At 69.4% G+C, this 42,686-nt stretch carries 32 protein-coding genes, 1 tRNA gene and 4 pseudogenes; 21 read left to right on the plus strand and 16 right to left on the minus strand.

The window, feature by feature from the left end; genetic code table 11:
- Nucleotides 1-740, minus strand: a 740-nt coding sequence (locus O3Q52_RS06510; protein ID WP_269647829.1) for an ABC transporter substrate-binding protein, incomplete at its 3' end; no start/stop codon positions are given.
- Nucleotides 741-1,075: 335 nt separating this feature from the next.
- Between O3Q52_RS06510 and O3Q52_RS06515 the strand changes: the two genes are divergently transcribed.
- The 3 genes from O3Q52_RS06515 to O3Q52_RS06525 all read left to right on the plus strand — a co-directional run bounded on the left by O3Q52_RS06515 (nt 1,076) and on the right by O3Q52_RS06525 (nt 4,315).
- Nucleotides 1,076-2,101 carry a LacI family DNA-binding transcriptional regulator gene (locus tag O3Q52_RS06515; protein WP_269647830.1) on the plus strand — a complete coding sequence of 342 codons (1,026 nt, stop codon included), beginning with the start codon at nt 1,076-1,078 and terminating at the stop codon, nt 2,099-2,101.
- Nucleotides 2,102-2,139: 38 nt separating this feature from the next.
- A complete protein-coding gene (locus O3Q52_RS06520) occupies nt 2,140-2,376 on the plus strand; it encodes an NAD(P)-dependent oxidoreductase (RefSeq protein ID WP_269647860.1) in 237 nt (78 codons plus the stop codon).
- Between the two features lie 295 nt (nt 2,377-2,671).
- Nucleotides 2,672-4,315, plus strand: coding sequence for a GMC oxidoreductase (locus tag O3Q52_RS06525; RefSeq protein ID WP_269647831.1), 1,644 nt, complete (start codon nt 2,672-2,674; stop codon nt 4,313-4,315).
- Nucleotides 4,316-4,471: 156 nt separating this feature from the next.
- On the opposite strand, the gene O3Q52_RS06530 is transcribed toward O3Q52_RS06525, so the two are convergent.
- Both O3Q52_RS06530 and O3Q52_RS06535 read right to left on the minus strand, forming a co-directional pair.
- Nucleotides 4,472-4,951, minus strand: a complete 480-nt coding sequence (locus tag O3Q52_RS06530) for a carboxymuconolactone decarboxylase family protein (RefSeq protein ID WP_143633754.1) — start codon at nt 4,949-4,951, stop codon at nt 4,472-4,474.
- Nucleotides 4,952-5,127: 176 nt separating this feature from the next.
- Nucleotides 5,128-6,201: pseudogene (locus O3Q52_RS06535) on the minus strand (dihydrodipicolinate reductase); the annotation flags it as partial.
- 313 nt (nt 6,202-6,514) lie between these two features.
- Between O3Q52_RS06535 and O3Q52_RS06540 the strand changes: the two are divergent.
- From O3Q52_RS06540 to O3Q52_RS06595, 12 genes and pseudogenes are all read left to right on the plus strand, one after another.
- A pseudogene (locus O3Q52_RS06540) lies at nt 6,515-6,619 on the plus strand (lantibiotic ABC transporter); the annotation flags it as partial.
- A gap of 556 nt (nt 6,620-7,175) precedes the next feature.
- Nucleotides 7,176-7,508 (plus strand): hypothetical protein, encoded by a 333-nt coding sequence (locus O3Q52_RS06545; RefSeq protein ID WP_269647832.1) that lies wholly within the window; start codon nt 7,176-7,178, stop codon nt 7,506-7,508.
- Nucleotides 7,509-7,545: 37 nt separating this feature from the next.
- A complete protein-coding gene (locus O3Q52_RS06550) occupies nt 7,546-7,857 on the plus strand; it encodes a pore-forming ESAT-6 family protein (RefSeq protein ID WP_269647834.1) in 312 nt (103 codons plus the stop codon).
- Nucleotides 7,858-7,940: 83 nt separating this feature from the next.
- Entirely contained in the window at nt 7,941-8,333 is a 393-nt protein-coding gene (locus tag O3Q52_RS06555; RefSeq protein ID WP_269647835.1) for a DUF6507 family protein, read from the plus strand.
- Entirely contained in the window at nt 8,330-10,816 is a 2,487-nt protein-coding gene (locus O3Q52_RS06560) for a hypothetical protein (RefSeq protein ID WP_269647836.1), read from the plus strand. Before O3Q52_RS06555 ends, O3Q52_RS06560 begins: the two co-directional genes overlap by 4 nt.
- Nucleotides 10,813-11,679 carry an immunity 49 family protein gene (locus tag O3Q52_RS06565; RefSeq protein ID WP_269647837.1) on the plus strand — a complete coding sequence of 289 codons (867 nt, stop codon included), beginning with the start codon at nt 10,813-10,815 and terminating at the stop codon, nt 11,677-11,679. Before O3Q52_RS06560 ends, O3Q52_RS06565 begins: the two co-directional genes overlap by 4 nt.
- Before the next feature lie 24 nt (nt 11,680-11,703).
- Nucleotides 11,704-11,991, plus strand: a complete 288-nt coding sequence (locus tag O3Q52_RS06570) for a hypothetical protein (RefSeq protein ID WP_269647838.1) — start codon at nt 11,704-11,706, stop codon at nt 11,989-11,991.
- A 55-nt stretch (nt 11,992-12,046) separates the two neighbouring features.
- On the plus strand, nt 12,047-13,378 hold the full coding sequence (gene eccD / locus O3Q52_RS06575; protein ID WP_269647839.1) for a type VII secretion integral membrane protein EccD: 1,332 nt from the start codon (nt 12,047-12,049) through the stop codon (nt 13,376-13,378).
- Between the two features lie 11 nt (nt 13,379-13,389).
- Nucleotides 13,390-14,529, plus strand: coding sequence for a hypothetical protein (locus tag O3Q52_RS06580; protein ID WP_269647840.1), 1,140 nt, complete (start codon nt 13,390-13,392; stop codon nt 14,527-14,529).
- Nucleotides 14,526-18,518, plus strand: coding sequence for a type VII secretion protein EccCa (eccCa, locus tag O3Q52_RS06585; protein WP_269647841.1), 3,993 nt, complete (start codon nt 14,526-14,528; stop codon nt 18,516-18,518). The genes O3Q52_RS06580 and eccCa overlap by 4 nt, the downstream gene beginning before the upstream one ends.
- Nucleotides 18,518-19,927, plus strand: coding sequence for a DUF6177 family protein (locus O3Q52_RS06590; RefSeq protein ID WP_269647842.1), 1,410 nt, complete (start codon nt 18,518-18,520; stop codon nt 19,925-19,927). The genes eccCa and O3Q52_RS06590 overlap by 1 nt, the downstream gene beginning before the upstream one ends.
- Before the next feature lie 288 nt (nt 19,928-20,215).
- Nucleotides 20,216-21,796, plus strand: coding sequence for an HNH endonuclease signature motif containing protein (locus O3Q52_RS06595; RefSeq protein WP_332112875.1), 1,581 nt, complete (start codon nt 20,216-20,218; stop codon nt 21,794-21,796).
- 113 nt (nt 21,797-21,909) lie between these two features.
- Here O3Q52_RS06595 and O3Q52_RS06600 read toward each other — a convergent pair whose 3' ends face one another.
- The gene (locus tag O3Q52_RS06600; protein WP_269647844.1) at nt 21,910-22,050 is read right to left on the minus strand and encodes a hypothetical protein; all 141 of its coding nucleotides are present in this window, start codon (nt 22,048-22,050) and stop codon (nt 21,910-21,912) included.
- Nucleotides 22,051-22,448: 398 nt separating this feature from the next.
- The gene (locus O3Q52_RS06605; protein ID WP_269647845.1) at nt 22,449-22,649 is read right to left on the minus strand and encodes a hypothetical protein; all 201 of its coding nucleotides are present in this window, start codon (nt 22,647-22,649) and stop codon (nt 22,449-22,451) included.
- Between O3Q52_RS06605 and O3Q52_RS06610 the strand changes: the two genes are divergently transcribed.
- Nucleotides 22,630-22,968: a hypothetical protein gene (locus O3Q52_RS06610; RefSeq protein ID WP_269647846.1), complete on the plus strand. Its 339-nt coding sequence runs from the start codon at nt 22,630-22,632 to the stop codon at nt 22,966-22,968. The genes O3Q52_RS06605 and O3Q52_RS06610 overlap by 20 nt on opposite strands.
- A gap of 245 nt (nt 22,969-23,213) precedes the next feature.
- Here O3Q52_RS06610 and O3Q52_RS06615 read toward each other — a convergent pair.
- Nucleotides 23,214-23,298: transfer RNA gene (locus tag O3Q52_RS06615), tRNA-Leu, on the minus strand.
- Nucleotides 23,299-23,439: 141 nt separating this feature from the next.
- Here O3Q52_RS06615 and O3Q52_RS06620 point away from each other — a divergent pair.
- Nucleotides 23,440-24,804 (plus strand): DUF2254 domain-containing protein, encoded by a 1,365-nt coding sequence (locus tag O3Q52_RS06620; RefSeq protein WP_269647847.1) that lies wholly within the window; start codon nt 23,440-23,442, stop codon nt 24,802-24,804.
- Between the two features lie 198 nt (nt 24,805-25,002).
- Here O3Q52_RS06620 and O3Q52_RS06625 read toward each other — a convergent pair whose 3' ends face one another.
- The 3 genes from O3Q52_RS06625 to sucC all read right to left on the minus strand — a co-directional run bounded on the left by O3Q52_RS06625 (nt 25,003) and on the right by sucC (nt 28,758).
- Nucleotides 25,003-26,544, minus strand: coding sequence for an aldehyde dehydrogenase family protein (locus O3Q52_RS06625; protein ID WP_269647848.1), 1,542 nt, complete (start codon nt 26,542-26,544; stop codon nt 25,003-25,005).
- 187 nt (nt 26,545-26,731) lie between these two features.
- Nucleotides 26,732-27,616 carry a succinate--CoA ligase subunit alpha gene (sucD, locus tag O3Q52_RS06630; protein ID WP_269647849.1) on the minus strand — a complete coding sequence of 295 codons (885 nt, stop codon included), beginning with the start codon at nt 27,614-27,616 and terminating at the stop codon, nt 26,732-26,734.
- Between the two features lie 11 nt (nt 27,617-27,627).
- Nucleotides 27,628-28,758: an ADP-forming succinate--CoA ligase subunit beta gene (gene sucC / locus O3Q52_RS06635; protein WP_269647850.1), complete on the minus strand. Its 1,131-nt coding sequence runs from the start codon at nt 28,756-28,758 to the stop codon at nt 27,628-27,630.
- Nucleotides 28,759-28,945: 187 nt separating this feature from the next.
- Here sucC and O3Q52_RS06640 point away from each other — a divergent pair, with 187 nt between their 5' ends.
- The 4 genes from O3Q52_RS06640 to O3Q52_RS06655 all read left to right on the plus strand — a co-directional run bounded on the left by O3Q52_RS06640 (nt 28,946) and on the right by O3Q52_RS06655 (nt 35,609).
- On the plus strand, nt 28,946-30,631 hold the full coding sequence (locus O3Q52_RS06640) for a thiamine pyrophosphate-binding protein (RefSeq protein ID WP_269647851.1): 1,686 nt from the start codon (nt 28,946-28,948) through the stop codon (nt 30,629-30,631).
- A 10-nt stretch (nt 30,632-30,641) separates the two neighbouring features.
- Complete coding sequence (gene frc, locus O3Q52_RS06645; RefSeq protein ID WP_269647852.1) at nt 30,642-31,919, plus strand: formyl-CoA transferase; 1,278 nt, start codon at nt 30,642-30,644, stop codon at nt 31,917-31,919.
- A gap of 3 nt (nt 31,920-31,922) precedes the next feature.
- A complete protein-coding gene (locus tag O3Q52_RS06650; protein WP_269647853.1) occupies nt 31,923-34,055 on the plus strand; it encodes an acetate--CoA ligase family protein in 2,133 nt (710 codons plus the stop codon).
- Nucleotides 34,056-34,220: 165 nt separating this feature from the next.
- Nucleotides 34,221-35,609 (plus strand): OFA family MFS transporter, encoded by a 1,389-nt coding sequence (locus O3Q52_RS06655; protein ID WP_269647854.1) that lies wholly within the window; start codon nt 34,221-34,223, stop codon nt 35,607-35,609.
- A 195-nt stretch (nt 35,610-35,804) separates the two neighbouring features.
- Here O3Q52_RS06655 and O3Q52_RS06660 read toward each other — a convergent pair whose 3' ends face one another.
- From O3Q52_RS06660 to O3Q52_RS06690, 7 genes and pseudogenes are all read right to left on the minus strand, one after another.
- Complete coding sequence (locus O3Q52_RS06660; protein ID WP_269647855.1) at nt 35,805-36,974, minus strand: sugar phosphate isomerase/epimerase; 1,170 nt, start codon at nt 36,972-36,974, stop codon at nt 35,805-35,807.
- 176 nt (nt 36,975-37,150) lie between these two features.
- Nucleotides 37,151-38,575: a nucleotide pyrophosphatase/phosphodiesterase family protein gene (locus O3Q52_RS06665; protein WP_269647856.1), complete on the minus strand. Its 1,425-nt coding sequence runs from the start codon at nt 38,573-38,575 to the stop codon at nt 37,151-37,153.
- Nucleotides 38,572-39,741 carry a metabolite traffic protein EboE gene (gene eboE, locus O3Q52_RS06670; RefSeq protein WP_269647857.1) on the minus strand — a complete coding sequence of 390 codons (1,170 nt, stop codon included), beginning with the start codon at nt 39,739-39,741 and terminating at the stop codon, nt 38,572-38,574. The genes O3Q52_RS06665 and eboE overlap by 4 nt, the downstream gene beginning before the upstream one ends.
- Nucleotides 39,742-39,744: 3 nt before the next feature.
- Nucleotides 39,745-40,656 (minus strand): TatD family hydrolase, encoded by a 912-nt coding sequence (locus O3Q52_RS06675; RefSeq protein ID WP_269647858.1) that lies wholly within the window; start codon nt 40,654-40,656, stop codon nt 39,745-39,747.
- Nucleotides 40,656-41,292: pseudogene (locus tag O3Q52_RS06680) on the minus strand (EboA domain-containing protein). Before O3Q52_RS06680 ends, O3Q52_RS06675 begins: the two are co-directional and overlap by 1 nt.
- A gap of 59 nt (nt 41,293-41,351) precedes the next feature.
- Entirely contained in the window at nt 41,352-42,335 is a 984-nt protein-coding gene (locus O3Q52_RS06685) for a sugar phosphate isomerase/epimerase (RefSeq protein WP_269647859.1), read from the minus strand.
- Nucleotides 42,332-42,686, minus strand: a pseudogene (locus tag O3Q52_RS06690) (prenyltransferase); the annotation flags it as partial. The pseudogene O3Q52_RS06690 and the gene O3Q52_RS06685, both read right to left, overlap by 4 nt.

The raw sequence follows: 42,686 nt of genomic DNA on the forward strand, positions 1-42,686 counted from the left end.
AGTTCGCCGCCGCCTATCTGCCGGTAGAACGACCAGAAGAGCCGGAACTGCGTCGAGGCGTCCTTCACGGAGGCGACCGAGCCGCCCCAGGCCCCGGTCACTTCCTTCGCGGCGCGCAGGGCGTCGATGAACGCGTCGGGCCCGTCCACGTCCGTCAACCGGCCCTGGCCGTCGAGCAGTCCGGCCTTCTCGGCGATGTCGGTCCGGAAGTAGAGCACGAAGGGGTGGGTGTCGAGCGGGACGGCGTACAGCTTCCCGTCCACCTGGGACTTCTTCCATGGGCGCGGGTCGAACTTGTACTCGGTGAGCCCGTGTCGGGCGAGATCGGACGTCCGCAGTTCGGTGAGGAGTCCCGCCTCGGCGAGCGTGGGCACCTTCGACAGGTGGGATACGGCGACCTGCGGGGGCCGCTCGCCGAGAGTCGCCAGGGTCAGCTTGGTGTAGTACGGGCTGCCCCAGACGAAGGTCGCCGACTTCAGGTCCGTGGCCCGGTGCCGGGCCCGGTAGACGTCCTCCATGGCCAGCAGCCGCTCGCCGTCACCGCCGGTGAAGGGATTCCAGAAGTTCAGCCGTGTCGGTGCGGGCGACCCTCCGGTGAACCCCTGCGCGAGCGTGCTGCCGCAGCCGCCGAGGGCGACGGACGAGGCCGCGACGGCGCCGAGCGACAGGGTGCCGCGCAGAAGTGCGCGCCGGGACGGTGGGGGTGGAGGCGGGGAGGCGTGCGGTGTGCGGTCCCGCATGGGCAGGCGTCCTTCCACGGCAGGGAAACCCAACGAGTACAACGTTGGAATGAGTGACAGGTTCGAACGGCTCGATCGATGCACGGAGGCGGTTCCAACGTTGTATCCCTGCGGAAATTCGACGTCAACACCTGTGCGGAAACTGGTTGCTCGTCGGGGAGTGAGCCGCCAATCAGTGCATATCGCCCATGCGGGGCGTGATTCTCATACGCAGGACGCGAGCCTCTTACAACGTTGCAACATGGATTACGCTGGTCGGCACACCGGCATCGGCTCTCGTGGTGCGACGACGACGAGGGCGGCCGGAGGAATGCCGGGGAGGGAGGGCGAGCGTCATGGCAGGTGCACGCCTCAAGGACGTCGCGGAACGCGCGGGTGTGTCGATCAAGACGGTGTCGAACGTCGTCCGGGGCGAGATCCGGGTCGCGGAGCAGACCCGGCAGCGGGTGCTGCGCGCGATAGCCGAGCTCGACTACCAGCCCAACGCCTCCGCACGCCACTTGCGCACCGGCCGCAGCGGCATCATCGCGCTGGCCGTCCCCGAGCTGGTCGCGCCGTACTTCGCGGAGCTGGCCGCGGAGGTCATAGCGGCCGCCAAGAAGCGCGGCTGCACCGTGCTCATCGAGGACACCGGCGGAGACCCCGCGGAGGAACTGCGCATCGCCTGCGGCCTGAGCGACCCGCTCATCGACGGTGTGCTGCTCAGCCCGCTCAGCCTCGACGAGGCGATGCTCGCCACTCGCGAGCGCCGCGTGCCCCTCGTACTCCTGGGAGAGCAGTCGTACAGGATCCCCGCGGACCACGTGCTGATCGACAACTCCGCGGCGGCACGCGAGGCGACCGAGCACCTGCTCGGGCTCGGCCGCCGGCGCATCGGAGTCATCGGCCAGCCGTCGGACCGGGCCCATGCGACGACGGTGCAGCGCATGCACGGCTTTCTGACCGCGCTGCATGCCGCGGGTGTGCCGCACGACCCCCGGCTGGCCCCGGACACCGTGGCGTTCACCCGCGCCGACGGAGCCTCCGCCATGCGGGTCCTGCTCGGCCTGGACGAACCACCGGACGCGGTCTTCTGCTTCAGCGACCTGCTCGCCTCCGGCGCGGTGCGCGCGGCGCACGAACACGGACTGCGGGTGCCGCACGACCTGGCGGTCGTCGGCTTCGACGACATCCAGGAGACCAGCTACAGCGTGCCGTCACTGACCACCGTGTCGCCCAACAAGCGCGAGATCGCCGAACTCGCGGTGGACGCGGTGCTCCAGAGAATCACCACCGACGCGGAGGCCCCCCACACGAGACTCACCGCGGGGTATTCGCTGGTGGTACGGGAGAGCACGCAGCCGGGGTCGCCGACGGAGTGAGGGCGGCTGCGAGGTGAAGGCGGCTGCACGCCACCCTGATCGAGGCCCTGAACTCCGGCCGAGTCGGCTTCGCCGCACTGGACGTCTTCGAGACGGAACCCCTCCCGTCCCACAGCCCCCTCTGGAACCACGACCACGTACTGGTGAGCCCCCACACCGCCGCACTCAGCCCCGCCGAGGACCGCCTCATCGCCGAACTCTTCGCCACCAACGCCACCCGGCTTCTCGACGGAGAGAGCCTGCTGAACCGAGTGGACACGGTCGAGTTCTACTGACGACCGGGCGAACGAACAGACGCACACCCCGGGAGAAAAGCAGCGAACTACGGGTCCTGACCGAATGCGCCGAGTACGCCGCGTACTCCGAGCGCACGTGACACGGCAGGCGTAGTCGACAGCCAGGGGTCGCTCCTCCCCCGTGTCAACGCGTGTTCCAGTCAGGCTCTGTCGTCTCGTGTTGCGCGTGATGCCCAATTTGTGATCGTTTGAAAGTTACCTCAGGGTATGGCGTGACTTCTTATGAGGGTGGCATTAGAACCCGTTTCACTCTATGGAGAGTGAGGAGCCGCGCATGAACGACGATTCCCCACGTGGGACGCGCCTCAGAGGCGTATCTCGTCGGAGATTCATCACTGGAACTGGTTCTCTTCTTGGGTCGGCGGCACTCGCCGGCCAGGTACTGCCGGCACATGCCGCCACGACAGCCGCAGCCGCTGTCATCGAGCCGGGGGCGCATGTGCCCGCCCTCGTGATCGGCACCGGATACGGCGGTTCCGTGGCCGCTCTGCGCCTGGCCCAGGCGGGTGTCGACGTCCACATGGTCGAGATGGGCATGGCCTGGGACACCCCCGGGTCGGACGGCAAGATCTTCGCCAACACGACGAGCCCCGACTACCGCTCCTACTGGCTGCGCACCAGGACGAAGCAGCCACTCAGCAACTTCCTCGGCTTCCCCATCGACAAGGACGTCCCTCGCTACACCGGGATCCTGGACGCCGAGGAGATGGGCGGCATCATCGTCTACCAGGGCCGCGGCGTGGGCGGCGGCTCACTGGTGAACGGAGGGATGGCGGTCACTCCGAGGCGGGAGAACTTCGGCGCCGTCCTGCCGTCGGTCAACGCGGACGAGATGTACTCCGTCTACTACCCGCGCGCCAACTCCGGCCTCGGGGTCGGCACGGTCGACCCGACCTGGTTCGAGACCGCAGACTGCTACCAGTACGCCCGGGTCGGCCGAAAGCACGCCCAGCGTTCGGGCTTCCCCTTCGTCTTCGTGCCCGACGTGTACGACTGGGACTACATGGAACAGGAGGCCGCCGGGACCGTACCGAAGTCCGCACTCGCGGGCGAGATCCTCTATGGCAACAACTACGGCAAGAAGTCCCTGCAGAAGACCTATCTCGCCAGGGCCACGGCGACCGGCCGGGTCTCCATCTCAGCGCTGCACAAGGTCACTTCGGTCGCTCCGGCGACGGGCGGCCGCTACACGGTCGTCATCGACCAGCTCGACACCGGCGGCAACACCACGGCCACCAAGACCGTCACCGCGGACCGGGTGTTCTTCGCGGCCGGCAGCGTCGGCACCAGCAAGCTGCTGGTCCAGCTCAAGGCCACGGGCGCGCTGCCGGGCCTCAACAGCGAGGTGGGCAAGGGCTGGGGCGACAACGGCAACGTGATGTGCGGCCGCGCCAACCATCTGTGGGACCCCACCGGTGCCGTGCAGTCGTCCATCCCGTGCTCCGGCATCGACAACTGGGCCGCGGGCGGCGCGTTCGCCGAGGTGGCACCGCTGCCCACCGGCATCGAGACCTTCGCCTCGTTCTACCTGTCGATCACCAAGAACCCCAACCGCGCCCAGTTCTCGTGGAACGCGTCGACGGGCAAGGCCGAACTCAACTGGCAGACCGCCTGGAAGCAGCCGTCCATCGACATGGCCAAGACGATCTTCGACAAGATCAACGCCAAGGAGGGGACGATCTACCGCACCGATCTCTTCGGCGCCTACAAGATCTGGGGCGACCACCTGACGTACCACCCCCTGGGTGGCGCGGTGCTCAACAAGGCGACCGACAACTACGGCCGCCTGCAAGGACATCCGGGTCTGTACGTCATCGACGGCGCGCTGATCCCCGGCAACACCAGCGTCAATCCGTTCGTCACCATCACGGCGCTCGCCGAACGGAACATCGAGAAGATCATCGCGGCGGACCTGTAGCCCTGTAGCGGCGATCCGCGCACGTGCACGGCCCGGAGACGAACGAGCCCCGTCCCGGAAGGCGAACGAGAGGGAGACGCGAGGCGCACGGAAGAGACGTACGAGAGGGGGTCGAGTTCGGGGCCACCCGGACCTGCCGGGCAGCCCCGAACCGGCTCAGTGCCCCGGCAGTACGCACATGGCGTCGAGTCCCAGGACCCGGTTGAGTCGTCCGAAGGCAAGCCAGGAGCCCAGGCTCATGGTCAGTTCGACGATCTCGGTCTGGCTGTAGTGCGTGGTCATCCGGTCCCAGAACTCCTCGTCGAGGCCGTGGTGGTCCAGGGCGTAGCGGTCGGCGTATTCGGCGGCCAGGCGGGTGCGGTCGTCGAACGCGTCGGTCGTGCGCCAGTGCTCGACGGCGTCGGGGAAGTCGTCCTCCACCTTGTGGCCGTCCCGCTCGGTCCGCCAGTCGAGGCAGAAGAGGCAGCCGTTGATCTGCGCGATCCGAAGCCGCGCGGCCTCGAACTCGCGCAGTCCCAGGGTCGTATGGGCGTAGACGGCGAGTGAGAAGTTCGCGGCGGCCGGTCCGATGCCGGGGACCATGTCGCCCCACACGTACTCGATCGGGTTCTTGCCCTCGGGGATGTCGACGTTCATCCGGGACTCCTTCGTCCAGGTTCCCGGCCTCGGCCGGGGCCGCAGGCGCGTCCTTGGGGTGCCGACAGGGGGTGTCGGCGTCGATGTCACTTGGGTCACTTGGTTCCGAGTGCTCCGACCGGTGCGGGCGCGCCGAGCGATGCGGGCGCGCCGAGCGATGCGGGCGCGCCGAGCGATGCGGGCGCGCCGAGTCTGCCGACCGCCGGGCGCAGCGGAACGTCGAGGGCGTCGTAGAGTCCGGGTTCCGCGTCGACGAGCCAGTCGATGGCTCCGACGAGACGGCCGACGGCGGTGGCGTTCCCGCCTGCGGAGCGGTTGTCGCCCTCGTCGGTGGCCTCGACGGTGACCTCGATGCGCGGGCGGCCCTCGATGATCACGCGGTGCGCTCCGTCGCCGTTGGGCGGCGCCGGCCAGTCCGGGGCGCAGCTCGGGTGGATGCGGGTGATGTGCTCGATGACGAGGCGGGGTTCGCCCTTCACGATGCCCTGCACCTCGAAGCGCACGGCGCCCTGGGTACCGGCCTCGAAGTCGCCCATGGTCCGGGTGCTCACCGTGGCGTCGAGCGCGCGCCGCTCCAAGGTCTCGCGGATCTCGTCGAGTTCGACGCCGAGGGCCCTGGCCATCAGCCGTATCTGCCCGCCCCACACCATGGTCGGGATCGACGGCGCGAGCATCAGCGGCTGGTAGTCCATGCGGTGACCCATGCCGATCAGATGCCGGACCGACTCCTCCTGCTCGTACGTCGAATAGTCGAAGATCTCCTGGCAGCGGACGGCGTCGACGACCGTGCCGAGTCCGCTCATCAGCAGGGGCAGTACGTCATTGCCCCAGCCCGGGTCGACACCGGACACGAACAGCGACCCGCCGCCGTCCGCGATCGCCGCGAGCACGGGGTCGCGGAACTCGGGCGGGGCGTTGCGCTGGTCGTAGAGCGGATACAACGACGGAGTCACGACCACCGCGCCCGCCCGGATCGCCGCACCGATGTCGGTCAGTGCCTCGTCGGGCCGGATGTCACCCGACGCCGCGTACACCACCGCTCCCGGCCCCGCTGCCAGCACCGCAGCGACATCGTCCGTCGCCGCGACACCCAGAACCCGGTCCAGGCCGGCGAGTTCACCCGCGTCACGGCCGACCTTCCCGGGACTGTGCACCAGTACCGCCGCAAGATCGAGCGCCGGATGCGCGTCCACCGCACGGATCGCCGCACGGCCGACATTTCCGGTACCCCAGACCACCGTGGAAATCATGCGCGGAGCGTAACCTGACGAGTCGTCAGTTTCTATACCCTTGCACCGCTCTACCCGGGGACCGTTCCGACCGAGACGGCCACGACGGTCGACCACTGGACTGATCGCACAGGGCCGCTCCCTCGCTCGACGTGTGGCCCGGCCGGGCGCGCTGTCATGGAGCGTCACGAACGGGCGTCCCTGACAAGGGAGTTCAGGAGCGGCGCACCGTGGACGCGCGCCAGGCTTTGTCCGGCGGGCGTGCCTGGGATGTGCTGGTCCGGCACGCCCATCTGCGGGTGTTTGTCATCTGGTGAGGAGGAGAATGTGCGGCATGACCATGGTGAAGGACATCGATGTCCGCGGCATGCAGCACTGCGAGACGACGACGCTGGGCGTACTGCTGCGGCATGAGGGAATCGACCTGTCCGAGCCCATGCAGGCCATCGCTCCAGCTTGTGATCGTACGCGGCCTGATCCGGCCGTATGCGCGGCGATTTCCGGCAACCTGGGCTTCGACTGTGCCCCTAGTCACACGTGTGGTCACTACAGTCGTGCGCATGCCAGTCGAGTCGCGGGAGGGGTGCGGCCGACGATGAACCCCGGGGTGGGAGTCAGCCGTGATCAGGGCGTGGACGGTGCGGGGTGGTCAGTTCGGCGAGCGAGAAGAACAGGCCATTGAGGACGGATTGGTGATCGCCGGCTGGGAGGAGATCGGGGATCTGTCCAGGTGCGCATCCATCGCCGAGCCGACCCCCAGAGCAGTGGGCGTAGCACCACCTCGTGGGCCGCAGGACAGGCATCCGCCAGTCGGCTCAACACCAGGCAGCAAGACAACTCATGGGATAGATCACGCCGCCTCGCACCGAACTGCGTTGCCCCTGCAACAACTTGCGGGAGAGGATGTTCGACGCACGGTGAGACGTGCGTGACGCACGAGAACACTGTGGCGGTCGAACGACCGCGGCACACAACACACTTACGGGGGTGGGTGCATGAAGTTCGACATGGGGTCTACGACCCTGTCCGACCTGGGGAAGAACACCGTCGGCTCCAGTGACGACCTGGGCACGCTGATCACTTGGCTGATCCAGGCGGCGGAGCCGCTGGAGGGCAAGTTCAACGGAACGGGCAAGGCCTCGTTCGACTTGTTCAAGACACGTGCGGATGAGATCACCGCGGCGCTGAACGGTGCGCTGAGCTCGATCCTGGGCGGCCAGGCCGGCATGGACGAGGCCTTCGGCTCCGGTGATCTGGAGCAGGGCGACAACGCCAACCAGAACATGGGCCTGGCCAACTTCGACGGGGCCCGGTTCGGCGCGCGCTGACACGCAACGAGTACGAGTCCGAGGGGGACTTTTCGCGATGGGGCAGAACCAGGACCGCCGTTCCTACGACACCGGCGCTTCGAGCGACGTGCAAGGCAGCCTGCAGACCGTGATCGGGAACCTGGAGCGGGTGCTCGGCGACCGGGACCGCGCGGTGAAGGCAGCGATGGCCGACTACCAGGCCGACGGCGTGTCGGACGAGTACCACGGCAAGGAAGCCCGCTGGAACAACGCCGCCAACGAGGTGCGCGACATCATCCGCCTCGTCCGCACCACGCTGGAGCAGAACGACGGCACCGCGCAGTCGACGCTGGCCAAGGCGCGGGCCTCGGTTGACAACATCGGCTGACCGGCCGCGTGCGGGGATGCGAGGGACCGGGCCGCAAGCACACGGTCCGGGTGTGCGGGGATACGTGGATCAGGGGGCTGTTCGTGACGCGTTGGGACATCACTCCGTCCGGGGTCGGGGTCGTGGTCTCCCACGTGGGAGACGTGATGGGGGTGCTGGACGAGATCGTCCAGGCGTACTCCGGTGATCTGGAGGGCGCGGCCACGTCGGCCGGCACCCTCGCCCCGGGTGGGGCGAGCGGAGAGGGCGAGGGCCAGACCGGGCTGGTGGCCGCGGCGCTGGCCGAGTTCATCGAAGGCACCGCGAGCGAGCTGCAGTTCATCGGCGTGCGGATGGGGAAGTCGGTCACCGGCGTGGTGGAGGCCACCACGGCGTACCAGAGCGGTGATCTGGAGATGGCTGCCGAGGTGCAGCAGCGGGCGGCCGCGGTGGTGGAGCCGGACATGCCGGCGGGCTGGAAGCGGGGCCTGCTGTGACGATCAAGCCGGAGGACATCCCGCAGTTCACCGGCGATCTGGGGCAGTTGGAGCAGCACACTTCCGCGCTGCGCAAGGAAGCCGACGGCATCCGCCGGGCAGGGGCCGCCGCCCACACCAGCTTCCAGGGGCTGTCGGCGTTCTACCAGGCGCCCGAGGCGGACGATCTGTTCGCCTCCACGACTCCCGTACGCGACAGAGCCGACGGCTTCGCCGACAAGGTCGCCACGGTAGCCGAGGCCCTGACCACGTACGCGGTCGAGGTCACGCCGATCATCGCGCGGCTCAAGCGGCTGCAGACCGAGGCGGTCACCTTCGTGGCGGGCCTGAAGAACGGCAGTGGAGCGTTCGACGAGGACTGGACGGACGACCAGGACAAAGTCGACGAGAACCAGGCGCTCATGAACGACGTGGCCGCCGCACAGGCCGCGTTCACCGCCGCCGAGATCACATGCAACAACAAGATCACGGCGTTGGTCGGCGGCACCCAATACGTCATAGGTACCGGCGACAAGCAGTTCCTCCCGCTCGGTGCGGAGATCTACGGCTACAGCGCCGAGGTGCTGCAGCAGGCGAAGGAACTGCCCTGGGGCACGCCGGTGAGCAAGTCACACGACTGGTGGGACCCCAAGGACTTCGGCTACTACGCCAAGAGCTTCGTCTGGGACGGACTGATCGTCGACAACGTGTGGGGCACCGTCGACGGTCTCGCCACCCTGGCCGGCGTGCACGGCGGGGACGCGGCCGGAGATGCCTGGGAGGGGCTGACCCGCGCGATCGTCGGCGCGGAAACCTATCTCATGGAGTCCGGCGGGCAGCAGCCCACCGGCTTCCTGGCCAGTGACTTCGCCCAGGAAAGCAAGGTGTACGCGAAGGAGTTCGGCAAGTCCTTCGTCGCCTGGGACATGTGGCAGGAGAACCCGGCCCGCGCCGCGGCCACCGTCGTCTTCAACGGCCTGACCCTGGGCGTCGGCCCCTTGAAGGCCGCCTCCGCGGGCAAGGCGGGCGCTGGCGCCCGCGCCGCCGCCACCGCGGCCAGGGTCGGCGAGATCATCGACCCGATCAGCGCCGCCGCCAAGGTCACCCACGCCCTCCCCAGAATCGCCGAGGTCACCGCCAACCTCCGCGGCCTGAACAACGTCCCGGACCTGCGCGCCCCGCACAGCGTGCTGGAACTCTCCGACGGCTCCAGGGTCCGTATCGAGAACGGCGAGTTCATCCGCGTCGACGACGCGGGCCGGGCCATCAGCGACACCCCACGCCACGAACCGGCCGCCGACACACGCGCCGAACAGCCCGAGGCAACACCTCCGCGGAGGAATCTCGCCGAAGTCGGCGCGACCTCACGCGCCCCCGGGGCCACTGCTCACGCGGGGGAAAACCTCCCGCCCCAGGCGAGCCGCGAGGTCCCAACCGGGGGTGGCAGCAGTGCCGCACCACACGGGCCGGGCGGAACCGGAGCTGGGCACGCAGCCGACTCGGGGGCATCTGCGTCCGATGCTGGGCGCGTCGGCGACGGCCACGCCAATGCAGGCTCCGGCGCACCCGACGTTCCTGGGCAGCGCGGTGGCAGCGTCGACAACGGTGGCACGGGCGGCCGGGGTGGCGGCGCGACTGGCCGCCAGGACATCATGCGCCACCAGGTCGACCGCGCCAACAACGAAGCGGGCTACTTCGAGAAGTACTACAAGAAGAACGGCAATCGGCTGAGCACAAAGCTGGTTGACGAGAGCGGTCTGGTTCCGCCTCAGCTGGTGAAGGACCCCGCGACCGGAAAATGGATCTCGGCATCCGATGCCCCGCCGCCGCTGCTTGAAAAGTACCTCGGAGATCCCATCAAGGTGGGCCGGGGAACAGCAAGTCCCGAGGCCCTCAAGGCCCTCGACGGCGCCGCGCGTACGCGTCATTCCGCGATAGCCGCCGACCAGCTGGCCGAGAACCATCTCAAGTCGGCCAGGGAAGCGCTCGAAACGCATAAGACGCAGGCGAATCAGGCGGCCGCCGATGCTGCAGATGCCGCGCACAAGCCCCTACACAGGGACATGTCGGAGTCCAGCGAGGCCTACGGGGAGACCATCGCCGAGCACCATGTGATTCCAGAGCGCTATCCCAATGCCGAGAGAATGGAACTCGACGGTCCCGCGAACGGCAACGATCAGTTCGATCAGGTATGGCGCCGCGAGGACGGCGGCTACGTAGTGATCGAGGCGAAGAGCAGTACCAGCACAAAGTTGGGTGCCCGTAACTTGCCAAACGGCATGCGAGTCTCCCAGGGAACCCGGGAATACTTCGACGATATCCTCTCAGAAATGCGCGTTCGAGGGCGCCGTAATCCCAACGAACTCAGACTGGCATTGGAACTCAAGAAAGCACTTAAATCAGGCAAGCTGGACTACGTCCTCGTCAAGGGGAACCCCAACAACGGTCACTATGCTGGCTACACCATGGAGAAGTTCGACATCGGGGGCGGGAGAACAGCATGACGGTGAAGGTGCCTCGGCATGGCAGTCCAGGACCCGATGACGAAGAGTACGCAAACGCGCTCGGCATGGGGCTGGCCGACACCATCGAGAGCCTTGAACAGTCGCCGGACATGTTCAACACCGCGTTGAGCGAGGCGATCCTGTATGTGAACGCACGCCTGGCGGTCAATCCGGATGCCTCCGGCATCGACACCTGGGAGGCCGCGGTCTCGGCGATGCAGGTGGGGTCCGCATTGTTCGCGTCGGCGAGCGCAACTGAAGGTACCGTCGAGTGCCGCATCGACCACGAATTGCGGACCATCCCGGCCACCGGGCCGCAGTTCGCCTCCAACGCAGGCAACTGGCTCACCGCGTTCTGGCTCGCCATCGTCTGCCGCGACCAAACCCGCATGAACCAGCTGAGCGAGGTTCCGGTCGATCTGCTGCGCGCTTCAGCCTCGGGCGCAGAGGTCGACGCGTACATGTACCACTGGGTGGATGCCCTCCAGACATACTGGCTTGAACGGCCGGGCCTGGTCGGCAAACTGATCGCGGCGATCGAGGCGTCCCACCCCGACGTCGCGCGGATCGCCGACCGCGACCTCCTGCAGAAGATCCTTTACCAGCCGATCAACCTCTTCCACCGTTTCCTGCGCAAGGACCACGACGGCTTCAACGAAGCGCTTCTCGAAGCCCTGCAGTTGCACAAGGCGTACTGGACCGTGGCCGAGGACCGGGAGGAAAGCGTCGAGGGGTATCTCGCCCTCGGCCCTCTCGCCGTCACTTGCCTCGCCTACGACGCAGGCTTTCCGATCGATGTCGAGTCCGACTACATCCCCAGCGAGCTGCTCAACCGCGCCTGGCTCGGCGAGTTTCCGACGTGAGGGATACGCAACGCGGAAGAGGTAATGGTAATCGTGGCGGCTCAGGATTACGACAGCCAGTTGCTGGAGTCGGTGTCGGTGCGGCGTCGGCGGTTGCGGGATGCCGTGCTGTTCGGCGCCCAGCGGCAGCGGCGGTCGCTGGATGAGCGGTTGGGGAAGGTGTTCGCCGGGGTGGTGATCGCGGCCGTTCTGTGTGCCGGGTGCGTGGGCTGGTCGTTCATTTCCAACCGGCTGATCGGGCAGAGTCCGTACGGGTCCGGCTCCTCGGTACAGCCCTCTTCGTCGCCTTCCGTGACGTCTTCGGCTCGATGATAGGTTCGAACGCGTGATATCTGCGGGGGCTCTGAGTCAGACGAGACGTACGGTGTTGAGTCGGGTCACTCTGGTCGGTGAGCAGCGGCGGGTCGACCTCGTCCTACCCTCCCAGGAGCCGATCGGTCTCCTTCTGCCGGAAGTGATGCGGCTGTTGGACGACCGGGTGGCCGCGCGGCCGGAGCTGCGGCATCTGGTGACCGCGGATGGTTCGGCGCTCGCGCACGACGGCACGCTGGAGTCGGCCGGGGTGCCGGACGGTGCGGTGCTGCGGCTGGTGCGGGTGGAGGATGCGCCGTCCGCGCCCGTGGTGCATGACGTCACTGACGAGGCTGCCGACGCTCTGGACCTGCAGGCGTGGCGGTGGCGGCCTGCGGCCCGGCGCTTGGTCGCCGGGCTGGCGACGGTCGGTTGGGCGCTGGTGGCCGGGGTGCTGGCCCGGGGCGAGTTCGCGTTGTCGGCGGTGGCGTCCGGGCTGCTGGCCGCCGCTGCGGTCTCGGCGCTCGCCGGTGTGCTGTTCGGGCGGGCGCTGCGGCGCGGTCTGGCCACCACGCTGATGGTGGCGGCCGGGGCTCTGGGTGTGCTCGGGATGTGGACGGCGTCGGATGCCCACGCCTGGTCGGCCGCGATGCGGCTGGCGGGTGTGGCGGCGGTCGTGGTGCTGGTGCTGCTGCTTCTGGGGTGGTTTTCCCCGTTGGGGCGCGGCGCGTTGATCGGCGCCGCCACGGTCGGCGGATGCGTGGCCCTGTGGGAGATGGCAGCCGGGCTGCAGCAGAGTGCGGCCCCCGCGGTCGAGCAGAGCCGGGTTGGCGCGCTCATCGCAATCGCCTCGGTCGTCGTGCTGGGCGTACTGCCACGGCTGGCCTTGATGGCGTCCGGCCTGTCCGGGCTGGATGACCGGCGCACCGGCGGGGCATCAGTCAGCCGCTACCAGGTGACGACCGCGCTGACGGCCACGCACCGCGGGTTGGCCCTGGCCACCGTCGTACTGGCCGCCTCGGCGGCCGTGGCCGGCGTACTCGTGCTCCGGGCACCGTCACAATGGACCGTGCCGCTCGCCGTCGTCACCGCACTGGTGCTCGCCCTGCGGGCCCGGGCGTATCCCCTGATCGCCGAGGTCGTGGCACTGATGGTGGCCTCGGCCGTCGTCATCGTGCGGCTGATGGTGGTGTGGCTGGAGCACGCGGGCGCTGCGGGGCCGCTGGTGGTGCTCGGCGTGCTGACCCTGTTGCCGTTGGTGGTGCTGGCGGTGGAGCCGGCCGAGCATGTGCGGGTGCGGCTGCGGCGCGTGGGGGACCTGCTGGAGTCGGTGGGGGTCCTTGTCCTGTTGCCGTTGCTCATCGGGGTGTTCGGTGTGTACGGGCGACTGCTCGGCACCTTCGCGTAGGGGCCGCGGGTATGGCTGAGGGAGGGGACTGGCAGCGCGAGGTGCTGCGGGAGTTGGGCGAGAGCCCCGCCCCCGCGGCAGACGGGAGCCGCGTACGTGCAGCGGATCCGAGTGCGGCGCTGCGGCTGGTACGCGCCGAACCGCCCGTGGAACACCGCGCCCCGGCGCAGGACCCCGCCCCCAGTACCCCGCCCGTGCCCAGGGCTGTACGGGATCCGCGTCTGCCCGTGCCGACGCCGGAGTCCGTGCCCACCGTGGACCCGCGGCTCGCGGTGGCCCTGGGCAGCCCGCAGCACGGGGACTCGGCGGCCGCTCGCACCGGGCGGGCGCTGCGCAAGCTCACCGCGTCCGCCGGGCAGCAGGTCACCGATCAGACGCGGCTGGCCCAGGAGTTGCAGCAGCCGGTCACCACCGGACGTGTCATCGCCGTCACCTCCATCCGGGGCGGGGTGGGCAAGACCACCATCTCCGCGCTGCTCGGCCGGACGTTCAACCACTACCGGCACGACCCGGTGCTCACCCTGGAGGCCGATGCCGCGCTGGGCACGCTACCAGTGCGGATGGGCGCGGACTCGGTGCGCTGGTCCTGCGCCGATCTCGCCCACATCCTCAGCCCCGACATGCAGTTGACCGACGTCACCGGCTACCTGGTCCCCGTAGTGGACGGCGGCTGGCTGCTGCCCGCGAGCCAGGGCCGGGTCGGAGCGCCACTGGACATGCGCACGTACCGCACGGTGACGCTGGCGCTGCGCCGCTACTTCGCCATGACCGTGGTGGACTGCGAGACCCTGCCGGGCGAGGTTGCGCGCACCGCGATGGACACCGCGCACGCCCGGGTGGTGGTCGCCCCCATGACCGCGGAGGGCGTCAACGGCACCCGCACCGTCCTGGACTGGCTCGCGCAGCTGCCGCACTCCGCGCTGGCCACCACCGTGGTCGCGCTGACCGCCCACTCCCCGGACGCCACCCTCGACGCGAAGGCGGCGAGCGCACACCTGCGCGAGCCCGGGGTGCCTGTTGTCCTGCTCCCCTACGACCGTCATCTGGCCCAAGGAGGCCCCATCCACACCGCCCTGCTCGGTCAGGCCACCCGTGATGCCGCCGTCCGGCTGGCGGCCGAGGCGATGCAGCGGGCGGTACGGGTGCGATGACCCAGCAACTGATCCACCGGCCCGCCCGCTCCACCCGCCCGCTCACCCCCGCCGAGCCGCACACCATCGAGGCGCCGCCCAACCTGCCCGAGGGAAAGATCGGCAGTGCGGCCACCTCGCTGCTGCCCATGGCCGGCGTGATGGGCTCGGTTGTGATGATGACCGTCATCCGCTCTAGCCAGTTCGCCGTCATCGGCGCCGTCGTGCTCGTCTTCGCGCTGCTCGGCGCCGCTGCCCTGTTCCTCTCCCAGCGGGGCAAGGCCCAACGCACCCGCCGCACCCAGCGCGAGCGCTACCTGGAATACCTGGAAGAGCAGCGCGAGGAACTCGTCGCTGCCGAACGGGAACGGCGCCGCCAGGCCCGGCTGCTCGCCCCACCGCCGGAGGCGCTGTACGACCTGGTGCGCGACCCGGCCCGGCTGTGGGAGCGACGCCGCCTGGACGCGGACTTCCTGCGCGTGCGCGTGGGAGCCGGCGACGTCCCCGTGCAGGACCTGCTGATCGGTCAGAACACCGGCGGCGTCCTGACCCCGCCGGACCCCTTCATGCTCAACGAGGCCCGCGCCCTGCAACGCCGGTTCACCACCGCGACGGACTTCCCCCTGACCGTCTCCCTGGACCGGGCCGGGAACGTCAGCGTCGTCGGCGACCGCGAGGGCGTGCTGCGCGTCGCACGGGCCCTGCTCGTCCAGACCGCCATCACGCACGCGCCGGACGACGTCGCCGTCGCCCTCGCTGTGCCCGGCGAGAGGCTCGATGCGTGGGAGTGGGCCAAGTGGCTGCCCCACGTACTCGATCCCGCCGAGCAGGACGGGCCGGTCGCCGCCCGCCGGATCGCGCCCGGCCTGCCCGCGCTGGGCCGACTGCTGCGCCCAGATCTGCGGCGCCGCGCCTCCTACGCTGCGGAAGTCCGCCGGGGCCTGTCCGGCAAGAACGCACTGCGCATGACCGACCGGCTCCTGGTCGTCAGCGATGCATACGGCGACACGGCCACCGAACTTCCCCGCCCGGACACGGCCATCGGCCTGCCCGACATGGGCCTCACCATGCTGCACCTGCTGGAGCAGCAGATCCACGAGCCGGACCAGGTCAGCGTCCGCATCACCGTCCACGGGGACCAGGTCACCGTCGAGGACCTGCGCACGCCCGACAGCCCGCTGGCCTGCGGCACTTCGGACGCCGTGAGCATCACCGGTGCGGAAGGGCTGGCCCGCCTGCTGGCACCGCTGCGGCTCTCCGCCGAGTCGGCTGCCGAGGGCACCCCCGTGACCGGGCCCGTGGACTTCCCCGCGCTGCTGGGCATCGAAGACCCTGCCGCGCTGGATGTGGCCCGGCTCTGGGCACCCCGTGGCGAGCGGGAGTTCCTGCGCGTACCCATCGGGCTGACGGACCGTCACGAGTCGGTGTTGCTGGACCTCAAGGAGTCCTCCGAACTCGGCATGGGCCCGCACGGCCTGTGCGTGGGCGCGACCGGCTCCGGCAAGAGCGAGCTGCTGCGCACCCTCGTCCTCGCGCTCATCGCCACCCACTCCCCCGAGGACCTGTCGCTCGTCCTGGTCGACTACAAGGGCGGCGCCACCTTCGCCCCGTTCGCCGACCTCCCGCACGTGGCCGGAGTGATCACGAACCTGGAGAACCAGGCCGGGCTCGTCGAGCGCGTCCACTCCAGCCTCGCCGGCGAGGTCAAGCGCCGCCAGCAGGTCCTCAAGGACGCCGGGAACGTCGCCGACATCGGCCACTACGCCGCCCTGCGCGCCACCGAGCGGCCGGACCTGGAGTCGCTGCCGCACCTGTTCGTCGTCATCGACGAGTTCGGTGAACTGATCACCGCCAAGCCGGACTTCATCGACCTGTTCCTGTCCATCGGCCGCATCGGCCGCTCCATCGGCGTCCACCTGCTGCTGTCCAGCCAGCGCATCGAGAGCGGCAAGCTCAAAGGCCTGGACACCTACCTCTCCTACCGGCTGGGCCTGCGCACCTTCTCCGCCGACGAGTCCCGCACCGTGCTGGACACCACGGACGCCTTCCACCTGCCGCCGCTGCCGGGCTTCGGCTACCTGAAGGTCGACACCTCCACGTACGAACGCTTCAAGGCGGGATACGTCTCCGGCGCCTACCGCGGCCCGGCCCTGCGCGAGCAGCAGGACGACCAGCCACTCGCCTGGCCGTACCTGACCTTCAACACGCTCGACACGCCTCAGGCGGACGCGGCAGACGAACCCGCCGTCACCAAGCGCGAGACGGGGCCGACCGTGATGTCCGTGATGGTCGACCAACTCGCCACCGCCGCCTCGCCGGTACGCCGGATCTGGCTGCCGCCGCTGCCGGACGCCGTCACCCTCGACACCGCGGCCGGTCCCCTCCAAGCGGACGCGGAAGGTCTCCGACTCGCCCACCGCGACGGCCCGATGCGCATCCCCCTCGGCGTCCTGGACGACCCCGCCCAGCAGCGGCAGCAGCCCTGGCTGCTGGATCTGACCGTCGCGGGCGGCCACACCGCCGTGATCGGCGGCCCTCAGTCCGGCAAGACCACCCTGCTGCGCACGCTCGCCCTCTCCCTGGCTCTCACCCACACCCCCAACGACGTCGCCGTCTATGGCCTGGACCTGGTCGGCGGCGGGCTGTCCGCGCTGGCCGGGCTGCCGCACGTCGGCGGCATCGCCGGGCGCGCCGACCACGAACGCGCCGCCCGCACCGTCGCCGAGGTCCGCACCATGCTCACCGCCCGCGAGGAGCTCTTCCGCGCGCGCGGCATCGACTCCGTCGACCAGCTGCGCCACCTGCGCGCCCAGGGCCGACTGACCGAGCTCGGCTCGACCGACGTCGTACTGCTCATCGACGGATTCGGGGCCCTGCGCGACGAGTTCGCCGACCTCGACGACGCCGTGGCCGACCTCCTCAAGCGCGGCGGCGGCTACGGCATCCACATCGTGGCCGGCATGCTGCGCTGGAACGACGTCCGCATCGCCACCCAGTCGATGTTCGGCACGCGCGTCGAGCTGCGCCTGAACGATGCGGCCGACTCGTCCATCGACCGCAAGCTGTCCGAAACCCTCTCGCCGGACACCCCCGGCCGAGTGCTGACCGACGCCAAACTCTTCGCCCAGGTCGCCCTGCCCCGCACCGACCACCACCCCAGCACGGGCGACCTCACTCCAGCTCTCGAGCGGACCGCCCGCACCATCCGCGCCGGCTGGCACGGCGTTGTCGCCGCCCCCGTCCGAGTGCTCCCCACGCAGCTGCCCGCGGCGAGACTCCCCACCCCGGCGGCCGAGCCCAGGCGCACCCCGATCGGCGTGGACCAGGACGCCCTCGCCCCCGCCCTGCTGGATCTGTTCGGGAGCGACCAGCATCTGCTGATCCTCGGCGACAACGAGTGCGGCAAGACCAACCTGCTCAAGCTCATCGCCGCCCAACTCACCACCCGCTACTCGGACAAGGAACTGGTCTTCGGTGTCTTCGACCCACGCCGGGGCCTGCGCGGCGTGATCCCCGAGCCGTACCGCGGCGGCTACGCCCACAACGCCAAACTCGCCGCCGCGCTGGCCACCGGCATCGCCACCGAACTGGAAAAACGCCTGCCGGAGACGGCCGACCCCGACGCGCTCAGTGCGGAGCCCGCCTTCACCGGACCGCGGATCGTGATCCTGGTCGACGACTACGACACCCTCACCACCGCGGGCCAACAACCCCTGGCCCCGTTCCTGCCGTACGTCTCCTCCGCCCAGGACATCGGCCTGCACTTCGTCATCGCCCGCCGCGTCGCCGGATCCTCCCGCGCCCTGTACGAGCCGCTGCTGACCACCCTGCGCGAGACCGGCACCACCGCCCTCGTCATGACCGGCGACCGCACCGAGGGCCAGCTCTTCCCCGGCCTGTACGCCTCCGCCCAGCCGCCCGGCCGCGGCACTCTGGTCCGCCGCGGCCGCCATCACCAGCTCATCCAGACCGCCCTCACAGCCGAAGCAGACGAAGAGGCCGCACAGTAGTGACCAAGGACGTCATCGCCCTCACCCCGAAGATGCCGGACCTGCGCACCCTCCTCGCCGGCCTCTACGCAGGCGGCCCCGACCTCGGCGTGAACACCCTGGCCGACGGCGCCGTCATCCAGCTCTGCGCCCCCGACGGCCGCCCTCTCGTCTCCGTTGAGGCCCCCATCCTGGTCCAGGTCCCCGGCGAAACCACTCGCCTCCTCGGCACCGACACCGACCTCCCGGACAGTCCGGTGTGGTGGACCGGGGCCCGCGCCTCCACCGCTGTCGCCGAGGCCGGGCGGCTCGCGGGCTCCTTCGCGGGACGGCTGGCCACCGTGCTGGGTGGCACGGTCTGGCCACCAGAGGCCGCCACCACCGATGTCGTGCCCCTCGACACCGACGTCTCCGCCGTCCCAGTACTCGCCACGGGCACCCCCGCCGTGGACGTCCTCACCGCCGCCACGGCCGTGGTCATCCAGGACCGCCCCCTCGTCGCCATGACCAGCTGGCTCTCAGACGCCCTGCGCACCGCGCCCGCCGCCGACCGCGCCCTGCAGATCGTCACCCCGCCCACAGCACGCCTCACCCTGCCCACCCGCACCGCCCTGCACGGCCTGCCCAACCGCTGGGTCGTCCAAGACCCCGAGCACGGCTACTACGACGGCCTGTCCGGCGCCGTACTCCACTGGAAGCACGGCACCTTCACCCCCATACCCGACGCGAAGGGCGCCACCCGAGTCGCCGAGGCCTTCACCGTCACCCCCGACAACCGTGAGCGCCAACTGATCCTCACCCTGAGAACCCGCCAGCTCATCGACGAGGACCTCACCCTCGGCCACGCCCTCGAAACCGCGTTCCAGCACCTGACCGGCACCCCGCCCGCGGGATGGAGCACCGCCGAGCCGGTCAACCTCCCGTGGTCCACCCGGGAGTTGACCGACCTGGCCCGCGCACGTGCCCCCCGCCCGACCTGGCTGATCGCCGTCGGGCACCCCGACCGCCCCGCCCTCGCCACGGTGCGCGTGCTCCGCACACCGGCGGGCGTCGAGGAGGACATCACCCTCGCGCTCGGTTACGGCAGGGACGAGGCACCGCCTCTGGACGCCATCGAGGAGCTCACAGCCGCGCTCGACGCCCAGCACGGTCTCGTCACCCTGCTCACGTCACTCCGCGCCGCCCGCCGCGACCTCACCATTCCCCCGCACCTCGAAGCCCCGCCCATCCCCGTCACGTTCGCACTCGGCCGCGACGAGGCCGCGCGCATCGGCCTGGCCCACGCCCAACACCCACCCCTCGGCCCTGTTCCCAAGCGGCTCGGCCACCCGGCCGAACCCGCCCTCCACTACCTGCTGGGCGACGGAACAGACCCCCACGCCTGGTCCACATTCCAGCAACTCAGGCAGCAGCTAAGGCAGGAGGCCTGACCACCTGACTGAGCCGTGTTCTGAACGGCAACCATCCGGTTCACTCTCGGGCCTGGGGCACGTACCAGCAGCTCGCCAAAGACCGGCAACGGGCATGACAGCGAAGGACCGCGTCTGGCATCTCGCTTGTGCCGAGTCACGTCCAGGCGTCGGTGGGAATGAGGACACGATCATCCGGATCGCGAGAACTTCAACTGACGGCACACTCAAGCGAGACGAGGAATCGTGGGTAGAGCAGCTGAAGTAAGCGGCAGCACTCGCAGAGAGCTCTGGCGGTTAGCGAACGGGATGTGCTCCTTGTGTCGGTGCGAGCTCGATCCGGGCACCTCAGGCCGGACGGCGACAGCGCAGGCCGCGCACATTCGGGCTCTCAGCGATCGCGGGCCACGGGCCTCTGCCGACATGTCCACTGCCGACAGGAACGCCGTATCGAACCTTATGTACCTCTGCCCAACCTGCCACGACAAGATCGACAAGGCAGGCGGAGTGGAGGCTTTCACCACCGAGGATCTCCTCAAGATCAAGCGAGACCACGAGACCCTGATGGCCGTGATGCGCCAGTCGGCGCAGCCATGGAGCATGAGCTACAGCAACATCGACTATGTAAACATGCCCCGTGTGGCCATGCTCCTGAGCGGGCACGCCGTACTGCAAGTCGCCCAGAGAGCGGGACTCGATCCCCAGAAACCCTTCCGGCAACAAGGTGCCGCGCCCGGCTTCTTCGTCGGAGAGTTGCGCCCGGCCTTCGAAGCATGGCGTGAACGCGCGGTCCCGCTGGATGCAGCGCGCCTCGCAGACATCCGGCCCGGCATGTACGTGACCTTCGACGCCTTTGTGCGCAGCCACAACACCTTGAGTGGCACGTTGCAACAGCGCCCGGACGGCTCATGGTCGGGCAATCCGACCCTTTCGTTCCCCCTTGACGGCCGCGCGATCACAATCAGGTACGACCCTGCATGGCTGACCACCAGCACGGCGACCAATGACCTCGTCACCGCGGAGAGCGAACCCGCGCGGTATGCAGGCTTCGGGCTGGTCGTGTCCGTTTCGGAGAAGAACGTTCGAGTGTCGGCCCACGTCTTCGGCCGACCGCAAACCTCATTCGGCGCGTACATGAAGTACACGATGCACAGCAAGGGGACCATGACTCAGCACCTCGACACCGACGACTTCCCGGTGAATGCCTCGACGTCACCCAGCACCTCGCACGGGCTCCCCAGCGGGACGAGCAGTCGCGGGAACGGCACTGTCTCCGCGGCTCTGCACTTCGATGAGGACTCACTCGTTCCGGGACAGCTGGAGCGCGAGACATTCCGCCAACTCATGCGTGTAGTGCCAGAGATACGCCGTGATATCACCATCGGTGTACAAAGTCTCGCCACGTCCACGCTGACCTCCCATGGCATGTCGCCGATCGACCTCGCAGCAGAACTGCTGGGAGGATCGCCGAAAGTCTGGTCATCCCATTCCATCGACGCTTGGGGGACCATGCTGAGGACGAAGGAGATGGCCTTCGCCTGCGTACGAGGCATTCGCCAGGGGGATCTCACCGACCTCCATCACGAACTCCTCAGCCACTCGGACAGCTACCTCGGCGCCCTCCAGGTAAGGACGGAGCGTCCCCTGCACAAGTTCCTATACGGGGAACCTCCCGGCTTCCGGATTGCCGGCGCCGACCTCCGGCTGCTGTACAGCGCGCGCGAGTACAGCGAGGAGTACGGGATCGAAGACCAGCGAGATCACGACCGGCTGTCCGAGTGGGAGGACGCCGAAGGCTTCCGGTCCGTTTCGTGGGAAGAGGACGAGGAGCAGAGCGCTGAAGATCTACGCCAAGCCGAGTCCGACATGGCGGAGTTCTTCGGTCTGTAGACACGTCACCGTAGGCCACGAGAATAACGACCCCGGACACTCGCCGAAGGGCGACGTGGAGCGCAACCGACTCCACGTCGCCCATGACCGCTGCTGGGTGTCGGCGTGACGCCTCAGCAGTCCGCTGTGGCGTCCTGGGACCACTCGTTGGCGAAGTGCTCCATGAAGCAGCGAAACGCCCCGTGGCCTTGGATCGCGATGCGCAGGAAGCGGGCGAGGTCCCAGTCGTCGAGGGTGGCCTTGGAGTCCGCCATATCGCGGTAGGCAGGACGCAACCCGGCGCTCGGGACGTGCAGCCATTTCTCGGTCTCCTACCCGTCCCACAGCTCTTCGGTATCGATGGCCGCGGGTAGGCACTAGCCGGTGTTCAAGGCGATGCGGCCGCCGTCCCAGACGAGGTCCCCTTCCACCAGGCTGGAGAGTCCTTCCAGGGCGACGGGGCAGCGGCCGCAGCACGGAGGTGACGGTGCCGGACCGCGGTGTCGAGTTGTCCGGCGAGTACCTCGTCGCCTGGGCGACCCCGCTCGTGCAGGGCCCGTGCACTCGGCAGGGCCGACGGTGAGCCCCGCGCGCCTGGCAGACCTCGTCGGTGTGCCGGCCAACTCAGGCGGTGACGAACAGCTGGACTGCAGTCCGTCGGCCACTGCGTCGCTCACAGGTCGAACAGTGCGGCTCCCGCGTCCGATGCAGCCTTCAACGGCTTGGCCGACTCCGAGGGCACGGGAAGTACCCCCTCTGTGGTCAGGTCCGTCACTGTGATCAGCGGGCCCTCGCACACGTCGTCAAGGAGTGCGGCCTGTGCGGGTTCCTCGCGCAATAGCAGGCTGAGGACGTTGAAATACCCCCTGTTCACCCCTCTGTGGCAGGAAGCCTGGTCCGGACTGCGCAGTCAGAACGAGGGCGGCAACGGCAACCTCAAGAAGTCCGCCCTCGACAGCATCGACAATCCCCAGCTCCGCCTGCCGCACGGACGCGTCGCACAGACCCTGCTCAATGCCGTCATCATCTTTGTGGCGAACCTCAGAGCCATCCGACGGTTCCTCCGCGACCAGGGCATTCAGCCCCGCAAAGCCAGCACGCAGAGCGCCGCCACCCAACCCGGTGAGCCCTCCGGCCCGCCCCTGGCGCGACCGCTTCCGACCGAGCAAGTCGAGCCTCCGCCACGCGAGTGACGCACCTCCACCGCGCTCCGCCCCCTGAGAACCCCACATGCCTGCGCCACGGCTACCAGCCGTCGCGCAGGCATGTCTTGTTTCCGCAGGTGAGAGGCGCAGGACCTGGACCGCCACCGCCTCACCCCCTCATCGAGCCGATCACGAGGCTCGAGGCCCCAGAAACGACGAATTACCGGTGAGTCACATGACTCGACCGGTAATTCGTGAACGCTTCGGGACGATCTCGTGAACGTCCCTGGTTGTGTCCGAGGGGGGACTTGAACCCCCACGCCCGATAAAGGGCACTAGCACCTCAAGCTAGCGCGTCTGCCATTCCGCCACCCGGACTAGGTGTCTGCCGCCTGGACGGGGGTGTTCCCCGTGGCGACATGGACAACAATACCAAGCTTTCGGAGTGGCTTTCACCTGCGTTTCCTCGCCCCGGCGGGGGTTCCCGACAGGTGCGGAGGGTGCGCCTACAGTCTCACCATGAGTGACTGGAAGACTACGGACGGGTTGCCGCGGAGGCGGCGGCACCGGGCTTTGTCGCCGTGGCGTGAGCATCTGCGGGACACGTTCTGGTTCGCTCCGACCGCCGCTCTGTTCCTGGTGTTCGTGGTGTGGTCCGCGGCGACGGCGGCGGACGACGCGATCCTGACCGCGCTGCGCGACTCGGGCGACGAGGACGCCGTCGGTGATCTGCTGGGGATCGCCGAGGACGCGAAGATCGTGGTCACCACGATCAGCGCGGCCATGATGACCTTCATCGGTGTCGTCTTCAGCATCTCGCTGGTCGCCGTACAGATGGCCGCCGGGCAGTTCAGCCCTCGCGTCGTACGGATCTTCGTGCGGAGCCGGATCACCAAGGCCACCTTCGCGGTGTTCCTGGCCACCTTCGTCCAGTCCCTGCTCGTCCTCACCTCGTACGACAGTCAGCGCGATCCCGCGCTGGTGGCCTCGATCCCGCTCGTCCAGTCCGTCCTCACACTGATCCTGGTGGGGCTGAGCGTCGTCCTGTTCGTGATGTACGTGAACTCGACGCTGCGGCTGATGCGGGTCGCGCACGTCGTTGATCTGATCACCAGGGAGGCGCTGCGGGTTGTCGCGAGCATGCCCCTCGATGTCTCGGCGGAGGAGCCCGTCGGCACCGGTCCCAGCACCGGCCCGAACTCCGACCTCGGTCCCGAGACCGCCCGCGTCGCCCATCACGGCCGCGCGGGCGTGCTGAGGGACGTCGACATCGCGCGGCTCGTCCGGATGGCGCGGCAGAACGGTGTCGTGCTGCGGCTCGTCCCGCGGATCGGGGACTTCGTCGTGCCGGGTACGCCGGTGTTCGCCGTACACGGCGAGCCCGCCACGAAGGGGCTGCGGGCGCTGAGTTTCCAGGTGTACGTGGGTGCCGAGCGGACGTTCCATCAGGATCTGGGGTTCGGGCTGCGGCAGTTGTCGGACATCGCGTTGCGCGCCCTGTCTCCGGCCGTGAACGACCCCACCACGGCGGTTCAGGCCATGGACCGGATCGTGCAGTTCCTGTCCTCGGTGGCGCAGCGCCCGCTCGGAGCCCTGTTGCACCGGGACCGGCGAGGCACCGTACGGCTGGTGCAACCCGTGCCGGGCTGGACCGAGTTGGTCGACCTCGCCTTCACCGAGATCCGGGGGTGCGCGGTGTCCAGTCCTCAGGTAACCCGCCGTCTGCTGGCCGGGCTCGACGATCTCCTCGGTGCCGTCGCCGAGGACCGTCGGGAGCCGTTGGTCCGCCATCGCACGCTGCTGACCCAGGCCGTGGAACGGGCTGTGCCGGAAGCCGCGGACCGCGCCTTCGCCCTCCACCCGGACCGGCAGGGCATCGGATAGGCGCGGCGCGGCCCTCTCCTCTGTCCCTCCGGTCGGGCAGTCGCGCGGGGCGCAGGTGGCCGGTCCGGCGATCGGTCCGGCGGGCGACCGGTCCGACTCCGCGAGCAGCCCGCCTACGCGACCACCCACCACCGACCGGACCACCGGCGATCCCCCAACCCAGTGGGCGACGCCCCGCACGGCGGCGCCCACCCGCGGTCACGGCATGAGGTGGTACTCGGGGAAGTTGCCCGGCAACCGCTCCCCCGCCGGTCCTCGCGTCACCGCGCGGATCAGCAGTTCGCCGCCCACGAACGCGCCCCGCCAGGACGCGCCGAAGCCGCCGAAGAGCTCGTCGCGGTCGCCGCGCGAACGTGGCTTGCCGTGGCCGACCTTGAAGGCGCGGATCTGCGGGGCCAGTCGGTCGTAGGTGGCCTCGTCGTCCGTCGACAGGGTCGCGACGAGCGCGCCGTTCGACGCGTTCATGGCGGCGAGCAGCTCGGCCTCGGTGTCGACCAGGACGATGGTGTCGACCGGGCCGAAGGGTTCCGCGTGGTGGAGGGGCGAGGACGGGGGCGGGTTGAGGAGCGTGACCGGTTGGACGTACGCCGCCGTGTCCTGGCCGGGCAGCAAGCGCGCGTCGGTGAGCCGGCCACGGTGCAGCGGGACCGCGCCCCGGTCGATCGCCTCGGCGACCTGGTCGTGGAGGTCCTTCGCCTTGGCCGCGTTGATCACAGGGCCGAAGTCCAGCTGCGGATACGGGTCGTCCGGGTGCTCGACCGCCAGCGGGTGGCCCACTCGCAGCGTACGGACCGCCGGCAGGTACGCCGCCAGGAAGTCGTCGAACAGCTCACGCTGGACGACGAAGCGCGGGTAGGCGGTGCAGCGCTGCTTGCCGTAGTCGAAGAGCTTGGGGATGACCGCCGTCAGCGTGTCCCAGTCCGTGTGGTTCCAGATGCCCCAGGTGTTCAGACCCTCCTGTTCCAGTACGTGTCGTTTGCCGAGGTCGGCGACGGCCGTGGCCACGGCGGCGCCCGTGTCGCGGCCGCCGACGAAGGAGACGCAGCCGATCTCGGGCGCGCGCACGAGCGCCTCCGACAGCTCGCGCCCGCTGCCGCTGACGAGGGTGACGGGAATCCCCTCGCGTGCGGCGAGTGCGCAGGCCAGGGTGAGGCACGCGACGCCGCCGTCGGTCGGGGTCTTGGCGATGACCGCGTTCCCTGCCAATGCCTGTATCAGCATTGCGTGAACGAGCACGCTCATGGGGTAGTTCCAGCTCGCGATGTTGGACACGGGCCCGTCGAGCGGGGTCCTGCCCTCGACCATGGGCTCGATTCCGTCGACGTACCAGCGCACGCCGTCGATGGCCCGGTCGACGTCGGCCTGCGCGAGCCGCCAGGGCTTGCCGATCTCCCAGACGAGGAGGAGGGCGAGCAGTTCGCGGTGCTCGGTGAGCGCGTCGAGCGTGGCCGCGACGCGGGCCCGGCGTTCGTCCAGGGGGACGTACCGCCAGGCGCGGTGGTGGTCGAGCGAGGCGCGTACGGCCTGATGGGCCGTCGGGCCGTTGAGGCGCGGGGGCCCGGCGATGGGGCTCCCGTCCACGGGGCTGGTGGCGGGCAGCGCCCTGCCGTCCGCCTGCCAGGCGGCGCCCCAGAGATTGAGGACACGGTCGTCCCGGAAGGCTTCCGGCGCCACGGCGAGGCAGCGTTGCCAGGCGTCGGTCCAGGAGGTGTGGGACTTGAGGGTGAGGGTGGGTGCCATTCGGTTGCTCCGCTCTCGGTGCACAGTCGGGGGCGGTAGTGCATGGCTCGTCTCCCGTACGGGAGCACTTGGCGTACATGGCGCGCTCGGAGTGCTCGCGTACGGAGACGTCGTACGAAGGACGCTAGCGATCCGTCTCGACCTCGGAAAGTAACGCCGTGTCAACTATGAGTGACATCACGCTCCTTCATCCGGACTCGTCCAGTGCGGCGAGGACCAGCCGGGCCGTTTCGGTCGGGGTGTCGCCCACGCGGACTCCGGCCGCTTCCAGGGCTTCCTTCTTCGCCTGGGCCGTGCCGGACGAGCCGGAGACGATCGCCCCCGCGTGTCCCATCGTCTTGCCCTCGGGTGCGGTGAATCCGGCGATGTAGCCGATGACGGGTTTGGTGACGTGGTCGCGGACATACGCGGCCGCGCGTTCCTCGGCGTCGCCGCCGATCTCCCCGATGAGGACGATGAGTTCGGTGTCGGGGTCGTCCTGGAAGGCGGCCAGGCAGTCGATGTGGGTGGTGCCGACGACGGGGTCGCCGCCGATGCCGACGCAGGTCGAGAAGCCGATGTCGCGGAGTTCGTACATGAGTTGGTAGGTGAGCGTGCCCGACTTGGAGACGAGGCCGATGCGGCCCGACTTGGTGATGTCGGCCGGGATGATGCCCGCGTTGGACTGGCCGGGGGTGATCAGGCCGGGGCAGTTGGGGCCGATGATCCGCGTGCCCTTCGACCTCGCGTACGCGGTGAAGGCGACCGAGTCGTGGACCGGGATGCCCTCGGTGATGACGACGGCGAGTTCGATGCCGGCGTCGGCGGCCTCGACAACTGCCGCCTTGGAGAAGGCGGGTGGGACGAAGACGACGCTGACGTCGGCTCCGGTGGCCTCGATGCCTTCGCGCACTGAGCCGAAGACGGGCACGGCGCGGTCGTCGAAGTCGACGCTCTGCCCGGCCTTGCGCGGGTTGACGCCGCCGACGACGTCGGTGCCGGCCGCGAGCATGCGCCGGGTGTGCTTCATGCCCTCGCCGCCGGTCATGCCCTGGACGAGGACCTTGCTCTCCTTGGTGAGGTATATGGCCATGTCCCGCTCCTTCAGCTGGCGTTGGCGAGTTGGGCGGCACGGCGCGCGGCGCCGTCCATGGTGGTGGCCTGCTGGACCAGAGGGTGCGCCCGGTCGTCGAGGATCGCGCGGCCGCGTACGGCGTTGTTCCCGTCGAGGCGGACGACCAGCGGCTTGGTCAAGTGGACGGATTCCAGGGCTTGCACGATGCCGTCGGCGACCGCGTCGCAGGCGGTGATGCCGCCGAAGACGTTGACGAAAACGGACTTGACCGCCGGGTCGGAGAGGATGACGGAGAGTCCGTCGGCCATGATCTGGGCGGATGCTCCGCCGCCGATGTCGAGGAAGTTGGCGGGGCGCGCACCGCAGCCGGCGACCACGTCGAGGGTCGACATGACGAGTCCGGCGCCGTTGCCGATGATGCCGACCTCGCCGTCCAGCTTCACGTAGTTGAGGTTCTTGGCGGCGGCCGCCGCCTCCAGCGGGTCGTCGTGCGTGGACTCCTGGTCGCCCCAACGGGCCTGCCGGAAGCGGGCGTTGTCGTCGAGGGTGACCTTGCCGTCGAGGGCGAGGACCTGCCCCTGGGCCGTACGGACGAGGGGGTTCACCTCGACGAGTACGGCGTCCTCGCGGATCAGTACGTCCCAGAGCCTGACCAGGACGTCGACGGTCTGCGGGGGCAGGCCCGCGGCATCGGCGATCTCGGCCGCCTTCGCCGAGGTGACGCCCTCGGCGGGGTCGATGTGGACGCGCGCCACGGCGTCCGGCCGGGTGGCGGCGACCTCCTCGATGTCCATGCCGCCCTCGGCCGAGGCGATGGCGAGGAACCGGCCGGCGGCTCGGTCGAGTACGTAACTGACGTAGAACTCGCTCTCGATGTCGACCGGTTGGGCCAGCATCACCTTGCCGACGGTGTGGCCCTTGATGTCCATACCGAGGATCTGGCGTGCCGTCAGTTCGGTGGCGGCTGGGTCCGCGGCGAGTTTCACGCCGCCCGCCTTGCCGCGCCCGCCGGTCTTCACCTGTGCCTTGACGACGACGCGGCCGCCGAGCCTGCGGGCGATCTCGCGTGCCTCCTTGGGCGAGTCCGTGACCTCCGCCCTCGGCACCAAGATGCCGTGTTCCTCGAAGAGTTCCCTTGCCTGGTGCTCGAACAGGTCCATCTCGGCTCCCTCCTAAAAGTGCCGCACGCCCCCTGGACACCACCCACTGGATGCGGGATAACAAGCTTCATACAGTATTCGTCGACTGTATGCAATGTACCGCGACGGCATCCACGAACAGTGCGCGCACCACGTCTGAGCTGCACTTCCGCGCGCCCAATCCCCTACGAAGGGACAGGACTTCGCCATGCCCGACGACAACAGCCAGAACCTCATCTCCGGTGGGCACCTGGTCGCCAAGGCACTCAAAGCGGAGGGTGTGGAGGTCATCTACACGCTCTGCGGCGGCCACATCATCGACATCTACGACGGCTGCGTCGACGAAGGCATCGAGGTCGTCGACGTACGCCATGAACAGGTCGCCGCCCACGCCGCCGACGGCTACGCGCGCATCACCGGCAAGCCCGGCTGCGCCGTCGTCACCGCCGGTCCCGGCACGACCGACGCCGTGACGGGTGTCGCCAACGCCTTCCGCGCGGAGTCCCCGATGCTGCTGATCGGCGGCCAGGGGGCCCACACCCAGCACAAGATGGGGTCCCTGCAGGACCTGCCGCACGTCGACATGATGACGCCGATCACCAAGTTCGCGGCGACCGTGCCGGACACCGCGCGGGCCGCCGACATGGTGTCGATGGCGTTCCGCGAGTGCTACCACGGGGCGCCCGGCCCGTCCTTCCTGGAGATCCCGCGCGATGTCCTCGACGCCAAGGTGCCGATCGAGAAGGCCCGGGTCCCCGCCGCCGGCCACTACCGGGCCTCGACCCGCTCGGCCGGTGACCCCGAGGCCATCGAGAAGCTCGCCGACCTGCTCGTGCACGCCGAGAAGCCCGCGATCCTGCTGGGCAGCCAGGTGTGGACGACCCGCGGCACCGAATCCGCCATCGACCTCGTACGCACCCTCAACATCCCCGCCTACATGAACGGCGCCGGGCGCGGCACGCTGCCGCCCGGGGACCCGCACCACTTCCAGCTGTCGCGCCGGTACGCCTTCTCCAACGCCGACGTCATCGTCATCGTCGGCACGCCCTTCGACTTCCGCATGGGCTACGGGAAGCGGCTGTCGCAGGACGCGACCGTCGTGCAGATCGACCTCGACTACCGGACCGTCGGCAAGAACCGGGACATCGACCTCGGGATCGTCGGTGACGCGGGCCTGGTCCTGAAGTCGGTCACCGAGGCGGCCTCCGGACGCATCAACGGGGGCGCGTCGAAGCGCAAGGAGTGGCTCGACGAACTGCGCGCCGCCGAACAGACCGCCATCGAGAAGCGGCTGCCGAACCTCAAGTCGGACGCCTCGCCGATCCACCCGTACCGGCTGGTCAGCGAGATCAACGACTTCCTCACCGAGGACTCCATCTACATCGGCGACGGCGGCGACATCGTCACCTTCTCCGGCCAGGTCGTGCAGCCCAAGTCACCCGGGCACTGGATGGACCCGGGGCCGCTCGGCACACTCGGCGTCGGCGTCCCCTTCGTGCTCGCCGCCAAGAAGGCACGGCCCGACAAGGAGGTCGTCGCCCTCTTCGGGGACGGCGCCTTCTCGCTCACCGGCTGGGACTTCGAGACCCTCGTCCGCTACAACCTCCCGTTCGTCGGCATCGTCGGCAACAACTCCTCCATGAACCAGATCCGTTACGGCCAGGCCGCCAAGTACGGCCTGGAGCGCGAGCGGGTCGGCAACACCCTCGGCGACGTCCACTACGACAAGTTCGCCCAGATGCTGGGCGGTTACGGCGAAGAGGTCCGCGACCCCGCCGACATCGCCCCGGCCCTCCAGCGCGCCCGCGAGTCGGGCAAGCCGTCACTCATCAACGTCTGGGTCGACCCGGACGCGTACGCCCCCGGAACCATGAACCAGACGATGTACAAGTGAGGTGGCCCCGATGACAGCAACGACAGCGACGACAGTCACGGAAGCGACGCCGGCAACCTCGACCAAGGCCCTGGAAGGCATCCGCGTCCTCGACATGACGCACGTCCAGTCCGGGCCGTCCGCCACCCAGCTGCTCGCCTGGCTCGGCGCGGACGTCGTCAAACTGGAGGCGCCGACCGGAGACATCACGCGCAAGCAGCTGCGTGACCTCCCGGACGTCGACTCCCTCTACTTCACGATGCTCAACTGCAACAAGCGGAGCATCACCCTCAACACCAAGACCGAGCGCGGCAAGGAGATCCTCACCGAGCTGATCCGGCGCTCCGACGTCATGGTCGAGAACTTCGGACCGGGCGCGGTCGACCGCATGGGCTTCACCTGGGACCGCATCCAGGAGATCAATCCGCGGATCGTCTATGCCTCCATCAAGGGGTTCGGGGACGGCCCGTACACCAACTTCAAGGCGTACGAAGTCGTCGCTCAGGCCATGGGCGGGTCGATGTCGACCACCGGCTTCGAGGACGGGCCGCCGCTGGCGACGGGGGCCCAGATCGGTGACTCGGGCACGGGCATCCACGCGGTGGCGGCGATCCTCGCCGCCCTGTTCCAGCGGGAGAACACGGGGCGCGGGCAGCGCGTGAACGTGGCGATGCAGCACGCCGTGCTGAATCTGTGCCGGGTGAAACTGCGGGACCAGCAGCGCCTCGGGCATGGACCGCTGGCTGAATATCCCAACGACGACTTCGGCGACGAGGTTCCCAGGTCGGGCAACGCGTCCGGCGGGGGCCAGCCCGGCTGGGCGGTCAAGTGCGCGCCGGGCGGCCCGAACGACTACGTGTACGTCATCGTGCAGCCCGTCGGCTGGAAGCCCATCACCGAGCTCATCGGGCGCCCCGAACTCGCGGACGCCCCCGAGTGGGCGACTCCGGAGGCCCGGCTCCCCCAGCTCACCAAGATGTTCCAGCTCATCGAGGAGTGGTCGTCCACGCTTCCCAAGTGGCAGGTGCTGGAGCAGCTCAACGCCCACAACATCCCCTGCGGTCCGATCCTCTCCACCAAGGAGATCATCGAGGACGAGTCACTGGTCGCCAACGACATGGTCGTGACGGTGCCGCACCCCGAGCGGGGCGACTTCGTGACCGTGGGCAGCCCACTGAAGCTCTCCGACTCCCCCGTGGACGTGACCAGTTCGCCGCTGCTGGGCGAGCACAACGAAGAGGTGTACGTCGGCGAGCTCGGTCTCGGCGACGAGGAGCTGCGCCTGCTCAAGTCGAACGGAGTGATCTGATTGATGGCCGAAGACCGCGTGCTGAGGGTGCGTACGCTCCTCGAAGCCGTGCGGGCCGAGGGGCGGACGGCGCTGACCGCGCCCGAGGGCAAGGTGATCGCCGACGCGTACGCGATCGCCGTCCCCGGCGAGGAGCTGGCGACCGACGTCGACGAGGCGGTCTCCTACGCGGCGCGCTTCGGCGGACCCGTCGTGATGAAGATCGTCTCCCCCGACATCCTCCACAAGACCGACGTCGGCGGCGTGATCGTCGGAGTGGAGGGCGCGGCGGACGTACGCGCCGCCTTCCACAAGATCATCGAGAACGCCCGGGCGTACGACCCCCAGGCCCGTATCGAGGGCGTACAGGTCCAGGAACTGCTCCCCAAGGGGCAGGAGGTCATCGTCGGCGCGGTGACCGATCCGACGTTCGGGAAGGTCGTGGCCTTCGGGCTCGGCGGTGTGCTGGTCGAGGTCCTCAAGGACGTCACGTTCCGGCTGGCGCCGGTGGACGCGGACGAGGCGCTGTCGATGCTGGACTCGATCCGGGCCGCGGAGATCCTGCGCGGCGTGCGGGGCGCTCCGGCGGTGGACCGGTGGGCGATCGCCGAGCAGATCCGCCGGGTCTCCGAACTGGTCGCGGACTTCCCGGAGATCGCCGAGGTCGATCTCAACCCGGTGATCGCCACCCCGGAGGGCGCGGTGGCCGCGGACATCCGGGTCATCCTCGCCGAGGAAGTGGCCAAGCCGCGCCGCAAGTACACGCGCGAGGAGATCCTCATCTCGATGCGCCGGCTGATGCAGCCGTCGTCGGTGGCCGTGATCGGTGCCTCCAACGAGCAGGGCAAGATCGGTAATTCGGTCATGCGCAACCTCATCGACGGCGGCTTCTCCGGGGAGATCCACCCGGTGAACCCCAAGGCCGATGACATTCTGGGCCGCAAGGCGTACAAGAGTGTCACGGACGTTCCCGGTGAGGTGGATGTGGCGGTCTTCGCTATTCCCGCCAAGTTCGTGGCCTCGGCCCTGGAGGAGGTGGGACGCAAGGGGATCCCCAACGCCGTCCTGATCCCCTCCGGGTTCGCGGAGACCGGTGAGCACGAACTCCAGGACGAGATCGTGGCGATCGGCGAGCGGTACGGTGTCCGGCTGCTCGGGCCGAACATCTACGGCTACTACTCGACGTGGCAGGACCTGTGCGCCACGTTCTGCACGCCGTACGACGTCAAGGGCGGCGTCGCGCTCACCTCGCAGTCCGGTGGCATAGGGATGGCCATCCTGGGCTTCGCGCGCACTACGAAGACGGGTGTTTCCGCGATCGTGGGGCTCGGCAACAAGTCGGACCTGGACGAGGACGACCTGCTGACCTGGTTCGGCGAGGACCCCAACACCAAGTGCATCGCCATGCACTTGGAGGACCTCAAGGACGGACGCGCCTTCGTGGAGGCCGCGCGGGCGACCGTCCCCAAGAAGCCGGTGGTCGTCCTGAAGGCGGGCCGAACGGCGGCCGGCGCCAAGGCCGCGGGCTCGCACACGGGCGCCCTCGCGGGCGACGACGCCGTGTACGAGGACATCCTGAAGCAGGCCGGCGTCATCCGGGCGCCCGGTCTGAACGAAATGCTGGAGTACGCGCGCGGGTTGCCGGTGTTGCCGACCCCTCAGGGCGACAACATCGTGATCATCACGGGCGCCGGCGGCAGTGGCGTACTGCTGTCCGACGCGGTGACCGACAACGGCCTCTCCCTGATGGAGATCCCGCCGGACCTGGACGCGTCCTTCCGGAAGTTCATCCCGCCCTTCGGCGCGGCCGGCAACCCGGTGGACATCACGGGCGGCGAGCCGCCGTCGACGTACGAGGCGACGATCCGGCTCGGTCTGGAGGACCCGCGGATCCACTCGCTCGTCCTCGGCTACTGGCACACCATCGTGACCCCTCCCATGGTCTTCGCCGAGCTCACCGCGCGCGTGGTGGCCGAATTCAGGGAGCGCGGGATCGAGAAGCCGGTCGTGGCGTCGCTCGCGGGCGACGTCGAGGTCGAGGAGGCCTGCCAGTACCTCTACGAACGCGGGGTCGTGGCATACCCGTACACGACCGAGAAGCCGGTGGCCGTCCTCGGCGCGAAGTATCGCTGGGCGCGCGCGGCGGGGCTGTTGTGACGCGGCGGCGCGCGGTGGGCGCTGTTGGGGGGCGGTTCATGACTTGACCCGGTGAAGGGGCGGGCCGACGGTGCGCGTCGGCCCGCCCCGGGACCCGTGCGCACACGAAAGGAATTGGACAGGGGGCGCTGGCCAGATCTTTCGACGCAAGGGGTGCTACGCGACATGACAACCACCGACTTCACGACACCCGTCCCCTACAGGGAGGTGACGGACCGCAACGGCCGCCTGTACCGGATCGGTGAGACCGACCGGGACATCATGGGGCGACCACGCTGGACCATGGTGCTCTTCCCCTGGATGGGCATGATGGGCATCAGCTCCTCGGAGTACGCGTTCACATCCGCCGAGGACACCCTGCGGGAGGCCCACCTCTGGGACAGTGGGCACATCTTCTGGCTGATGGGCGTCTGGGTGTTCTTCCAGGCGGCCGTGGCCTTCCCGGCCGGCCAGCTGCGCGAGAGCGGAAAGCTGCCCGCGCGGTACGCCATGATGCTCGGCGCACTCGGCACGGTCCTGGGTTACATCTCGCTGGCGTACGCGCCGCACGTGATCGTCGCGTACATAGGCTTCGGCATGTTCAGCGGCATCGGCGCCGGCCTCGTCTACGCGACCTGCGTGAACATGGTCGGCAAGTGGTATCCGGAGCGCAAGGGCGGCAAGACCGGCATGGTCAACGGCGGTTTCGCCTACGGCTCCGTGCCCTTCGTGTTCCTGTTCACCTCGTACATGGATCTGTCCAACTACGAGACCGTGCTGGTCATGGTCGGCGTGATCTGCTGCATGGTCGTCGCCGTCGCCGGCTGGTTCTTCAAGGACCCGCCGAAGAACTGGTGGCCCGCGCACGTCGACCCGCTGAAGACGTCCGACGACCCGCGGGTCGTGCGGGCCCTGGCGAAGAACCCGCCTGCGGTCAAGCAGTACACACCGCGGGAGGCGGCCAGGACGCCCGTACTGTGGATGATGTGGTTCTGCCTGTTGTGCACGGCCGGTATCAACATCTTCGGCATCGCCATGCAGGTGCCGTTCGGAAAGGAGATGGGGTTCGCGGGCGGCATCGTGGCCACCGCGATGTCGCTCAAGGCGATCGTCAACGGCACCGGACGTGGTGTCATCGGCTGGATCTCGGACCGGTACGGCCGCCGGAACACACTCGTCATCGTCTGTGTCGTCCTCGGCTGCTCGCAGTTCGGCGTATTCCTCTCCGGGAACATGGGCTCGATGCCGTTCTTCCTGGTCTGCTCGATGATCTCCGGCTTCGGCGGCGGCGCGATCTTCCCGCTGTTCGCGGCCATGACAGCGGACTACTTCGGTGAGAACAACAACGCCTCCAACTACGGCATGGTCTACAGCTCCAAGCTCATCTCCGGTCTCGTCGGCTCCGGCGTGGGAGCCATCGTCGTGAGCGCCTGGGGCTACGGAGGCGCCTTCGCACTGGCAGGCGGCATCGGTCTCGGTTCCGCGGTCCTCGCGCTCTTCCTGCGCGCTCCCGGCCGCCCGAGTCCCAAGCGCGTCGTGCCCAACCCGCACCCGATCGGTGAGGAGATGGCCTGAACCGGTGAGGAGGCGAATCGAGCCGGTGGGGGGATGCCCCCTCATGAACCCTGCGGTGCGGAACCGTCCCGCGCCGTGTCCGCCGCACACGTCCCCGACGCTCTAGAACTTCCACGAACCGCTTCCGTCCTTGGAAACGCCGACGGTCCTCCCCACGGCACCGCGTGGGGAGGACCGTTCGCCGTGTGTCCGGGGTCAGCGGCGCCTTGCGCGGAGGGCCGCGAGGTTGTCGTAACTGATCTTGGCCTCGCGCAGCGACTGTGCGGGGTCGGTGGCACTGGGCGAGTTGTCGTCCTCGACCATCGGGTTGTGGTAGTTCCGCTCCCCTACCCGCGAGAAGAACGTGGTGTAGTCGATGACGCCTGTTCCGAAGGGCACCATGTCGTAGCCCATGCCGTTGGTGGTGCTCACGACACCGTCCTTGGCGTGGAACAGCGGGTAGCGCTTGTTGTTGCGGGCGACGAGCCCCGCCGGGTCAAAGACCTTCTCGCGGGTGGAGCCGTCGTGGGCGGTGTAGGTGTGGAACTTGTACTGGGCTACATGTGCCCAGAAGATGTCCATCTCCAGCCAGACCAGCTTCGGGTCGGTGGCCTTGAGGAAGTACTCCAGCTTGCGGATGCCGGAGCTGCGGGTGGGCCGGCCCTGGGCGTCCAGCGGGCCTCCGTCGAGCAGGAAGCCGTAGGCGGAGTCGTGGTTGTGCGTGTACAGCTTGATGCCCTCGCGGCGGGCGATCCTGCCCAGCGCGTTCCACTTGTCGGCCGCCACGTCCCAGTCGGCCGGGTAGGAGCTGCCGGTGGGGTCGCCGCCGGTGCCCATGTGGTCCATGCCGAGGATGTTGGCGATCTCCAGGTTCAGCTTGAAGGTGTCCACGTCGGCGCTGGTCAGCGGCCAGGAGGGCGGTATGAAGCCGTGGGTGCCCTGGGCGCGCAGGCCGTAGTCGTCGAGCCAGGAGCGCAGCAGCTTGGCGCCCGCCACGGAACCGAGGTTGGCACCGCCCGGCGCGTTGGCGTGCTGGCCGTAGCCGGCGAACTCCACCTGGCGGTATCCGTGGCGGGCCAGTTGCTTGAACACCTCACGGAAGCCGGAGGGCAGGTCCGAGGCGAGCGGGTCGCGGGCCGTGGCGTCACGGACGGTGTAGAGGATGATGCCGCGCTTGCCCGGCGGAACGAGGACATGGCCGCGGCCGTGGTCATGGTCGTGGCCTCTGCCCCGGTCCTGGGCCAGGGCGGGTGAGGCGCCCACCACCGGGGCCGCGATCGCCCCGGCGGCGACGGCGGTGCAGGTGCTGAGGAAGCGGCGGCGGTTGACGCCGAGCGCGCGACGCAGGGCGTCGCCGGATCCGGATTCGTCGTTGAACGCGGTCACGGTGTCTCTCTTTCGGGTAGGGGCCCACCGTGTTCGGCAGGGGGCCAGCCATGTTCGTCAGGTGTCCGGCCGTGACGGGTGCCGTGCGGTATGCCGGTTATCCACAGGCCGAACACACTGTCAGTGCCGTGTGTTTCACTTTTCGTGATCGCCCGTCCGGTCGCTCCCGGGTGCAGTCACCCGAGGCCGGCCAGGTCGAGCAACAGGGATTTCACATCGGTGGCCGCGACGCGGTCGCCGACAGCGCGGGGGGTGGAGCAGATGATGAGCGGACCTTCGTCGTCGCTCAGGGGGAGGCGGCCGTGGCTGCCTCGAATAGGTGAGGGATCGAGGGGCACGACCGCCATGCGGTAGCGCATGCCGAGCTTCTTGCGGGCCAGCGCGCCCGCGGCCTTGACCTTGACGTACGGGTCGAGCGGATCCATGAAGAGCTCGACCGGGTCGTAGCCGGGTTTGCGGTGGATCTCGACGAGCTGCGCGAAGTCGGGCGCGCGGGCGTCGTCGAGCCAGTAGTAGTACGTGAACCAGGCGTCCGGCTCCGCGACGGCGACGAGTTCGCCGGAGCGCGGATGGTCGAGGTGGTGGGTCTTCTTGCCCTCGTCGTCGAGGAGTTGCTCGATACCGGGCAGATCGGCGAGCGCCGCTTTCGTGGCCTCCATGTCCTCGGGGCGGCACACGTAGACATGGGCGATCTGGTGGTCGGCGACGGCGAAGGCACGTGAGGCCATCGGGTCGAGGTACTCCATGCCGTCCTGCGTGTGCACTTCGAGGAGTCCGGCGCGGCGCAGTGCGCGGTTGATGTCGACGGGTCGGTCCACGCGGGTGATGCCGTACTCGGACAGGGCGACGACGGTGCGGCCCTCCGCTCGCGCGTCGTCGAGGAGGGGGGCCATGGCCGCGTCGAGGTCGGCGGCCGCCTTCAGGGAACGCGGGTCGTCGGGGCCGAAGCGCTGCAGGTCGTAGTCGAGATGAGGGAGGTAGCAGAGGGTCAGGTCCGGGTGGCGGGTGCGGATGATGTGCCGGGTGGCGTCGATGATCCAGCGGCTGGAGACAAGGTCGGCGCCGGGACCCCAGAAGTGGAAGAGCGGGAACGTGCCGAGTTTCTCGGTGAGTTCGTCGTGCAGGGCCGGGGGCCGCGTGTAGCAGTCGGGTTCCTTGCGGCCGTCGGCGTAGTAGATCGGACGAGGGGTGATGGTGATGTCGGTGTCGGCGCCCATGGCGTACCACCAGCAGATATTGGCGACCGTGTAGCCGGGGTGCGCGCGCCGGGCGGCGTCCCACAGTTTGTCCCCGGACACCAGGCCGTTGTGCTGACGCCACAGCAGTACGTCGCCGAGGTCGCGGAAGTACCAGCCGTTGCCGACGATGCCGTGCTCGGACGGGTGGGTGCCGGTGAGGAACGTCGACTGGGCGGCGCAGGTGACGGCGGGCAGGACCGTGCCGAGGGTGGCCTGCGAGCCGGACTGGGCGAGGGTCTTGAGGTGGGGCATGTGGTCGAGGAGACGGGGGGTGAGGCCGACGACGTCGAGGACGAGGAGCGGGGTGGGGGTCGTGGAGCCGTCGGTGCGGGCCGGCGCTGCCGGGGTCTCGTGGGTGCTCATGGGAGTTCCTTCAGGCCGAGGTCCGTCAACAGGTCTCGGGCGAGGGTGAGTTCCGCGGCGATTCCGTCGGCGAGCTGGGCGCGGGCGCGGGGGCGCAGCTCGGGCGGAAGGGCCTGCCAGGTGTAGGTCTCGACCTCGAGGTGGCTGGTCAGCGGGTGCGGGCCGCCGACCAGTCGGGTCAGCGTGTCCTTGAGTACGGGCAGCGTGGAGGTGAGGGGCGCGTCGGGTGCCGCGTGCAGCGGGACGTGGAAGTGGGCGCGCCACGGGGAGGCGTCGGGCAGGGCGTCCTCCTTGACGGCCTCGCCGAGGTCGTCGGTCCCGCGGAGTCCGGCGGCGGTGAGGGTGCGGGTCTGGTGCAGGAAGCGGGGTTCGTCGAAGGCGGCGAGGGCCTCGCGGACTTCGGGGAGGTAGGGGTGTTCGGCGTGCAGGGCGGCTGACAGTTGGGACTTGACGACGGGGACGTGGGCCGCGGCCAGGGCGTCCAGGGCGGTGCGTGGATCTTCGAAGGAGGTGGCGAGGTGGCAGGTGTCGACGCAGACGCCGATACGGGGGTGGCCGATCGCGGTGAGCGGGGCGATGGCGTCGGCCGTGGTCTCGACGGTGCAGCCCGGCTCCGGCTCCAGGCCGATACGGATGGAGCGGCCGGTCAGCTCCTCCAGCGCGTCGAGGCGTTCGGCGAGGGTGGTCAGGGCCGCGTGGGCACGGGCGGCGCGGTCGTCGTCGTACACCGTGCGCCAGGCGAGCGGCAGGGTCGAGATGGTGCCTTCGGTGACGTCGTCGGGGAGGAGACCGGCGAGGACGCGGGCGAGGGCCGTGGTGTGTTCGAGCCGCTCGGGGTCGGCCCAGTCCGGCTTGTAGACGCGGTACTTGACCTCCTCGGCTCCGAACCCTTCGTACGGGAAGCCGTTGAGGGTGACGACTTCGAGGCCGCGGAGGTCGAGTTCGGTGCGCAGCCCGCGCAGGGCGGACGGGTCGGTGACCAGGGCGTGTGCGGCGTCCTTGGCGAGCCACAGGCCGATGCCGAGACGGTCGCGGCCGAGGCGTTTGCGTACGGGTTCGCAGTGGTCGCGGAGCTGGGCGAGGACGCCGTCGAGGGTCTCGGCCGGGTGGACGTTGGTGCAGTAGGCGAGGTGGACGGTGGAGCCGTCGGGGTGGCGGAAGCGCATGGGTCACGCCTCCGTCGTCGTCGGGACGGGGGCCGGGGCGGTGTCCGGGTCTGCGTCCGGGACCGTCCTCGGGACGCCGCGGAGGATGGAGTTGCCCTCGTGGGTGGCGTCCGTGCCGGCGACGTCCAGGTCGAGGCGGCCGCTGAGTCCGTAGAAGGCGACGGGGTTGCGCCACAGCACCTGGTCGACGTCGTCCTCGGTGAACCCGGCCTTCAGCAGGGCGTCCGCGACCTTGCGGGTCTTCAGCGGGTCGCTCTTGCCCCAGTCGGCGGCGGAGTTGACCAGTACCTTCTCCGGTCCGTACTCCTGCAGGACGGCGACCATCCGTTCCTCGTCCATCTTGGTGTCCGGATAGACGGAGAAGCCGAGCCAGCAGCCGCCGTCCTTGGCCTCCTTGACCGTGGTCTCGTTGAGGTGGTCGATCAGGACGTGGTCCGGGGGCAGTGCGGACTCCCGGACCACGTCGAGGGTGCGGCGCAGGCCGGCCAGCTTGTCGCGGTGCGGGGTGTGGACGAGCGCGGGCAGCTCGTAGGTGGCGGCGAGCTGGAGCTGGGCGGCCAGGGCGGTGTCCTCGGCGGGGGTCATCGAGTCGTAGCCGATCTCGCCGACGGCCACGACGTGGTCCTTGACGAGATACCGGGGCAGTTCGTCGAGGACGGGGACGCAGCGGGGGTCGTTGGCCTCTTTGGGGTTGAGGGCGAGGGTGCAGTGGTGGGCGATGCCGTACTGGGCGGCGCGGAAGGGTTCCCAGCCGAGGAGGGAGTCGAAGTAGTCGAGGAAGGAGGCGACCGAGGTGCGGGGCTGGCCGAGCCAGAAGGCGGGTTCGACGACGGCTCTGACACCGGCCGCGTGCATGGCTTCGTAGTCGTCGGTGGTCCGTGACGTCATGTGGATGTGGGGGTCGAAGATGCGCATCAGGACTCCTTGCCGTCGCTGCCGTGGGGGGCGTCGGTGCCGGGCGGGATGGCCGGGTGCTCGGTCAGGGCCAGGACGTGGTGCAGGTCCTGGGGTACGGGACGGCCCGCGGCGGTGCGTTCGTCGGCGTAGTCGGCGAGCATGCGGGCGAGTTCGGCGTCGGCGCGGGCGCGGCGGGGCAGGTCGGCCACCGCCTCGACGGGGACGCCGGTGAACAGGCACTTGAGCACGGCGTGCCGCCAGTTGTGGGCGTCCAGGTGCAGGGCGGCGTACGGGCCGACGGCGGCGGCCACGAGCCGGGTGTCGTTGGTGCGCAGGGCGTCCTCGACGATCGGCAGGGCATCGGGGCCCGGCACGAGGTGGGGCAGTGCCTGGAGGACTGCGCGGCGTTTCGTCGGCGGTGCCCTGGCGGTAGACGCGGGCGAGGGTGGTCGCGTCGGCCCGGGCCGCGTGCAGGAGGAGGACGCGGGCCGCCTCGGCGTGGTCGGGGCCGCAGCGGCGGCCGGCCTCGGCGATCCGCAACTCCCAGACGGAGATGGGCCCGTGGGTGCCCGGGTGGGCGGCTGCCTCGTCGAGGGCCTGGTCCAGCCAGGCGCGCGCGGCGCCGTCTAGCCCGCCGTTCAGGCGGGTGTGCAGGGCGGCGAGGGCCGGCGGGGCGACGTCCGTCGGGGTGCCGAGGTCGTCGTGGAGGTCCTTCACGGGGTTCTCCCGTCGGAGTCGGTGGAGCCCTCGCCGGGGATCGGCGGCCGGTCGGCGTCCGGGGGTGTGGAGACGGCGGCCGCGTGGTGGAGGAACGGGAGGGACTGCTGGGCGAGTTGGGGGCCGGCGTGGGAGTGGCGGGGCAGTTCGACGGAGACCAGGCCCTGGTAGCCGACGGCGGCGAGGGCTTCGAGTACGGGAGGGAAGTCGATCCCTCCGTCGCCGAAGGGGAGGTGTTCGTGGACGCCGCGCCGCATGTCCTCGATCTGGACGTGGCGCAGCCAGGGGGCGGCGGCGCGTACGCAGTCGGCGGGTGAGAGGGGTTCGAGGCACTGGCAGTGGCCGATGTCGAGGGTGAGGCCGAGTGCGTCGGGGCTCCCGAGGTCGGTGCGCAGACGGTGGAAGTCGTCGAGGGTGGCGAGGAGGTGACCGGGTTCGGGTTCGACGGCGAGGGGGATTCCGGCGGCGGTGGCGGCGTCGAGGACGCGGGTGAGGGTTTCGGCGAGGCGCTTCCAGGCGGCGTCCTCGGCCGCGACAGTCTGCCCTTCGGTGTCCGACTCTCCGGCCGTGTCCTTCGGGAGGATGCCGCTGAAGCAGTGGACCGCGTGCGCGCCGAGGTCGGTGGCGATCTGGACGGCTCGGACGAGCAGGTCGGCGCGACGGGCGCGTTGGCCCGGGTCCGGGTCGAGGAGGGACGGGCCGTGCTTGCGCCTCGGGTCGAGTACGTAGCGGGCGCCGGTCTCGATGGTGACGCCCAGGCCGAGCTCGTCCAGTCTGCGGGCGAGTTTGTGTGTGCGGGCCGCCAGGTCGGGGGCGAGCGGGTCCAGGTGCATGTGGTCGAGCGTCAGGCCGACGCCGTCGTAGCCGAGGTCCGCGAGAAGGGAGAGGGCGTCGTCCAGGCGGAGGTCGGTCAGGCCGTTGGTGCCGTAGGAGTAGCGGAGGGGATGAGCGGTGGGGCGGGGGCTCGGCCGGAGGCTCATGTCATGCTCACCTTCCGGCCGAACCGGCGGGCCGCCTGAGCGAGCGCCGCTGTCAGCAGGGCGGTGACCGGAGCGCCGGAGCGGGCCGCGAGGGCGGCCTGCAGAGGGATCATGGCTCGGATGCCGCCGCCGACGGCTCGTTGGGTGAGTTGGGGTGACGGGTTCAGGGCGGCGTGGAAGAGGGGACGGGCGGCGGTCGCCGCGTAGACGGCGGCCAGTGCTCCGCGCAGGGACACGAGGTTGGTGGCGGTTGCCGCCGCGCGTCCCGGTTGCCGGTCACGTACCGCTCGCCGGTCCCCTCCTGGCTGCCGGTCCCGTACCGCTCGCCGGTCCCCTCCTGGCTGCCGGTCC

This window comes from Streptomyces sp. ActVer (assembly GCF_027270795.1).
Taxonomy (GTDB): domain Bacteria; phylum Actinomycetota; class Actinomycetes; order Streptomycetales; family Streptomycetaceae; genus Streptomyces; species Streptomyces umbrinus_A.

What these genes read in the sequence shown, in the direction of transcription:
- O3Q52_RS06515 (WP_269647830.1), top strand. Translation starts at nt 1,076, where the DNA reads ATGGCAGGTGCACGCCTCAAGGACGTCGCGGAACGCGCGGGTGTGTCG.
- O3Q52_RS06675 (WP_269647858.1), bottom strand. Translation starts at nt 40,656, where the DNA reads ATGCGCATCTTCGACCCCCACATCCACATGACGTCACGGACCACCGAC.
- O3Q52_RS06625 (WP_269647848.1), bottom strand. Translation starts at nt 26,544, where the DNA reads ATGGCACCCACCCTCACCCTCAAGTCCCACACCTCCTGGACCGACGCC.
- eboE (WP_269647857.1), bottom strand. Translation starts at nt 39,741, where the DNA reads ATGCGCTTCCGCCACCCCGACGGCTCCACCGTCCACCTCGCCTACTGC.
- O3Q52_RS06530 (WP_143633754.1), bottom strand. Translation starts at nt 4,951, where the DNA reads ATGAACGTCGACATCCCCGAGGGCAAGAACCCGATCGAGTACGTGTGG.
- O3Q52_RS06640 (WP_269647851.1), top strand. Translation starts at nt 28,946, where the DNA reads ATGCCCGACGACAACAGCCAGAACCTCATCTCCGGTGGGCACCTGGTC.
- frc (WP_269647852.1), top strand. Translation starts at nt 30,642, where the DNA reads ATGACAGCAACGACAGCGACGACAGTCACGGAAGCGACGCCGGCAACC.
- O3Q52_RS06545 (WP_269647832.1), top strand. Translation starts at nt 7,176, where the DNA reads ATGAAGTTCGACATGGGGTCTACGACCCTGTCCGACCTGGGGAAGAAC.
- O3Q52_RS06550 (WP_269647834.1), top strand. Translation starts at nt 7,546, where the DNA reads ATGGGGCAGAACCAGGACCGCCGTTCCTACGACACCGGCGCTTCGAGC.
- O3Q52_RS06580 (WP_269647840.1), top strand. Translation starts at nt 13,390, where the DNA reads ATGGCTGAGGGAGGGGACTGGCAGCGCGAGGTGCTGCGGGAGTTGGGC.
- O3Q52_RS06685 (WP_269647859.1), bottom strand. Translation starts at nt 42,335, where the DNA reads ATGAGCCTCCGGCCGAGCCCCCGCCCCACCGCTCATCCCCTCCGCTAC.
- O3Q52_RS06620 (WP_269647847.1), top strand. Translation starts at nt 23,440, where the DNA reads ATGAGTGACTGGAAGACTACGGACGGGTTGCCGCGGAGGCGGCGGCAC.
- sucC (WP_269647850.1), bottom strand. Translation starts at nt 28,758, where the DNA reads ATGGACCTGTTCGAGCACCAGGCAAGGGAACTCTTCGAGGAACACGGC.
- O3Q52_RS06655 (WP_269647854.1), top strand. Translation starts at nt 34,221, where the DNA reads ATGACAACCACCGACTTCACGACACCCGTCCCCTACAGGGAGGTGACG.
- O3Q52_RS06650 (WP_269647853.1), top strand. Translation starts at nt 31,923, where the DNA reads ATGGCCGAAGACCGCGTGCTGAGGGTGCGTACGCTCCTCGAAGCCGTG.
- O3Q52_RS06665 (WP_269647856.1), bottom strand. Translation starts at nt 38,575, where the DNA reads ATGAGCACCCACGAGACCCCGGCAGCGCCGGCCCGCACCGACGGCTCC.
- O3Q52_RS06595 (WP_332112875.1), top strand. Translation starts at nt 20,216, where the DNA reads ATGTGCTCCTTGTGTCGGTGCGAGCTCGATCCGGGCACCTCAGGCCGG.
- eccCa (WP_269647841.1), top strand. Translation starts at nt 14,526, where the DNA reads ATGACCCAGCAACTGATCCACCGGCCCGCCCGCTCCACCCGCCCGCTC.
- O3Q52_RS06565 (WP_269647837.1), top strand. Translation starts at nt 10,813, where the DNA reads ATGACGGTGAAGGTGCCTCGGCATGGCAGTCCAGGACCCGATGACGAA.
- O3Q52_RS06600 (WP_269647844.1), bottom strand. Translation starts at nt 22,050, where the DNA reads ATGGCGGACTCCAAGGCCACCCTCGACGACTGGGACCTCGCCCGCTTC.
- sucD (WP_269647849.1), bottom strand. Translation starts at nt 27,616, where the DNA reads ATGGCCATATACCTCACCAAGGAGAGCAAGGTCCTCGTCCAGGGCATG.
- O3Q52_RS06570 (WP_269647838.1), top strand. Translation starts at nt 11,704, where the DNA reads ATGGTAATCGTGGCGGCTCAGGATTACGACAGCCAGTTGCTGGAGTCG.
- O3Q52_RS06525 (WP_269647831.1), top strand. Translation starts at nt 2,672, where the DNA reads ATGAACGACGATTCCCCACGTGGGACGCGCCTCAGAGGCGTATCTCGT.